Consider the following 44,841-nt stretch of genomic DNA (forward strand, 5'->3'; position numbering starts at 1 on the left):
GCCATGCGGATCCACCGGGACAGGTGCTCGTTGTCGGGGAACAGGTCCAGGATCGCCCGGTCGGTGCGGGCGATGTCGGCGGGGTCGCCCGACAGCGCCGCCCACCGGAACGGGCCCCTGCCCTCGCAGAACAGCGGCCGGATGTAGGCCGGCACGAACCCGGGGAAGTCGAAGGCCCGGGTGAACCCGCCCTGACGGGCCTCGTCGCGGATCGAGTTGCCGTAGTCGAACACCTCGGCGCCCGCGTCCAGGAATCCGACCATCGCCTCCACGTGCGCGGCCATCGACTCCCGGGCCCGCACCGTGAACTCCTCGGGCTTGGCGGCGGCCAGCCCCTTCCAGTCCTCGAACGCCACCCCGGCGGGCAGGTAGGCCAGCGGGTCGTGGGCGGAGGTCTGGTCGGTGACCACGTCGATGGGTGCGCCGCGCGAGAGCAGTTCGGGGAACACCTCGGCGGCGTTGCCCGGCACCCCGATGGACAGCGGCCGGCGCTCGTCCCGGGCGGCCACGGCCAGTGCCAGCGCGTGGTCCAGGTCGTCGGCGCGCACGTCCAGGTAGCGGTGCTCGATACGGCGGTCGATGCGGCTGGAGTCGCACTCCACCACGATCGCCACGCCGTCGTTCATGGTCACCGCGAGCGGCTGGGCGCCGCCCATGCCGCCCAGTCCGGCGGTCAGGGTGATGGTGCCGGCCAGGGTGCCGTTGAAGCGTTTGGCGGCCACCGCCGCGAACGTCTCATAGGTGCCCTGGAGGATGCCCTGGGTACCGATGTAGATCCACGAACCGGCGGTCATCTGCCCGTACATGGTCAGTCCCTGTGCCTCCAGGCGGCGGAACTCCGGCCAGTTCGCCCAGTCGCCCACCAGGTTGGAGTTGGCGAGGAGCACCCGGGGCGCCCACTCGTGGGTGCGCATGACGCCGACCGGGCGCCCGGACTGCACCAGGAGGGTCTCATCGCCCTCCAGGTCGCGCAGGGAGGCGGTGATGCGGTCGAAGCTGCGCCAGTCGCGGGCGGCCTTGCCGGTGCCGCCGTAGACCACCAGTTCCTCGGGGTGCTCGGCGACCTCGGGGTCGAGGTTGTTGTGGAACATGCGCAGGGCGGCCTCCTGCTGCCAGCCCTTCGTCGACAGGGTGGTGCCGCGGGCGGCGCGGACGGTGCGCGGAACGCTCATGGGGCGGTGTCCTCCTGGGATCTCAGTGCAGCGGGATGACGGACCCGGCGGCGTCGAGGACCGACCCGTCGGTGATGAGCTCGGCGACCCGGGCGATCTCGGGCGCCAGATGGCGGTCGGGGCCGGGACCGGAGACGTGTTCGCGGACCGTGCGCAGGACCGCGCCGGTGGCCGGACCGGGCTCTAGCGGGGAGCGCAGGTCCAGGGCGCGGGCGGCGGTGAGCAGCTCCACCGCGAGCACGGTGGTGAGGCCGTCGACGGCGCGGCGCAGCTTGCGGGCGGCCGACCAGCCCATGGACACGTGGTCCTCCTGCATCGCCGAACTCGGGATGGAGTCGACGCTGGCGGGCACGGCCAGGCGCTTGAGCTCGGAGACGATGGCGGCCTGTGTGTACTGGGCGATCATGTGACCCGAGTCGACGCCGGGGTCGTCGGCCAGGAACGCGGGCAGCCCGTGGGAGCGCGACACGTCGAGCATGCGGTCGGTGCGCCGCTCCGCGATGGAGGCCACGTCGGCGACCGCGATGGCGAGGAAGTCGAGCACGTACGCCACCGGCGCGCCGTGGAAGTTGCCGTTGGACTCCACCCGGCCGTCGTCCAGCACCACCGGGTTGTCGATGACGCTGTCCAGCTCGCGCCCGGCCACGGTCAGCGCGTGATCCAGGGTGTCGCGGGCGGCGCCGGCCACCTGGGGGGCGCAGCGCAACGAGTAGGCGTCCTGGACCCGGTTGCAGTCGGGGCCCCGGTGGGAGGCCACGATCGGGGAGTCGGCCAGCAGCGCGCGCAGGTTGGCGGCGGAGGCCGCCTGCCCGGGATGGGGGCGCAACCGCTGGAGGTCCTCGGCGAACACCCGGTCGGTGCCCAGCAGCGCCTCCACGCTCATCGCCGCGGTGATGTCGGCGACCTTGAGCAGCCGCTCCAGGTCCAGGCAGGCCAGGGCGAGCATGCCGAGCATGCCGTCCGTGCCGTTGATGAGCGCCAGCCCCTCCTTGGCGCCCAGTTCGACGGGGGTGATCCCAGCATCGCGCAGGGCGGTGTAGGCGGGCTTGAGCTCCCCGGCGGCGTCGCGCACCTCCCCCTCGCCCATGAGGGCCAGCGCCACGTGCGACAGCGGCGCCAGGTCACCGGAGCAGCCCAGGCTGCCGTACTCGTGCACGATCGGTGTGATTCCGGCGTTGAGCAGCGCGGCCAGGGTGTCGACGGTGGCGACCTCCACCCCGGTGTTGCCCGAGGCCAGGGTGCGCAGACGCAGCAGCATCAGGGCGCGCACGACCTCGCGCTCCACCTCGGGGCCGGCGCCGGCGGCGTGCGAGCGGATCAGCGACCGCTGCAAACGGGCCCGCAGATCGGGGGCGATGTGTCGGGTGGCCAGCGCGCCGAACCCGGTGCTGACCCCGTAGGCGGGCACTTCTCCCCGGGCCAGGCTCTCGACCCGTTCGCGCCCGTGTCGGACGGCCTTGCGGGTCTCCTCGGTGAGGGTGACGTGGGCACCGTGTCGGGCGACGGCCAGGACCTCGGCCGGGGTGAGCGGGGCACCGCCGACGGGGACGGAAGGAACTCCAGTGGACATGCCCCCATTCGACACCCCGCGCCACCCCCGGTGAAGACCTGACACGGCCGTTGTGTCTGAGATATCGGACAGCCGCCCCGGCCCCGTCCGACCGGCGGACGATCCCCACAGCGCGGTCCCGGTGCCGCCGCGGGTCGAGCGTGCGCAGTGACCGGAGCGCGATCCGACCCTTCGGCGACCGCCGCGTGAGCGGCACCGTCCGACGTCGTTCCGTATCCCCCGGACGCGCTCGGCGGTCGCCCCGGGTACCGGCGTGGTGTCCTCACCGGACGGATGCTCGACCACCGCGCACAGGTCATGGGGGCATGTGCGAGCACACGGGTGCCGAAAGCACGGATACCCGGGTCGGGTCGTGGGACGATCGGGGCATGAGCCTCGTTCCGGCGGCGACGCGCGCGTTGCGGCTGCTCCGTTTCCTGGCGACCCGCTCCGGTCCGGTGTCGGCGTCGGCGATCGCCGCCGAACTGGGCGTCCCCCGGTCCAGCGTCTACCAGCTACTGGAGGCGATGGCCGAGGAGGGGTTCGTGACCCACCTGCCCGAGGAACGCCGGTGGGGACTGGGCGTGGCCGCGTTCGAGATCGGATCGGCCTACCTGCGCCACGACGGCATGGAGCGCCTGGCCCGGCCACTGCTCGGTCGGCTCACCGAGTCCACCGGCGCCACCGCGCACCTGGGCGTCCTGCACGGCGCCGACACCCTCTACCTGCTCAAGGAACAGCCGCCGCACGCTCCCGCGCTGATCACCGGCGTCGGCGTGCGCCTGCCCGCGCACCTGACCGCGTCCGGCCGGGCCATGCTGGCCCTGCTGCCCCGCGCCCAGGTGCGCGCCCTGTACCCCGACGCGGCGGCCTTCACCGACCGCACCGGGCGCGGCCCGGCCACCCCCGCCGAGCTGCGACGGCTGTTGGCCGAGGAAAGCCGTCAGGGATGGTCGATCGAGGAGGGCCAGGTGACGGAGGGGTTCGTGTCGGTGGCCGCGGCGGCCCTGGACCACAACGGCCGTCCGGCGGCGGCGATCAGCCTGACCGTGCCCGGCGCCCGCCCGGTCACCCCGCAGGCGCTGGCCGGGCGGGTGCGCGACGCGGCCGCCGAGCTGACCCGCAGACTCGGCGGCCGCACCTCCTGACGGCGGGTGCTATCCGGCCTTGGGGCGCACCCGCTGGACGATCTCGGGGAAGGGCGCCGTCCGCTCGATCATGCGCAGGATCCTCTCCTTGAGGTCCTCGGGCACCTGCACGTAGAAATGGGTGACCGCGTCCGGGTCCTCCTCCAGCCCCAGTGCGGCGGCGTTCTCGGCCCAGGACGGCAGCTCCGGGTCGGTGCGGTGGGTGTCCAGCGCGAACTCGATGAAGTAGGTGGTCCGGTGCGCCACCACCGTCTCCTCGCGCACCCGCCGGACCTCCGGCCAGGCGATGAAGGTGCCCTCGCCGGGGAACCACCACTTGCGCTCCTGGAGGACCGTGATCCCGTCGCTGTCGGCGCTGATCCCCTGACGGGTGATCCGCTGGGGCAGCCCGCGCAGCACGAACACGTTGCTCACCGGACCGATGAACATCATCGTCAGCGACGCCGAGACCCACAAGGTCACCGAGCCGACCGTGGTCTCCTCGAAGAGCACATGCCAGAAGGTGGACCCCAGCACCACCAGGAACCCGGCGGTGAGGGTCGCCGAGAAATAGGCGACGGCGATCCACATCCGCGCGTTGGGCCCGCGCAGGCTGACGTACCTGCGCAGGTGGGAGACTCCCGTGGGCGGATGGATCAGGTCCGAGGGGACGCCCCGTGTCACGGGGACGTCCGAGGGGTCGGGGGAAGCCATGGATCCATTGTCCCCCTCGCCCACGGTGCTCCATACGCCCGGCACGCCCGAAAAAGGGAGGGTTCCGACGCTTTCACACCGAACGATGCGATGAAATCCCGGGTGGTCACGGAGCCGCCCCGTTAGAGTCCGGACCATGAATTCCAACACGAGACCGGGCGGCAGCGAGTACGACACCGAACTGAGGGTCGGGGACAGGGTCGTCGTCCTGGACGGCATGGCCTACCAGGGGTGCACCGTCCTGGAGGAGGGGCCGGAGATGTTCGAACCCCTGGAACGCTGGGCCAAGGGGGTGGCCGAGACGTTGGGCGAACCGGTGACCTGGCGGGCCACGGACCGCAAGGGCGAACTCGCCGGACGCGGTACCGTCCAGCCCGGACCCGCGGCTCAGAATCTGCGCGCGCTCTGAGCTCCGCACTTGGCGCACTGGAACTTACGGTCGTCGCCGAGGATCCAGTCGTGGTCCCCGCCGGTAGGGCATGCGGACATCGACACCAACTCCTTGGGAGGGGGTTTCCGGGGGTCTGTGCTGCTCACTGTACGTCTCACGCACCACACCGGTCCCGCGAATGAGGAATTTCCTCCCTTCCCTCACCTCTACCCCCACCACGTCCGAAAACCGACGGGGCCCGTCGCACAGGCGACAGGCCCCGAGGCGGGTTTCGAGAGGGGGAGATCAGTTCCGCACGGCCCGCATGTGGGCCTCCACCGCGGCGCGGTCGGCGCGCAGCTTGGCCAGGGCCTCATCCAGGATGAGCTTGCCCTCCTCCTCGCTGCGTCGCTCCTTCACGTACGCCAGGTGGGTCTTGTACGGCTCGGTGCGCGGCGGCGAGGGAGGGTTCGCCTTGTCCTTGCCCGAGGGGAACCCGCAACGGGGGCAGTCCCACTCGTCGGGAACGAGCGCCTCACTGGCGAAACTGGGCACGACCTCGTGCATGTTCGCACAGTAGAACGGGACCCGGACGCGGGGGGCGGCCTCGCCCCGCTCAGCCTCGCCCATGGGACCGGCTCCGACCCGGCTGCCACGGATGGCACTGCCACTACCCACGAAAAACTCCTTCGGCGAACACGCTCACCGGAACTGATGGCGAGCTTGACTGTGGAGGGTGAGCCCCCGCCGGGTGGCGGGTCACATCCCCCGGTTGATCAGCAGGCCGAGGACGACGATGGCGATGATCCACACGATCCCGATGACGACGGTCATACGGTCGAGGTTGCGTTCGACCACCGACGATCCCCCGAGCGAGGACGTGACGCCACCGCCGAACATGTCGGAGAGGCCACCGCCCTTGCCCTTGTGCATGAGCACCAGGAGGATCAGCAGCACGCTGAGAAGCATCACGAAGATGGACAGACCGAGGATCACACGCTCACCCGTAGCTCGACCCCGCAGCGGGGGGATGGACACCTCGATCCCTCGCTGCCCTTCCGTCCCGTCGGAACCATCACGGTGCCGGCCAGGTTCGGGGGAGGAGGAGATCGGGGACGATTTCGGATTTTACCGTGCCTTGAGCGACACGGGTGGGGAAACCGCGAGGCACGCAAGAACCCCACAGCGAAGTGTAGCCCGACCAGGGGACCCGTCGGGCGCCCCGCCCGTCACCATTGGGCAACGGAGCGCGACGGCCGCGCCGTTTCCGCGTCCGCGCTCCGCGTCGGTCCACGTGAGGGCGCCCGGAGGGGCGGGCGCCCTCACGGCTTCCTCAGGAACCCTCGCCGTAGCGGATGACCTTGACGAACTCGTCGGCCTTCAGGCATGCGCCGCCCACCAGGGCGCCGTCCACGTCCTTCTCCGCCATGATGCCGGGGGCGTTGTCGCCCTTGACCGAACCGCCGTAGAGCACGCGCACCTTGTCGGCGACGTCGGCCGAGTACAGCTCGGCCAGGCGGGCGCGGATCGCCGAGCACACCTCCTGGGCGTCGGCCGGGGTCGCGACCTCGCCGGTGCCGATGGCCCACACCGGCTCGTAGGCCACCACGATGCGCTCGGCCTGCTCGACCGGGATCTCCTTGAGGGCACCGTCGAGCTGGGACAGCACGTGCTCGACCTGACGGCCGGACTTGCGGACGTCCAGGCCCTCGCCCACGCACAGGAGCGGCACGATGTCGTTCTTGAACGCCGCCTTGATCTTGGCGTTGACCAGGGCGTCGTCCTCGTTGTGGTACTCACGGCGCTCGGAGTGGCCCACCAGGACGTACGCACAGTCGAGCTTGGCCAGCATGGCACCGGAGATCTCGCCGGTGTAGGCGCCCTTGTCGTGGGCGGAGAGGTCCTGGGCGCCGTAGCCGATCCGCAGCTTGTCGCCGTCGACCAGCGTCTGGACGCTGCGGAGGTCGGTGAACGGGGGAAGGACGACCACCTCGGCGGCGTCGTGGTCCTTGTCGTTGAGGGCGAACGCCAGCTTCTGGACGAGCGCGATGGCCTCCAGGTGGTTGTTGTTCATCTTCCAGTTGCCGGCGATGAGCGGCAGACGCTTGGACATATCGGTCACTTCCTTACGAGGTACGAGGGAGCGGGGTCGTGCGAGGGGGTCAACGCAGGGCGTCGATACCGGGCAGGTCCTTGCCCTCCAGGTACTCCAGGCTGGCCCCGCCGCCGGTGGAGATGTGGCCGAACGCCGCCTCGTCGAAGCCGAGGGCGCGCACCGCGGCGGCCGAGTCGCCGCCGCCGACCACGGTGAAGGCGTCGGAGTCGATCAGGGCCTGGGCCAGGGCACGGGTGCCGCCGGCGTAGGGCTCCATCTCGAACACGCCCATGGGCCCGTTCCAGAACACGGTCCGGGTGTCGGCGAGCTTCTCCGCGAACAGGGCACGGCTCTCGGGGCCGATGTCCAGGCCCATCCGGTCGGCGGGGATCGCGGCGGCGTCGACGACGCCGTGGGGGGCGTCGGCGGCGAACTTCTCGGCCGCGACGACGTCCACCGGCAGGACGATCTCCACGCCCTCGCGCTCGGCCCGCTCCAGGTAACCCTTGACGGTGTCGAGCTGGTCGGTCTCCAGCAGGCTGGTCCCGACCTCGTGCCCCTGGGCCTTGAGGAAGGTGAACACCATGCCGCCGCCGATGAGGATGCGGTCGGCGGTGCCCAGGAGGTTGTCGATGACGCCGAGCTTGTCGGAGACCTTGGAGCCGCCCAGGACCACGGCGTAGGGGCGCTGCGGGTCGGTGGTGAGCTTCTTGAGGACCTCGACCTCGGTCAGCACCAGCCCGCCCACGGCGTGCGGGAGCCTTCCGGGCAGGTCGTACACGCTGGCGTGCTTGCGGTGCACGGCGCCGAAAGCGTCACCGACGTACAGGTCGGCGAGCCGCGCGAACCGGTCGGCCAGTTCGCCGCGCTCGGCGTCGCCCTTGGCCGTCTCACCGGGCTCGAAGCGCACGTTCTCCAGCAGCGCGACCTGACCGTCGGTCAGCGCGGCGGAGACCGCGGAGGCGGACTCCCCCGCCGTGTCGGTGGCGAAGGCCACCTCGGTGCCGAGCAGCTCGCCCAGGCGGGCCGCCACCGGGCGCAGGGAGTAACGGGGATCCGGGGCGCCCTTGGGGCGGCCCAGGTGGGCGGCCACGATGACACGGGCACCGCGCCGACGGAGCGCCTCGATGGTGGGCAGGGCCGCGCGGATGCGACCGTCGTCGGTGATCCGGTCACCGTCCAGGGGCACGTTCAGGTCGGCCCGGACGAACACGCGCTTTCCGGAGACGTCGAGGTCCTCGATCGTCCGCATGCTGGTCTCCTCGTGACGAATATCGGGTCTGGCGGCCCCGCGCCGGGGCCGGAAGGGGGCGCGTTCACGACGGCACCCCTCCGCGCGCAGTGCGGGCGGAGGGGTGCCGTCTCACGCGCCGATGGCCGCAGAAGGGCCGGGGCGCCTACAGGCCGGAACCGACCAGCTTGGCCAGGTCGACCAGGCGGTTGGAGTAGCCCCACTCGTTGTCGTACCAGCCGACGATCTTGACCTGCTTGCCGAAGGCCATGGTCAGGCTGGAGTCGAAGGTGCAGGAGGGCGAGGTGCCGACGATGTCGGAGGAGACGATCGCGTCCTCGGTGTAGACCATCACGTCCTTGAGGGGCCCCTCGGCGGCGGCCTTGAACGCGGCGTTGACCTCTTCGGCGGTGACCTCGCGGCCCAGGGTGACGACCAGGTCGGTGACGGAGCCGTCCGGCACCGGAACGCGCATGGCCATGCCGTCCAGCTTGCCCTTGAGCTCGGGGATGACCAGGGCGGTCGCCTTGGCGGCACCGGTGGTGGTCGGGATGATGTTCTGCGCGGCGGCGCGGGCCCGGCGCAGGTCCGAGTGCGGGAAGTCGAGGATGACCTGGTCGTTGGTGTAGGCGTGGACCGTGGTCATCAGGCCCTGCTCGATGCCGAAGGCGTCCAGCAGCACCTTCGCCATCGGCGCCACACAGTTGGTGGTGCAGGAGGCGTTGGAGATGACGTGGTGGGAGTCCGCGTCGTACTTGTCGTCGTTGACGCCCATGACGACGGTGATGTCCTCGCCCTTGGCCGGGGCGGAGATGATGACCTTCTTGGCGCCGGCGGCCAGGTGCTTCTTGGCGTCCTCGGCCTTGGTGAAGCGGCCGGTCGACTCGATGACGACGTCGACGTTCAGGTCGCCCCAGGGCAGCAGCGCCGGGTCGCGCTCGGCGAGGACCTTGATGTTCTTGTCGCCGACGCGGATGTGGCCCTCGCCGACCTCGACGTCACCGGCGAGAGTGCCGAGCACGGTGTCGTACTTGAGCAGGTGCGCGAGTGTCTTGGTGTCGGTGAGGTCGTTGACCGCGACGATTTCGATGTCGCTGCCGCCAGCGGCGACCGCGCGCCAGAAATTGCGGCCGATTCGACCGAAGCCGTTGACGCCTACACGGATGGTCACGGAACCAATCCCCTCATATGTCGCACTTCATTTACACCCGGCTTTGCCGACCGGTTCTCGCCAGGACCGCGGTGTACACCGCACGAACGGTGTGAACAGGTGTTACGCCGCAACGGGTGTTCACAAAGAGCCTAGCGGAGGGCGCGTGGAGATCGGTTGCCGACCCATGCCCACGGCACTCCGAACGGCTCGTGGATTCGCGACCATCCTGACACCGCAAAGCGAAGAGGTCTATACCATTTGCCGAAGTTATCGACGAGTTCCCGCAGTTAACAAAGCCGAACATCGGTGTTACGCCGACACCGGGACGCGGCACGCACCACCCGGGTCAGGGCACCAGCATGTCCGGAGTGAGGTTCGCCTCGGTCCCCTCGATGCCCAGGTCCGCCGCGCGCTTGTCCGCCATGGCCAACAGCCTGCGGATACGCCCCGCGATGGCGTCCTTGGTCAACGGAGGCACCGACAGCTGTCCCAGCTCCTCCAGCGACGCCTGCTTGTGCGCCAACCGCAGCTTGCCCGCCGCCACCAGGTGATCGGGGGCGTCCTCGCCCAGGATCTCCAGGGCCCGCTCCACACGCGCTCCGGCCGCCACCGCCGCCCGAGCACTGCGCCGCAGGTTGGCGTCGTCGAAGTTGGCCAACCGGTTGGCCGTCGCACGCACCTCCCGGCGCATCCGACGCTCCTCCCAGGCCAGAACGCTCTGATGGGCCCCCAGCAGCGTCAACAGCGCACCGATGGAGTCACCGTCGCGCACCACCACCCGGTCCACACCGCGCACCTCGCGCGCCTTGGCGTGCACCTTCAGCCGCCGCGCGGCACCGACCAACGCCAACGCGGCCTCCGGGCCGGGGCAGGTCACCTCCAGCGACATCGAACGCCCCGGCTCGGTCAGCGAACCGTGCGCGATGAACGCGCCCCGCCACGCCGACTCCGAGTCGCACGCGCCCCCGGCCACCACGTGCCGGGGCAGACCGCGCACCGGACGGCCGTTGTTGTCGACCAGACCCGTCTGCCGGGCCAGCGACTCGCCCTCCTTGATCACCCGCACCACGTACCGGTTGCCCTTGCGCAGACCGCTCGGGGAGAGCACGACCACCTCCGACTCGTGCCCGAACACCTCGGAGATGTCCTTGCGCAGCCGGCGGGCCGCCGCACCGGTGTCCAGCTCGGCCTCGATCACGATGCGGCCGCCCACCAGGTGCAGACCACCGGTGAACCGCAGGATGGTGGACACCTCCGCCTTGCGGCAGCATGGCTTGAGAATGGCCAGACGGCTCAATTCATCTTTCACCACGCCGGTCATCGCCATCGCTGCGATCCTCCCCCTTGAAACGACCCGGACCGGCGCCGCGCGCCCGACACCGGTGGTTGTCGCCGCGGCCCCGCCACGAGCGACTTTCTTCGAGGCAGACTACGTTACGAGACGCTCGGTGCCGACCCCCGAACGGCGTGTTGCCGATCCCCCCGCACCGCCGACACCCCGCACCGCGACGTTCGTGCCGGTGTGCGGTCAATTGCCCTCGACCTGCGACGACAGCGACTCCACGGGGCGAGCGCACACCACCTCGGCCCGATCGTGCCCGGTACCGCGTCGAGCACGACGACACCACCGACCCCTCGCGCACCCGGCCGCGGACCCGCTCCACCACGACGCGCGGACACCGGCTCCGGCCCTCGCACCGCACCCGCGCGGGGAACCCTCAGTCGGTCAGGACCGCTTCGAGCGCCGCGGCCAACAACGCGGGATCGTGCCGGGGGCTGCCGTCGCCCATCGCCAGGTCGGCCAACTCCAACCGGCCGCCCAGATCCCGCGCGGCCGCCGCCAACGGCTCGACGTCCTCCACCGCGCCACGGTCGGCCAGCACCACGTCCACGCCCAACTTGGGCGCGTGCTCGCGCAGCACCTCCAGATAGGTCTCCGGCCGGAAGTCGTCGGTCTCCCCCCGCTGCGGGGACAGGTTCAACGCGACCAACCGCCGCGCCCGGGTGGTGACCAGCGCCTGGGCCAGATCCGGCACCAGCAGGTGCGGCAGCACACTCGTGAACCACGACCCCGGCCCGAACACCACCCAGTCCGCCTCGCGCACCGCCTTGACCGCCTGCGGGCCCGCCGGCGGTTCCTCCGGGATCAACGAGATCGACCGCACCCGACCGCCCGTGCTCGCACAGGCCACCTGGCCCCGAACGGTCATCACCTCATCGGGTCTTTCGGGGTCGGCGCCGACCACCTCCGCGGAGATGTCCAACGGCACCGACGACATCGGCAGCACCCGACCGTGCGCCCCCAACAACTGGCCCACCCAGTCCAGCCCGGCCACCGGGTCTCCCAAAAGTTCCCACAGGGCCACGATGAGCAGGTTGCCCACCGCGTGACCGTGCAGATCGCCCTCGGACCGGAACCGGTGCTGGAGCACCTGGCTCCAGGTGTGCCCCCACTCGTCGTCACCGCACAGGGCCGCCAACGCCATCCGCAGGTCCCCCGGTGGCAACACCCCCAGTTCCCGGCGCAACCGCCCACTGGAGCCACCGTCGTCGGCGACGGTGACCACCGCCGTCACATCCGTGGTCACCCGCCGCAGGGCCGACAGGGAGGCGTACAGTCCGTGTCCGCCCCCCAACGCCACCACCCGGGGCCGAGGCGGCCCGTCTCCGTCAGGTGCGGTGCTCTTCGCCATGGTTGTGGCCCGTCCCCTCGTCCCATGTACAGCGGACGTATAGGACCGCACCGCCCCGGGCGGCGGACGCGCCCCACGCCCTCGAACCGTCGGCGCCCCCTCACCCACGGGGATCGGCACAGACGGTGACCGAGTCAATGTAAGGGAAGACGGCCCACTTGGCGATTCGGTTCGCCGCTCCCGCCCCCGACCGGGAGACCCGCCCCGGCAGGGGAAGGGGTCACTCCCGGCCCACGTCCCGGTGGACCACGTGGACCTCCACGCTCTGGGCCCGCAACCGCTCCGCGAACTGTTCGGCCATGGCCACACTGCGGTGCCTGCCGCCCGTGCACCCCACCGCCAGGGTCATGTAGTGCTTGCCCTCGCGCTGATACCCCTCGATGGTGAGCCGCAGGACCTCCGCGTAGGCCTCCAACATCTCCTTGGCCCCGTCCTGGGACAGGACGTAATCGCGCACCGGCTCATCACGCCCGCTCATCGGACGCAGCTCGGGGATCCAGTGCGGGTTGGGCAGGAACCGGCAGTCCAACACCAGGTCGGCGTCCACCGGCAGACCGTGCTTGAACCCGAAGGAGACCACGTTGGCGCGCGGCCGCGCCTCGTCGCTCTCCCCGAAGAAACCGATCACCCGCGCCTTGAGCTGGTGCACGTTGAGCTGGGAGGTGTCGATGACCAGATCGGCCTCGCCCCGGATGGCGCGCAGGGTCTCGCGCTCCCGGGCGATCCCGTCGGTCACCCGACCGTCGCCCTGCAACGGGTGCGGTCTGCGCACCCCCTCGAACCGGCGCACCAACGCGTCGTCGCCCGCCTCCAGGTACAGCACCCGGGCGGTGATGTCGCGCTTGCGCAGCTCCTCCACCGTGGACAACAGGTCCTCGGTGAACGCCAACGACCGCACGTCCACGACCACCGCGACCCGCGGCACCGCGCCGTGCGTGCGCCCCGCCAGCTCGATCATCGTCGGCACCAGTCCGGGCGGCAGATTGTCCACCACGAACCAGTCCAGGTCCTCCAAGGCCCTGGCCGCCGTACTCCGACCCGCACCGGACATACCGGTGACGATGACCACCTCGGGCGGCAATTCCCCGCCCAGTTCGACCGTCATGTGTCTCCTCCCCCGTCGATGGTGTTCGCTACTGGTGCCCCGTCGATCTCCCGTCCCCCTCCGGCGGGGCCCCCGGACAGGTGCGCGTGCACGGCGTCGGCCAGCTTGGGACCGATCCCGGGGACCGCCGCGATCTCCTCGACCGTGGCGCCCGCCAACCGCTTCACCGAACCGAACTCCTTGATCAGTGCGGACCTGCGGGTCGGCCCCAGGCCGGGCAGCTCGTCCAGGGCGCTGCCCGTGAGCGCCTTGGCGCGCTTGTGCCGGTGGTAGGCGATGGCGAAGCGGTGCGCCTCGTCGCGCACCCGCTGCAACAGGTACAGACCCTCGCTCGTGCGCGGCAGGATGACCGGGTCCTCGTCATCGGGCGACCACACCTCCTCCAGGCGCTTGGCCAGGCCGTACACGGCGATGTCGTCGATGCCCAGCTCGTCCAGGGCGCGTCGCGCGGCCTGCGCCTGGGGACGCGCCCCGTCCACCACCACCAGGTTAGGGGGATAGGCGAACCTCCCGGGTTTCGGCTCGTCGTCGATCCGGTGACCGTCCCGTTCCACGGAGGCGTCGCCCGCCACTCCCCTACCGGTGCCCTCACCGCTGCGCGAACTCTCCTCCAGGTACCGCCGGAACCGGCGCCGGACCACCTCGTACATGGCCGCGACGTCGTCCTGCCCGGCCCCGCCCTCACCGCTGCCGCGCACCGAGAAACGCCGGTACTCGGACTTGCGGGCCAGCCCGTCCTCGAATACCACCATGGACGCCACCACGTGCTCGCCCTGGAGGTTGGAGATGTCGAAGCACTCGATGCGCAGCGGCGCCTCCGACAGGTCCAAGGCCTCCTGGAGCTCGTTGAGAGCCCGGCTGCGGGTGCTCAGGTCCCCGGCCCGGTGGGTCTTGTGCCGGGCCAGCGCCTCCCGGGCGTTCTTCTCGACCGTCTCCATCAGCGACCGCTTGTCGCCCCGTTGCGGCACCCGCAGGTCCACACCCGCGCCCCGGCGCTCGGACAGCCACCGCTCGACCGCCCCGGAGTCGGCTGGCTCGTGGGAGACCAGCACCTCGCGGGGCACCGCCCCACCGGTACCCGCGCCCTGATCGGCACTCTCCTCGGCGCCCTCCGCCGACCCGTAGAGCTGCCCCAGGAACGTCGCCATGAGCTCCTCGGGGCCCGCGTCGTCGACCCTGTCCACCACGTACCCGCGCTGTCCGCGGATACGACCGCCGCGCACGTGGAAGATCTGCACGGCCGCCTCCAACCGGTCGTCGGCCAGGGCGATCACGTCACAGTCGGTGGAATCGGGCAGCACGACCGCCTGCTTCTCCAACGCGGCGCGCAGGGCCTCGATGTCGTCGCGCAGACGGGCCGCCCGCTCGTACTCCATCTCCGCCGCCGCCTCCTTCATCCGCGCCTCCAGGCGGCGGATGAAGCGTCCGGTGTCCCCGGCCAGGAAGGCGCAGAAGTCGTCGGCCAGAGAGCGGTGGCCCTCCGGGGAGATCTCGCCGGTGCAGGGCGCCGAGCATTTGCCGATGTACCCCAGCAGGCAGGGACGGCCGCTGTTGCGGGCGCTGCGGAACACCCCCGCCGTACAGGTCCGCACCGGGAAGACGCGCAACAACAGGTCGACGGTCTCGCGGATCGCCCAGGCGTGCGAGTAGGGGCCGAAGTAGCGCACCCCCTTGCGCTTGGCGCCCCGCATCACCTGCACGCGCGGGAACTCCTCGTTGAGGGTCACCGCCAGGTAGGGGTAGCTCTTGTCGTCGCGGTACTTGACGTTGAACCGCGGGTCGTACTCCTTGATCCAGGAGTACTCCAGCTGGAGCGCCTCCACCTCGGTGCCCACGATCGTCCAGTCCACGTCGGCCGCGGTGGAGACCATCTGCTGGGTGCGCGGGTGCAGGCCCGCGAAGTCGCGGAAGTACGACGACAACCGGGACCGCAGGTTCTTGGCCTTGCCCACGTAGATGACCCGCCGGTCCCCGTCGCGGAACCGGTAGACCCCGGGAGAGGTCGGGATGGAACCGGGCGCGGGACGCAGGTGAGGTGTCGCAGGCATGCACCCATTGTGGTGCGTCCCGACGACATCCGGCCACTCACGCCCCGCAGGGCCCGAACGACCTGCGAGGACCCCGTCACATTCACCACGATCAGGTCGCCCGAACGTCACGATCGGGTATCCGCATGCTCTAAGTTGGGCGGGTATCACGACCCTTCCCGACATGAACGACAAGGGGGTCTCGGATCGTGGACCTCGACGAGTACTGGGCCTGGATCGCCGTGGGCATCGCCGTGGTGGTCTCGATGGCGTTGGTGTTCGCGGCGCGCTGGGTGCTCAAGCACAAACTCGCCAAGGTATGGCGGACCGCCGAGTTCGTCGTGGCCCGCACCGCGTACTCGGGTTACGCGGCCGGCGCCGTGGTCGGGGCGAACCTGGCCCTGCCCAGCCCCGCGGACGTGGGGTGGAGCACCTACGGCAACATCCGGCACGCGATGGTCATCCTGATGATCGCGTCGCTGACGGCGCTGGGCATCAGCCTGGCCTACGCGGTCACCGACCTCATCCTGGCCCGGCTGTCCCTGTCCAACGGCGACGCCGACCGCAAGGCCCGCCGGTTGCAGACCCAGGTGCGCCTGCTGCGCCGGGTCATCACCTCGGTCATCGTGGTGCTGGCGGTCTCCTCCATCCTCTTCACCTTCCCCCAGGTCCAGGCGCTGGGCGCCGGGCTGCTGGCCTCCGCCGGCATCATCGGCATCGTCGCCGGTGTGGCCGCCCAGTCCACGCTGGGCAACCTGTTCGCCGGCCTGCAACTGGCGTTCAGCGACGCCCTGCGCCTCGGCGACGTGGTCGTCGTCGAGGGCGAATGGGGCCGGATCGAGGAGCTCAGCCTGGTCAACGTGACCATCAAGATCTGGGACGAGCGCCGCCTGGTGGTGCCGGTCGCCAACTTCACCACGACCAGCTTCGAGAACTGGACCAAGCAGGGCACGGCCATCACCGCCAAGGTGATGATGCCGCTGGACTGGGAGGTCCCCATCGCCGAACTCCGCGAGGAGGCCGGTCGTCTCATCACCTCCAGCGATCACTGGGACGGGCGCAGCTGGTCCTGCCAGGTCGTGGACATCACCGAGAACGGCGAGGTGATGGTGCGCATCGTGGCGACCGCCGCCGACACCGGCGCCCAGTGGAACATCTCCTGTGAGATCCGCGAGCACCTCATCGGCTGGCTCGTGGCGCACTACCCGCAGTCGCTGCCGCGCAACCGCACCGAGGTGATCTCCGAGGACGAGCTGGGCGCCGCCCACCTGGGCCGGTTCGCCGTGGTCTCCTCGCGCGAGCGCGGGTCCCGCAACGGGGTCACGAGAACGGACCGCGAAACGGACCGCGAATCCGAAGAGGGCTGACCGGTACGCGCGGGCGCCCCGGGGCGGTGCTGCTCCCGGGGCGCCCGCGCGTCATCGGGGTCAGTCCAGGATGATGTCGGTGCCGTCGATGGTGAGTTCGAACTCCTCCAAGGCCTCCTGGGCGGGGCCGACCACGACCTCACCCGTGGTGTAGTCGAACTCGCTGCCGTGACACAGGCAGCGGATGACGCCGTCCTCCACCTCCTGGACGGTGCAGCCACCGTGGGTGCAGGAGGCGGCGAAGGCCCGGTACTCCCCGGCCTCCGGCTGGGTGACGACCAGTTTGCTGTGGCTGAACACCGTGCCGCCGCCCTCGGGCACATCGGTGGTGCTCCCGATGACATGTCCCCGTCGGACGTCCTGCGGCTTGGGCGGCTCGCCTCCGCAGGCGCTCACCGCGGTGACGGTGCCCACGGCGGCGACCGCCCCGGCCGTCCCGAGCAGACCCCTCCTGCTCACCCCGCACCCGCACGTCTTCTCGACCGCCACGACGAAACGCTCCTCACCTGCGCGGAAATATCACTACACAATGTAGTAGAGCAGGTGGTGTGCCCTGTTCCGGGGCGACCGAAGGCCCGCCCCCGCGCAGGGGACGGGCCGTACGCGCGGACCGCGACTCAGAGCATCTTGGCCAGGAACCGCCCGGTGTAGGACTCGGCGACCGCCGCGACCTCCTCCGGGGTGCCCTCGGCCACCACCATGCCACCGCCGGAACCGCCCTCGGGTCCCATGTCGATGATGTGGTCGGCGGTCTTGATCACGTCCAGGTTGTGCTCGATGACGATCACCGTGTTCCCGGAGTCGGCCAACCGGTCGAGCACCCCCAGCAGCTTGCGGATGTCCTCGAAGTGCAGACCCGTGGTCGGCTCGTCCAGCACGTACACCGTGCGGCCGGTGGACCGGCGCTGCAACTCCGCGGCGAGCTTGACCCGCTGGGCCTCACCGCCCGACAGCGTCGTGGCGGGCTGCCCCAGGCGCACGTACCCCAGACCCACGTCGGTGAGGGTCTGGAGGTGCCGACGGATCGCGTTGACCGGCTCGAAGAACTCCAACGCCTCCGAGATCGGCATGTCCAGCACCTCGGCGATGTTCTTGCCCTTGTACTTGACCTGGAGGGTCTCCCGGTTGTACCGGGCGCCGTGGCACACCTCGCACGGCACGTACACGTCCGGCAGGAACTGCATCTCGATCTTGAGCGTGCCGTCACCGGAGCAGGCCTCGCAGCGCCCGCCCTTGACGTTGAACGAGAACCGGCCCGGCTGGTAGCCGCGCGTCTTGGCGTCGGTGGTCTGCGCGAACAGCTTGCGGACGTGGTCGAACACACCCGAGTAGGTGGCCGGGTTGGAACGCGGGGTGCGCCCGATCGGGCTCTGGTCGACGTGCACGACCTTGTCGACCTTGTTCAGGCCGTTGACCCGCAGGTGCCGGCCCGGCACGTCGCGCGCCCCGTTGAGCTCCTTGGCCAGCGCCTTGTACAGGATCTCGTTGACCAGCGTGGACTTGCCCGAGCCGGACACCCCGGTGACGGCGGTGAACACCCCCAGCGGGAAGGTCACGTCGACGTTGTGCAGGTTGTTCTCACGGGCGCCCTTGACGACCAGCTCGTGCCCCCTGGTCAGGGGGCGGCGCACCGTCGGCAGGTCGATGGAGCGCCGACCGGACAGGTAGTCGCCCGTGAGCGAGTCCGCGCTGGTGAGCAGTTCGTCGACGATGCCCGACACCACGACGTGACCGCCGTGCTCGCCTGCCCCGGGGCCGATGTCCACCACCCAGTCGGCGGCGCGGATGGTGTCCTCGTCGTGCTCCACGACGATGAGCGTGTTGCCGATGTCGCGCAACCGCTGAAGGGTCTCCAGCAGGCGGGCGTTGTCACGCTGGTGCAACCCGATGGAGGGCTCGTCCAGCACGTAGAGCACCCCCACCAGCCCCGAACCGATCTGGGTGGCCAGACGGATCCGCTGGGCCTCACCACCCGAGAGCGAGCCCGAGGACCGGGCCAGGGTGAGGTAGTCCAGGCCCACGTCGAGCAGGAACCCCAACCGGGCGTTGATCTCCTTGAGGACCTGGGCGGCGATCACCATGTCGCGGTCCGACAGCCGCAGGTCGGCCAGGAACCGGGCGCTGTCGGCCAGCGACATCGACGCCACCTCGGCGATGGACCTGCCGCCGATGGTCACCGCGAGCACCACCGGCTTGAGCCGGGTCCCCTCGCAGGTGGGGCAGGGCACCGTGCGCATGTACCCTTCGAGCCGTTCACGACCGTAGTCGCTCTCGGTCTCGGTGTAGCGGCGCTTGACCCAGGGGATGACGCCCTCGAAGTCGGTGTAGTAGGACCGCTCGCGGTTGTACTTGGTGCGGTAGCTGACGTGGACCTGGGTCTCGTGCCCCTCCAGGATCGCCTTGCGGGCGCGCTTGGACAGCTTCTCCCACGGGGTGTCCAGGTCGAACCCGATCGCCTCGCCCAGGGCGACCAGCAAACGCTCCCAGTACCCGCCGTTCTGCCCGCCCGACCAGGGGGCGAGGGCACCCTCGGCCAGGGTCTTGGCCGGGTCCGGGACGATCAGCTCGGCGTCGACCTCCATCCGGGTGCCCAGGCCCGAGCATTCGGGGCAGGCGCCGTAGGGGGCGTTGAAGGAGAAGGAACGCGGCTCCAGCTGCTCGAACGACAGGTCGTCGTAGGGGCAGTACAGGTGCTCGGAGAACACCTTCTCGCGTTCGGCGTCGTCCTCGGCCAGGTCGACGAAATCCAGCACGATGGTGCCGCCGGCCAGCTTCAGCGCGGTCTCCACCGAGTCGGTCAGCCGACCCCGCGAGGACTCCTTGACACTGAGCCGGTCCACGATCACCGAGATGTCGTGCTTGTCGTAGCGCCCCAGCTTGGGCGCCTCGTCCAGGCGCACCGCGGCGCCGTCCACGACGGCACGGGTGTACCCCTTGGACTGGAGGTCCTTGAAGAGTTCGACGTACTCGCCCTTACGGCCGCGCACGACCGGGGCCAACACCTGGAACCGGGCGCCCTCGGTCATCTCCAGGACCCGGTCCACGATCTGCTGCGGACTCTGCCGGGAGATCTCCCGACGGCACTCGGGACAGTGCGGGACCCCGACACGGGCCCACAGCAGACGCAGGTAGTCGTACACCTCGGTGATGGTGCCGACCGTGGACCGCGGGTTGCGGCTGGTGGACTTCTGGTCGATCGACACCGCCGGGGACAGCCCCTCGATGAAGTCGACGTCGGGCTTGTCCATCTGACCCAGGAACTGACGCGCGTACGCCGACAACGACTCCACGTAGCGACGCTGGCCCTCGGCGAAGATCGTGTCGAAGGCGAGCGAGGACTTGCCCGAACCGGACAGGCCGGTGAACACGATCATGGCGTCGCGTGGCAGATCCAGCGACACGTCCTTGAGATTGTGCTCCCGGGCGCCCCGGACTACCAGTTGTTCGACCATCGAGTGAGACATCCTTCGGCTGTGGCGCACAGGACGTCGGCCTCGGCGCGGACGCCGGCCGGCCCGTGTGTGGTTCGTGGTGCGGCGATCGAGCCCCCCGGACGACCGCCCCGGCCCCGGATCCGGGCCGCTGAAGGGGGTGGGGGGAAGGACGCGGGTCCTCCCCGTCCGTCAAGACTAACGACCACCGGTGACGGTTTCTTCCGCAACGGAGAAGTGCCGCGCCTTCGCACTTCGGCGCCGGCACCCGACCCTGTCGAGAGGCGGGAGAACAGCGGGGTTCTCTCGCGCGGGTCGAGGTTTCGCATCTTCGGAGGGGCTCCTCCTCTGTTCGTGTGGGAGCGGACGGGCGAGCGGACATCGGGCCCGGCCCGGTGTGCGAGCACGCGGGAACGGGTGGATCTCGGCGTCGCCGCCGACACCCCGTGCCGACGCGCCGCCTCGACCGGCGACCCGGCCTTCCAGCCGGACGGCGCGGATCCGTTCGTCCACCGGCACCCGCCGTGACGGCTTCCGCCGTCCGCTCACCCGGCCGTCCCCCCTCGGATCCGACCCCGAGGGTTCGGCTCACTCCGACCCACTATAGACGAACGGATGTTCGATATCAGGGTTTTCGGGGTGCCCGGACGAGAAAACCGGGGGCGGCCCCGACGTGCGGGACCGCCCCCGGACGGGAGCGCCTCGATCGACCTCAGGACCGGTCCCGGGCGGTGTCCCGATCCCCCTCGTCGATCTCGGGGGCGTTGCGCTTGTCGGCGGCGGACTTGACCAGGCTGCCGATGACGGTGATCGCCATGACGCCGATGATCACGGTCAGGGACAGGGCGATGCCGATCTCCGGCACGTGCACACCGTTCTCGTGGAGCGCGTGCAGGATCATCTTGACGCCGATGAACACCATGATCGCCGACAGGCCCCAGCCGATGTAGGCCAACCGGTCCATCAGACCCGCCAGCAGGAAGTACAGCTGACGCAGACCCAGCAGGGCGAACGCGTTGGCGGTGAAGACGATGTAGGCGTCCTGGGTCAGACCGAAGATCGCCGGGATCGAGTCGACCGCGAAGACCAGGTCGATGACACCGATCGCCAGGATGACCAGCAGCATCGGCGTGAGGTGCCGCCGGCCGTCCAGCTTCACCGTCAGGCGCGAACCGTGGTAGTCGTCGGTGACCGGCCAGAACCGCTTGACCAGACGCACCACCGGGGTCTGGGTGAAGTCCTTCTGCTCCTCATCGCCCTTCATGTGGTCACGGACGATCTTGTAACCGGTGTAGATGAGGAAGGCGCCGAACAGGTAGAAGACCTCGCTCCAGGCGTTGATGACCTGGGCGCCGAGGACGATGAAGATCCCGCGCATGATCAGCGCGATGACGATGCCGACGAGCAGGACCTCGTGCTGGTACTTCTTGGGGACCGCGAACGAGCCCATCAGGAGGTAGAACACGAAGAGGTTGTCGATGCTCAGGCTCTTCTCGGTGACGAACCCCGCGAAGTACTCGGCACCGGCCGTCGCACCGCCGAAATACCACAGGCCGAAGCCGAAGAGGATGGCGATGCCGATGTAGAAGGCGGCCCACCAGGCGGCCTGTTTGACCCCGAACTCCTGGGGCCCCTTCTTCTTGCTCCAGGGATGGTCGACGATCGCCAGGTCGATGATCAGGATGACGATCATCGCGCCGATCGTGGCGGCCCACACCCACAGGGGGACGTTCACTGTCGTTCTCTCCTCCGGTCAGTGCGCGCGAGCTGTTTGCACGCACGTCGAACTGCCGGAGGTCTCTCCCGCTCGTCTTCCATGGAAGACGAACCGACGGAACCGGGAACACGCCGTTGTGCTCCGTGTTGACGGCACCGCCGCGACAGGGATACTCCCCTCACATGACAACCAAGGATAGCCGGTCGCACCACGCGACGGCGCACGCCCGGCCCGTCACCACGATGCCACATCCGCCCTCTCCACAGAAGTGGCGCCGAGGATGAAGTCGAACGCCCCCGAGGACACATCGACCGACCCTTCGGGACATCCGACGACAGGCCCGACCCGGACCCGGAGCGACAAGGCGGACACCGCCCCGCGCGCACCCCGGCCCCCACTCACCACCAGGCCACCGACTTGTACACGTCGCACGCCGCCGCCACCGCGTCCTCCTCCGTGGGCAACGCCCGCGACGCCGCCCGCGAACGCTCCCGAAGGTCCCGGGCGAGCAACGGATCGTCCAGCACCCGGCCCACCGCCGCCGCGAACGCCTCCGGATCCCCCGGCGGCACCATGAGCACCGTCCCCGTGTACAGATCGGGGATACCGCCCACCCGGGTGGCCACCACCGGCAGTCCCGCCCGCAACGCCTCCATGATCACCAACGACGGTCCCTCCCACTGGCTCGTCAGACAGAAGACGTCCGCCGCCGCCAACAGGTCCGCCACATCCGTGCGATGCCCCAACATCCGCACATCGGCCGACAACTCCGCGGCCGTGTCGTGCAGACTCCCCCACAACGGGCCGTCCCCAGCGATCGCGATGGCCGGCTCCGGGCTCCGATCGGCGATCGCGGGGGCCGCCGCCAACAACATGTCCAGCCCCTTCTGCTCCGCCAACCGCGCGATGGTCAACAACAGCGGACGCTCCGACGACACCGCCAGGTCCGACCGGGTCGCCTCCCGCCCGTTGAGCGGCTCCCCCGTGTCGGGGGCCGCCACCACCGCCGGGCGGGCGTCACGCGCCCCCGCCCGCTCCAACCGCCGCACCAGGTCCCCCGACACCCCCAGCACCACGTCGGCGCGCAACGCCACGATCCGTTCCAGCACCGGGTACGCGGCGACCATCGGCCCCCCCACCACGGGCGGGGCGTTGTGCGCCGTCACCACCAGGGGGCGCGCCCCGGCCAACGCGCACAGCGCACCGGCCCGCATCCCGTGGGCGTGCACGACGTCGGCGCCCTTGAGCACCGAACGCAGCCGCAGCACCGTCGCCGGATCCGACACCGAGGGGGCCGCACCGATCCCCACCGACGCGAACCGCATGCCCGCGTCGGTGAAGGCGAACTCACGGTCGGCCGCGGCCGGACCGACCACCGCCACCCGATACCCCTGCCGGAGCAATCCCTCCCCCAGGGACCGCACATGCCGCCCGGCCCCACCGGTACTGGTCCCCAACACCAACGCGATCCTGCCGTTCACCGGTTCCCCCTCCTGCGTTCGATCACGCCCCGGACCCGATCCACCACCGACCGCACCGCCGACCGGTCCACCACCGCGGCCACCAGCGTGAACACCGTCACCGCCACCGCACCCGACACCAGGGCCGCCCCCACCGAGGACCACACCCCGCCGCCCTCCAACGCGTCGGCCACCGGCCGACCCGCCGCCCATCCCAGCACACCGCCCACCACGACCGCCGTCACCGACCGGCCCGCCCCGGACAGCGCCGCCGCACCGTGCACCCGCCCCACGGCCACCGCCGACACCACCGCGGCCAACGTCAACCCGGCCGTCGTCGACCAGCCCAACGCGGCGATCGTCCACCCCGCGGGTACCACCGCGACCGACGCCACCGCACAACCCATCACCACCAGCCAACCCGCGACCTGCGCGGCGGCCGCCGGCCGACCGTGATGGGAGGCGTACAACGCCCGACTGAACAACGCCACCAGACCGAACCCCACCACACCCGGAGCGTAGGCCACCAGCGCCCGCTCCAACGCCTGCGGATCGTGCCGGGCGAACACCGCCGCCACCGGACCCGCCGCCACGGCCAGAGCCGTACCCGCTCCCGCCGTGATCACCGCGCAGGCCCGCGCCGCCCCCGAGACCAAGGCCGCGTACCCGTCCCGGTCCCGGTCGACGTGCGCCACCGCCAACGCCGTGAACGCGCTGGTGGCGATCGGCACCGCGATCACCCCGTACGGCAGGGTGAACAACGCCCAGGCGTAGGAGTACAGCACCGCCGCGCCCGCGCCCCCGCCCCGGTTGGCCAACGCCACCGACAACAACAGACACACCTGCATCGCCACCAACGGCAGCAGGGACGCCGCCGCCAGAGAGCGCACCCGCGCCCCCACCCCCGGCGGGAACCTCAGCCTCAAACGCCACCGCAACCGCAACCGGGCCGCCGGCCCCAGGACCGTCAGGAACAGGGCGACGACCCCGGCCGTGGCCCCCAGCGACAACACCAGCTCGGCGACCGTCGGCAGGCCCGCCAGATCGTCCCGATGCGCCCCGCCCACCGGGACGAACACCAGGTAGGAGCAGATCACCACCAGACTCGACACCAACGGAGCCAGCGCCGGCGACAGGAACCGCCGATGCGCCTGGAGAACGCCGTACAGCACCGCCGCCAACCCGTAGAACACCACCTGGGGGGCGAAGACCAGCAACATCCGCACCGACACCGCCGCCAGGGCCACCGGGTCGCACCCCGCGCCCGCCCCCAACATGAGCGCCATCGCGTAGGGGGCGACCGCGGAGATGACCACCGCCAACGGCACCGACGCCACCAGTACCCAGGTGAGCAGCGCCGAGGCGGTGTGCTCCACCTGCTCCCGGTCCCCCCGGCCGGCCGCCGCCGCCAACACCGGGACCACCACGGCCGTCAGCGCCCCACCGATGACGATCTCGAACAGCACGGCCGGCAACTGGTTGGCGGTGACATAGGCCGTGCCCAGGCAGGTGTCGCCCACCGTCTGGGAGAACACCACCGTGCGCCCGAACCCGGCCAGACGGGCACCGACGGTGACCACCGCGATGAGCAGCGCCGCCCTGCCGACCCCCCGCGTCACCCCGGCGGCGACGCGGGACACCCCGGTCCCCTCACGCGCACCGCCCCCACCGGTCCAGGGCCCGCAGCGGCGGCACCCGGTCGATGACCCGGGAGAAACTCGTGACCTCGCTGGCCAGGGTCAGGGCGACCACCCCGCCCAGCAGGGCCAGCCGCACCGGGCGGGACGCGCGGGCGACCGCGGCCACCCCCAGCGCCGCACCCAGGGCGTTGGCACCCGCGTCGCCCAGCATGGACCGTTCGGCCAGGTCGTCGGAGAGCAACGCGGCACAGGCGCCGACGGTGGGGGCGACCAACGGCGCCGCCGGGGAGGCCAACCCGGGCAGGGCGGCGAGCAGACCGAACTTGACGGCGCGGCCCGGACGCAGATCGAACAGGTTCACCAGATTGGCACCGGCGGCGATCAGCGCCCCGTCCACCAGGGTGTCCCAGGGGCCGCGCCGCAACAGGGCGGCGGCGGCCAGGCCGGTGACGCCGATGCCCACCATCTTGACCGCGCCGGTCGTCACCCGGCCCCGGGCCAGAGCACCCAGATGACCCCGCAGACCGCGCGCGTCGGCCGACCCGGCCAGGTCGTCGTAGGCGCCGAAACCGGCGGCCCCCGCGGCCGCCAACGCCGACGCCGCCCGCACCCGGGGATCGAGCCCGGGAGTGAGCAGGCTCGCCGCGCACACCCCCGACGCCAACGCCGGCCCCTCCTGGAGGGTGACCCGACGTCCCCGGAAGTTGGTGCGCCACCACGTCCCCGCCCGCGACGGCCCTGCGACCGAGGTTCCCGTGCCCCCGGGCACGGCACCGGTCTCATGGACCAAGACCCGATCAGCTCCGGACGAACCGTCGGCGCGGGCCACGGCACCACCGTCGAAGGCCCGGGGCCGGACACCGGTCCCGGCCGAGCGGGTTCCCCCGGCACCGCCCGGAACGATCCACACCACGGGGGGCACGGCATCCGGAGCCGCCCCCGCGGCACCGGACGGACCACCGATCGGTGCCGTGGAACCGACGGCGTCCGCGTCCGGCCCTCGACGCCCGTCCCGGGACGGACCCCCGGCACCGGCCGGCGGCGCGACGCCCAAGGCCGCCGCATCACCGGGCGCGAAGGGCTCGGCGATCACACGCGCACCGGATCGCGCACAGGGCCGGGAGGCCGGGACACGGACGGGCTCGACATCAGGGGTGGCCCGGGTGAGCAGCGCGTAGGCGGCACGCGCCGCCACCGCCGCCACCACGGCACCGATCACCCCCTGCACGGTGGCCGCGGGCACCGCGGCGACACGCCCTCCGCGACCACCGGCGACGTTCAGGGGCCGAGACGACGTCCCCATCACTCACCGTCCGGGACGACCCGGCGGGCCTCGTCGAGACCGTCCGAGGGCTCCGGGGACGGCTCGGTGTCGGCCGTCCCCCGAGGCTCGGGCAACGGGTCCGGAAGGAAACCGTCCACCCCTGCGCCCACCCCGTAGGCGCCGCCGTCACCGTCGATGTCCTCGGCCAACGCCAGTACCGCCACGATGTCGCCCATCGGCCGCCCCGCCATGTCGACGGTGGCGAAATCGGCCTCCTCCGCGCGGGCCTGGGCGATCATCCCGTGACCGTGCGAGGAGGGCACGTCACCGGTCAGCACCAGTCCCCCGACCCGATCGTGCAGAGCCGACACGAACGCCGTGAGCACCGTGTTCACCGTCTCCCGGTCGTCCCGCCCGGCCTGCTCGGCCGAGGAGGGGGAGACCATCACCACCACGTCGGACCGGCCGGCCGGCTCCCCCCGCACCGTGAGCAGACCGCCCTCGACGAACGCCGCCAACGCCGAGGCCGGATCGTGGCCCCCCTCCTCGGCCTCTTCCCCGTCCTCTTCCCCGTCCTCGTCCTCGTCCTCTTCGGGTTCGGGTACCCGGGCCAGGGCACGGCCGATCTCGATCCCCGCCTTCTCATAGGGTCCCGAACCCGACAAGGACCCGGCGTCGGCGGAGACCTGCAACGCCAGCTCGTCGACGAACGCGGTGTTGGCGGGGTCGACGAACTCCGGGGCGATCTCGACCCGACCGGCGATCCGACCGCCCGCCTCCTCCACACGCTCACCGAGCGAGGCGGCCGTGTCGGCGTCGGCGCCGGGCGCCTGCACCACCACCACGTCCAGCCCCTCCAACCGACCGTCCAGCATGTCCGCCGAGGCCGCGTCGACCATCTGATCGGCACCGGCGTTGACCCGGTCGGCGACATCGCGTTCGGACCGCAGGTCCTCGGTCTGCCCTCGCAGATCGGCGGTCTCGTTCTGCAAGGTGTCGAGCAGCGGATCCTGCAACATGGTGGTGCCCAACACGAGCCCCACCGTCAACGCCAGGAACACCGCGATGATGGACACCAGGTGATAGCGGAAATCGATCACGTGAACAGCCCCGTCAGCCAGTAGGTGAAGGCGTCCCAGCGCGCCGCGAGGAACGTGAGGTAGACCTGCCCGGCCGGGGAACTGTAGGCGGCGACCACGATCGTGAGCAGACAGGCCGCCACCAGCCCGAGCAACGCCCACGGGGAGATCCGCGAACGGTACAGACGGCTGACACCCTTGGCGTCCACGAGTTTGCCGCCCACCCGCAACCGGGTGAGGAAGGTGCTGGCCATCCCCGACCGCCCCTTGTCCAGGAACTCCTCCAACGTGGCGTGGGTGCCCACCGCCACGATGAGAGAGGCACCGGAGCCGTCGGCGAGCATCATCGCCACGTCCTCACTGGTACCGGTCGCGGGGAAGACCACGGCGGCGTGCCCCAGGTCGGTCAGACGCCGCAACCCCGGGGCGCGCCCGTCCCGGTAGGCGTGCACGACCAGCTCGGCGCCACTGGTCAGGGCCCGATCGGACACCGAGTCGAAGTCCCCGACGATGATGTCGGGCCGGTACCCGGCCTCCATGACGGCGTCGGCACCACCGTCCACCGCGATGATGACCGGACGGAACTCGCGGATATAGGGCCGCAGCGCCGAGATGTCCTCCCGGTAGTGGTAGCCGCGCACGACGATCAGGACGTGCCGGCCCTCCATGTCCGTGGCGATCTCGGGGATGCCGATGCCGTCCAGGAGCAGATCGCGTTCATGCTGGAGGTAGGCCATGGTGTTGGCCGCGAACGCCTCCAACTGGGTGGCCAGCCCGGCGCGGGCCTCGGCCATGGCGGCGGCCACCGTCTCGGGGGTCTGCACCACACCCCGGGCCACGACCTCCTCGCCCCGGTACAGCACACCGGCGTCCAGGCGCAGCCGCTCGCCGTCCCCGACCCGCGTGAAGACCTCCGGGTCGACGTCGTCGACCAACGGGATGCCCGCGGCCGTGATCATCTCCGGCCCCTGATTGGGGTAACGGCCGGAGATGCTCCGGGCGACGTTGAGGACCGCGGCGACCCCGCACCCCACCAACGCCTCGGCACTGACCCGGTCCAGGTCCACGTGGTCGATGACCGCGATGTCCCCGGGACGCAACCGCTTGGTCAGGTTCTTGGTGCGCCGGTCCGAGCGCACGGGAGCGACCAGCCCGGTGGGAGGGTCCGCCCGGGCACGGCGGAACCGCATGACCGTGGCGCTGAGTGCATCCGATACCTTCATCGCTGGCATACTGTCAGAAGTCGACTACGCAAAGTCATAAGTGCGTGGTGGTCGGCGTGTTCGGGCTCCGAGCGCCGCACCAGGAGTTCCACGACGACGCTCCACCCCGGTGCCTACCCGCACCCGAGCCCCTTATCCCCCACCGGTCACACCCGGACCGCCCGGGACGACCTCACGCGGCCGGATGCGCCCGCTCAGGATCGGCGTTGACCAACAACTCCTCGGCGTGCGCCCGACCCAGCTCCGAATCCTCAAGACCCGCCAACATCCGCGACAGCTCCCGGACCCGGCCGTCCCGGTCCAAACGCACCACACCGCTCTCGGTGACCAGCCCGTCCGTGGACTTCTCCACCACCAGGTGGGCGTCGGCGAAGGCCGCGACCTGCGGCAGGTGGGTGACCACGATGACCTGGGCCCGGCGCGCCAACCGCGCCAACCGACGCCCGATCTCCACCGCCGCCTTACCGCCCACACCCGCGTCGACCTCGTCGAACACGAACGTCGGCACCGGGTCGGCACCCGCGAACACCACCTCGATCGCCAGCATCACCCGCGACAGCTCACCCCCGGAGGCACCCTTGTGCAGGGGCAGCGGGCGGGCACTGGGGTGGGGCGCCAACAACAGCTCCACCTCGTCACGCCCGTGCGACCCGAACTCCTCACCGGTGGTGATGCGCACGCTCACCCGCGCGTGCGGCATGGCCAACGCCGTCAACTCCTCGGTGACCGCCGCGCCGAACCGCTCGGCCGCCTCGCTGCGGATCCGGGTGAGCTCGCCCGCCCACCGGTCCATCCGCTCGTGCAGCTCCTCGACCTCGGCCCGCAACCCCTCGATGCGCTCGTCGTCGCCCTCCAGCGACGCCAACCGCTTGGCCGCGTCCTCCGCCCACACCAGCACGGCGTCGACCGTCTCGCCGTACTTGCGCGACAACGAGGTCAACAACGACCGCCGCTCCTGCACCTGCGCCAACCGGGCCGGATCGGCGTCCACCGACTCGGCGTAGGACGCCAGCTCCGTGGCGGCGTCGCTCAGGATGTAGGACGCCTCGTCCAGCCGCTCACCGATCGACGCCAACTCCGCGTCGTGCTCGCTCACCGACGCCACCGCCTGACGGGCCGCCGACAACAGCGCGGCCACGTCCACCTCCACATCGGAGGTCGGATCCCCCGCCAGCGCCTCATGCGCGGTGGTCGCCGCCATCCGCAACCCGTCGGCGTGCGCCAACCGGGTCTCCTCCGCCAACAACTCGGCGTCCTCACCCGGCAACGGCTCGGCGGCGGTGATCTCCTCCACCCCGAACCGGAGCATGTCGGCCTCCTGGGCGCGCTCACGCGCCCGCTCCGTCAACTCCGTCAGCTCCGCCGACACCTCACGGTGACGTCGATGCGCCACCGTGTACTGCTTCAACGCCTTGGCCAACTCCTCGCCGGCGAACCGGTCCAACGACGCGCGCTGACGATCGGTGCGCAACAGGCGCTGCTGATCGGACTGGCCGTGCACCGCCACCAGATCATCGGCCAGGTACGCCAACAGGCTCACCGGCGCCGACCGGCCGCCCAACGTCGCACGCGACCGGCCCTCCGCCGACACCGTGCGCGCCACGATCAGCACGTCATCGTCGAGCACACCACCGGCTTCGGAGACCCGCTCGGCCACACGGCCCTCGCGCGGCACCGTCAACCGGCCCTCCACCAGGGCGCGATCGGCCCCGGGACGGACCCGCTGAGGATCGGCCCGGCCACCGAAGAGCAGCCCCAATCCGGTGACGACCATGGTCTTACCCGCGCCGGTCTCACCGGTGACGACGGTCAACCCCGGTGACAGTTCCAACACGGCGTCGTCGATGACCCCGAGTCCCTGGATGCGGACTTCTTCGAGCACCGAACCCTCTCCTGATAGTCGGCCCCACTGTCTTGGCGTTCCCCTCACGGGAACGGCCCGGAACGATCACGCCCTGCCGGGCACGCTCAACGGCCCTGTTCCCCGCGGCCGCGCCAACCCGCGACCGGAAGCCCGAACTTGGCCACCAACCGATCGGTGAAGGGCGCCCGATGCAACCGGGCCAACCGGACCGGCGTATCGGCACGGGTGATCTCCACTCGGGCCCCCGCGGGCAATTCGACCATACGCCGTCCATCACACCAGAGCACGCCCGGCGCCGTGCCCGGCAGCACCTCCAACGCCACCTTCGCCCGCGGCCCCACCACCAACGGCCGGGCGAACAGGGCGTGCGCGCTCAACGGCACCACCAGCAGGGCCTCCACATCCGGCCACACCACCGGACCACCGGCCGAGAAGGCGTGCGCGGTCGATCCCGTGGGAGTGGCGCACACCACGCCGTCGCACGCCCACCGCGACAACGGGCGGCCGTCGATCTCCAGGACCGCCTCCAGGATCCGCCGCGACTCGCCCTTCTCCAAGGTGGCCTCGTTCAACGCCCAGGTGCGCACCGAGGGCACACCGTCGGCACGCCCCCCGTTGAAGACCGCCACCTCCAGGGTCATCCGCTCCTCGACGTCGTAGTTGTGCTCCACGACGCTGTGCACGGTCGCGCCCAGATCCTCGCGCTCGGCCTCGGCCAGGAAGCCCACATGCCCCAGATTGACCCCCAGCAGGGGAGCCCCCGCAGGCCGGGCCAGCTCGGCCGCCCGCAACAGGGTGCCGTCACCGCCCAGCACCATGACCAGTTCCACGCCCTCCGCCGCCGACTCCGGCTCGACGACCTCGACCGGGGAGAGGGCGCACCCCGCCTCGGCGAGTTCGTCGAGCTCCGCCTTGAGCATGCGCACGGTCAACCCGGCACGGCTGAGGCTTTCGTGGACCAGCCACGCGCTGCGCACCGCCGCGGGTCGACCGGTGTGGGCCAGCAGGAGAACACTGCGTCCGCTGGTCCTGGTCATCGTCGTCCCCTTACGTTCACTCCCCCGAAGGCGAGTTCGGATGCGGTCCGGGGCGTGTGAGCCGACCCGGCCGGGTCACGTTACCGGACCCCTGCGACAGGGTGCCACGCCCTAAGCCGGGCCCTCTTCCACCGCCCGCGCCAAACGGGCCGGGTCCAGGGCCGGGGCATCGGCGCGCAACCACAGGAAGTACTCGACGTTGCCCGAGGGCCCCGGCAGCGGGCTCGCGACCACGTCCACCGTGCCCAGTCCCAGGGTCAGGGCGTGGGCGGCCACATCGGCCACCGCCCCGGCCCGCAGCTCCGGCTCACGGACCACGCCCCCGGCGCCCACCCTGTTCTTGCCCACCTCGAACTGGGGCTTGACCATCATGACGAAATCGGCCCCGGGAGCGACACCGTCGCGCAGCGGACCGAGCACCAACTTCAGGGAGATGAACGACAGGTCCCCCACCACCAGGTCGGGGAACGGCTCACCGATCATCTCCGGCGTGAGTTCACGGACGTTGACCCGCTCCATCACCCGCACCCGGTCGTTACTGCGCAACGACCACGCCAACTGCCCGTACCCCACGTCCACGGCCGTCACGTGGGCGGCGCCGCGCCGCAGCAGCACATCGGTGAACCCACCGGTGGAGGCACCCGCGTCCAAGGCCCGCCGATCGGTGACGTCCAGGGAGAACGCGTCCAGGGCACCGATGAGCTTGTGCGCCCCACGGGACACGTACGGGGGTTCGTCGGAAGGAGCGCGCACCACGATGGGCTGATCCTGTCCGACCTGGGTGGCCGCTTTGGAGGCCACGATCCCGGCCACCTTCACGAAACCGCCCTCGATGATCTCGGCCGCGTGGCCGCGTGAGCGTGCGTGCCCGCGACGGACCAGTTCCGCGTCGAGCCGAGTACGTTTTGCCATGATCACCTACGATACCGGCGGTCGCCGGTCGCCTTCCTGATCGAGCGCGCCCAGCACCCCCGACAACTCCCGGTGCAGGGAGTCGAAGACCTCCACGTGCCCGGCGGTGGGACACCCCTCCAGCCCCGCCAACCGCTCCCGGGTGCCCTCCAGCGTCCGGGCGGCCAACACCTCGGCCTGTTCCTTGGGATCCATCGCCCCTCCCGACATCGTCGATCCGCGACGACCCTACTTCTTCGTGGAGCTACGGGCCTTGGTGGTGCGCTTGGCGGTGCCCCCGCGCGCCCGGGTGGTCTTGGCCGCCGCGCCCTTGGCGGGCGCCGCCTTCTTGCGGGCGCCCGGCTTCTCCTCGGACCCGGCGTCCGACCCGGCGTTCGGTTCGGTGTCCGACCCGGTGTCCGGTTCGGCGTCCGACCCGGCCGCGGTGTCCCCCGGAGCCTCCGATCCGGTCACGTCCACCGCCTCCCCCTCGGAGACGGACACCACGTCCGCGCCCTCCTCCACGACCGGCGCGGACTCCAGGACGGCCGCGGGCACGGGCTCCGGAGCGACGGACGTCTCCTCGGCCCGCTCCTGCGGGGCCGGGGCCGCCACCGGCCGCTCCCACCCCTGCCGGGCCGCCAACCGCCGCTCCAACTCCGCCACCCGACGCACCAACCGCTCGTGCTCGGCCCGCGGCACCACGTCCATCCGCTCCAGGCGGTGCTCCACCTCGGCCCGGACCAACTCGGCCAACGCCTCCCGGTTGGCCCGACTGGTCTCCAACAACTCTCCGGCCAGCGCCTGGATGCTCTGACCCACCCGGGGCGGGACCGCGCCCGCGTCCCCGACCGGCGCGCTCGGCCCGCTCGCCCGCAGCAGGGTCTTGGCCGCGGCCACGGCCTCCTTGCGCGAAAGCTCGGTGAGGCCATTGGCGGCATCGAGATACGTGCGCACCGCGTCGACGACCATGATTCGTGTACTCCTTGACGGGCCGGACACAAGAAAGGGGAAACGGCGCCGGAAGCGGGAGGGGCACCGTGCGGTGGGGGGTTTCCCGCACAACGCTACCGGGGCCGCGGAGCCCGTGACACGCGAAACCGGCAGCCCGTCCCCTTCGTCCCTTTGGTCGAACGACGCCACGATCCGGGCACCCCGCCCCGCATAGGGCATCATGTGCCCATGAACAGCATCGACGCATGCCTGGACGGCATCGCGAAGGTCAACGAGCGCATCCTCGCCGAACCCGAGGCCGAACGCCGCAAGCACATCCGCGAACGCACCGTGAGCGTGACCGTCCCCGACCTGGCCACCGTGTTCGACATGCGACTGACCATCGAAGGCCTCACCGACATCACCCACCGCTCCCAGACCGCGCCCGCGCCCCGCCCCCGGGTCCACGTCACCGTCACCGTCACCAGCGACGACCTCGTCGACCTCGCCGGAGGCCGCCTGGACCCGGCCCGCGCCCTCCTCACCCGCCGCGTCAAGGTGGACGCCAGCATGGGCGACCTGTTGCGCCTGCGCAAACTCCTGTGACCGAGCGGTACCTTGCTGGGATGCCACGCCAACCTCTCGAACTCGCGCCCTTCCGCGGACTGCGCTACGCGAACGGGGACCTCGACCGGTTCATCGACGGGGAGTTCGACCTCGCGCGTCTGCTGGCCCCGCCCTACGACGTCCCCGACGCCGAGGAGGCGCGGGCCCTGCAACGCTCCGACCCGCACAACGCCGCCCGGGTCACCCTGCCCTTCGAGCTCAGCCGCCACAGCACCGACGGCACCGAAGGCACCGTGCCACGCCGCTACCGGGCCGCCGCCGCGCTCCTGCACGACTGGGTCGACACCGGCGTGCTCACCCTCGACCCCCTCCCCGCCCTGTACGTCTACGAACAGGTCACCGCGGACGGACGCCGCCAACGCGGACTGATCGGGGACCTGCGCCTGCCCGAGGACGGGGACCCATCGGCGGTCCTGCCCCACGAGGACGTGGCCGACGCCCCGGTCCACGACCGCTTCACCCTCATGAGGGTCGCCAGGGCCAACCTCGAACCGATCTTCCTGCTCTACCGCGGCGCGGGCGGCGCCGCCTCCATCACCACCGAGACCGTCACCGACCCGCCCCTGGTGGAGACCCGCACCCGCGACGGCGCCGAACACCGCCTCTGGGCGATCACCGACCCCGACGTCCACACCCGCGTCGCCGCCGACCTGGCCGACCGCTCCGCCCTCATCGCCGACGGCCACCACCGCTACGCCGCCTACCGACGCCTGCGCGCCGCCCACACCGACCCCGGCTGGCGGCACGGACTCGCCCTCCTCGTGGACAGCGACACCCACCCGCCCCGCCTGGGCGCCATCCACCGGGTCCTGCCCGGCCTGCGCACCGAGGACGCGATCGCCGCGGCCCGGACCGTGGCCGCCGTCGAGACCGTCGACCGGCCGTCCGCGCACGCCTTCGACACCGTCGAGGGACCCGCTCTCCTGCTGGCCTCCCCCGAGGGCGACACCCACCTGGTACACGACTTCGACGAGAACGCCCTGGCCAGCGCCATGCCCGACCGGTCCCCCTCATGGCGCCACCTGCCCACCGCCGCCCTCCACGAGGTGCTGCTGCCGCTGTGGAACATCTCCGAGGAGGCGGTGCGCATGGTCCACGACGATCCCGCCGAGGCCGTGGCCGCCGCCCACCACGAGAAGGGCACCGCCGTCATCGTGCCCGCCCTCGACGTCCACCTGGTCTACGAGATCGCCGCCCAGGGCGAACTGACCCCGCGCAAATCCACCTCCTTCGGCCCCAAACCGCGCACCGGACTGGTCATGCGGCTCCTGGACACCTCCGACCGCTGACCCCGCCTCACCGGGCCGCCGCCGGTGCGGCGGCCCGCCGGACCAGGACACCGACGCGCACCGCCCACACCACCGTCGCCACCAGGAACACCACCCACGTCGGCACCGTGTACAACGCCTGCGTCCACGTGAGGTCACGGCCTCCCGCCAACGCGGAGATCCACCGGTGCGGGAACAACGCCGCGGCCACCACCACCGCCGCACCGAGCGCCCCCACCGGGAACCGCCACCGGCGCCCCCGCACCGCCAGGGCCCACCCCGGAGCACGACGCACACCCCGCACCGCGAAGAACACCACCACCCCCATCGAGACGACCAGCACCACGTCCACCACCAGGAGCCACACCCCGACCGGGGCCGGCGGCTCCACCCCCTCGGCCAAGGCGACCAGCCCCCACATCAGGTTCGCGGCGTCCCCGGACCCCAGACCGGTACCGGTCATGACCGCGATCCCCACACCGCTCTCGGGCAACAACGCCTGGTGGGCGGTATAGGTGAACTCGATTCCACCGTGGGAGATCAGCGGCGCGCCCGTCCCGGTCCGCCCCACGCTCCAGCCGAGCGCCCTGTCCCCGCCCGGCCCCTCTCCGCCGAGCGGAGCGAGGGTTGCCTCCCATCCCCCCGGCGACAGGACCCGCCCACCGTCGGGACCCGCACCACCGCTGTACTGGGCGATGAGCCACCGAGCCATGTCGTCCGCCGTGGAGACCATGCCGCCCGAACCGTTGACATACCCCTCCGGCTCCGGCAGGGCCACGGCCCGCCCCAGGACCGACACGTGCCCCGACGCCACCCCCGCCGTGAAGACCTCCTCCGCCGTGTCCACGGTGACGGTGTCGACCATCCCCAACGGCACCGGCACACGCTCGTCCAGAACCTCGGCGAAGGGCCGCCCCTCCACCACCTCCACCATCCGCGCCAACACGTGGTAGTTCGGGTTGTGGTAGTGCTCCTCGGCCCCCGGATCGGCGACCAGGGCGGCGTCGGACAGCCGGGCCACCGCACCCTCCGGATCCCCCGGTGTCGGCTCGCTCTTCTCCCGGAACCCGACATCGGACATGCCCGAGGTGTGCGTGAGCAACTGCCGCACCGTGATCTCGTCCCCGCGCGGGTCGTCGACGGCGAACTCCGGCAGACGCGCCACCACCGGATCGTCCAAGGCGATCGCACCGTCCTCCACCAGGCCCATGACGGTGACCGCCGTGAACGCCTTACCGACCGAGGCCGTCCCCATCGGAGTGCGGGCGCTCATCGGCCCACCGCGGGAATCGACCCCGTACCCGCCCGCCCGCACCACCTCCGTCCCCCGGGTGACGGCCACGGCCGCACCCGGCAACGGCGTGGCGTCCAGATAATCGGCCACGTACGCGTCCACGGCCTCGGCCGTGAGCGGTGTCTCCGCCCCGGGAGAGGCGAAGGCGGGGGAAGGCGCGGGAACGACGAGGGCCGTGGCCAGCGATACCGTGATGGTGATCCGGGAGAACATGCGACCATGCTCGCCGCGCGCCCCCGTCCCCCACCACACGGTCACCCGCACGGTCGCCCTGCGGTCGCCCCCACCCCCACCCCGGGGAGCGCACCCCCCGCACCCGCACGAGACCCCGAGGCCCCGCAGCCCCGAGGCCACCACATGATCCCGGGAAGCACACGCACCCGTCGCGCACACGAGGAAACCGCCTGCGACGGCCCGACCGGACGCTCCGCGCACCCGCACCCCCTCCCCCACGACCCGACCGCCCCTGGACCGGGCCCGGCGACACCGCCACGGACTCCGACGACCTCCCCACCCCGAGCCCGGCCCGGAAGGCCACCGGACCGGCACCCCCGACCGGACCGACCCCGCGACGACCCACCCGACCTCCGCCGCGAACACCGCCACCACCCACCGGACACCGCCGCCGAACCCGTGCGACGCAACGCACACCCCGCCCGGCGGCGCCCGCTCCCTCCTCTCAGGAGGTGGGCCGTACCCTGAAGGACGTCCACCGCCACCACACGGAACGGGTCCGCCGCCATGTCCCTGCTCGCCGCCGAGCACCCCTTGAGCACGATCCACGACGCGCTGCTCCTGGACCTGGACGGGGTCGTCTACATCGGCCCGCACGCCGTGCCCGCCGCCCCCGAGGCGATCGACAAGGCCCGCGCCGCGGGCGCACGGGTGGCGTTCGTGACCAACAACGCCGGACGCACCCCCGCCCGGATCGCCGAACACCTCACCCACCTGGGCGTCGACGCCACCCCGCAGGACGTGGTGACCTCCGCCGAGGCCGCCGCCCGCCTCATCTCCCAACGCCACCCCGCCGGCTCCGAGGTCCTCGTGGTCGGTGACACCGGTCTGCGCCAAGCGGTGCGCCGCATGGGCCTGAAGCCGGTCACCGTGGCCACCGACTCCGTGGTCGCCGTGGTGCAGGGCTACTCGCGCAACATGACCCGCGACCTGCTCGACCAGGGCACCCTGGCAGTGGCGCGCGGCGCCTTCTACGTCGCCGCCAACGCCGACGCCACCGCCCCCACCGAATGGGGCACCACCCCGGCCAACGGCTCCTTCGTCCGTGTGATCGCACACGCCACCGGCGTCGAACCGGTCATCGCCGGCAAACCCATGCGCCCCCTGCACGAGGAGGGCATACGCCGAACCGGGGCCCGCCACCCGCTCATCGTCGGCGACCGGTTGGACACCGACATCGAGGGCGCCATCGTGCACGGCGCGGCCGGCCTGCTCGTGCTCTCGGGGGTGACCACCCCGCTGGACCTGCTCGCGGCCCCCGAGCACCAACGCCCCGACTACCTCTCCTGGGACGTGTCGGGCATGAACCACACCCACCCGGCCGTCGACCTCCTCGACAACGGGGCCCGCTGCGGCGGATGGACCGTCACCCTGATCGACGGCGCCCCCGCCCTGACCGGTTCCGGCGACCGCTTGGACGGCCTGCGCGCACTGTGCGCCGCCGTGTGGGCAGCCCCGACGACGGACCCGACCGGCCCGGCCGCACGCGCCGCCCTGAACCGCCTGGGCTGGTGACCCCACCGGCAGCGACATCCACCCCGGCCGGAACGCCTCCCCGTGCGGGGACGATCCACGCCCCCGGTCACCCATCCGGCCCACGCCCGGCCCGGTGCCACCCCCGGCCCTCGATGGCGGCGACGGACAACGGCCCTCCCGTTTCCGACCGGGCGCACCCTCCCCCGGAGCCCGCATCCCCACCCGACCCACGTCCGACACCCCACCGGCCCCGGACCGACCTCCGACCTCCCCGGGCGCCGATCGGCGCGGAGCACCCCGCCCACATGGGTCCTCCCCCGACGGCCGCGCCCCCGCCCGACCCGCGCCCGACACCCCACCGGACCCGGGCGTGAGGGGCACCGACGAACAAGGGCGAACGCCGTGGGAGCGGCCTTCCGCGGGAGGACGGTCCCGCGACGACGGGGGCGTGCCACACGGCTCCCGTCCTTCCCCCAGACCGCGCGACGGCGCGTGCGAAGGTCGGAAACGCGGCGCACCGGGCCCGAGCCACCTCCCACGCCACGAGCACGACCCCCGTGCGCCGGCGGCCACCGGACCCGCCACCGGACTCCGAAGAGGGGCCCGGCGCCGGGAACGCACGCACGACACCACCGTGACGACGGCGCGGACGGCACGGCGCACACCCCGCACCACGCAGGAACGCCGGGACCGGACGGCCGCGACCACCGCGGGGGACCGCGACCTCGACAGCCGGCTCCACCGGTTCACCGCCCATCCCTCTCACCGAAGGAGACCGCGAAAGGCACCGCCGAGGCGACCGGCCCGCCATCACCGAGGGCCGCGACGGACTCCCCCACCGGGTCATGACGGCGCACCAGCTCCACCGCACCGGCCTCCACCTCATAGGTGATGCGGACACCCGACCGCCCCTGCCAGGCCCGACGGCGCAACCCGCCCATCACCCGAACGACATCACCCGATCGCCACTCCCGGACCTCCGTGTGCAACCCGGGGTCGAAGCTGACGCAGTAGATCGAATCGGAGCGCCGTCCCGGAAAACCATCCACGGGAGACCTGCTCACACAGATCCGCCACGAGGCCAGCCAATCCCCGCTCGGTATCTCCCGGAACACCGCCTCGGAGGTGATCCGCCCCACCAGCAGCACCTCGTTGAAGTGCTCCTCGTCCTCGACCCCCCGCCGAAGGGACGTCGCCTCCCCCGGACCGACGTCCCCCACCGCCGGGGACCCCCGCCCCGCCCCACCGGAACCGGGCTGCCGGGCCGTGACCCCCACCGCGATCCGCGCACCGTCCTGCTGCATGTGTCCTCCAAAGCCCTGAGGCGTCGAACATGAGGGGAAGAGCGACACGACGCGTGGCGTGTACGCGGCACCGAGGGACCGCGATGGCCGAAGACGCGCGCTCTCGATACTCAGGATCACCGCCCACCGGCCCCGGCGAAAGAGGCGGATCGCGCCTGTGGAAAACCACCTCGGCCGGACGCCGCCCGATGATCCCCGCCCCGACACGGGCGATCACCGCCCGCGTGTCCTAGAGTCGGATTCGGATCCGGTTCCTCCCGGACCCCACGACGACCAGAGGGAACAGGGGTGCCTACCGTGCACGACGACGTGGACGTGAGCCGCCTGCCCGAGGGGATCACCCCCCTGGGCAACGACATCTTCGCCATCGACACGATGCTCGCCGGTTATCCCGGAATCGTGTCCAGCTACCTCATCCGCACCGAACGCCCCTGCATCGTCGAGGTCGGCACCGCCGGTTCGGCGCGGATCCTGCACGACGCCGTCGTCGCCCTGGGCCTGGCCCCGGCCGACCTGGCCACCATCGTCGTCACCCACATCCACCTCGACCACGCCGGGGGCACCGGTGACATGGCCGCCCTCTTCCCCAACGCCGAGATCGTCGTGCACGAACGCGGCGCCCGACACCTGGCCGACCCCGGTCGGCTCATGCGCAGCGCCGCCATGGTCTGGGGCGACCGCCTCGATACCCTCTTCGGTCGCATGAGCCCCACCGAGGCCCGACGCATCCGCTCCGTGTCCGAGACCGGCGAGATCGACCTGGGCGGCGGCCGTCAACTCGTCACCCACTACGCCCCCGGCCACGCCAAACACCACATGGGCCTGGTCGACACCCTCACCGGCGACCTGTACGTGGGCGACGCCCTGGGCGTGTACAACCCGCTCACCGGCGACGTCCGACCCGCCACGCCCCCGCCGGACTTCGACCTGGAGGCCTGCCTGCGCACCCTGCGCCTGTTCGGCGACATCAACGCGCAGCGTCTGATGTTCTCCCACTTCGGAGCGGTCGACACGGTCTCCGAGACCATCGACCGGGCCGAGGCCGAACTGCGCCTGTGGGTGGACACGGTGCGCGAATCACACGGTTCCGTCGGCGACCTCGACCACGCCATCGCCATGGTCCGCGACAAGGTGATCACCCGCTACCGCCCGCTGCCCCCGGACGCCTCACCCGAGGCCGCCGCCGTCCTGGACACCCTGAGCGGCGCCGAGGCCAACGTGTCCGGCATCGTGCACTGGCTCGACCGCCTGGAACGGGAACGCGCCGAGGCCGAGCGCGGGGAACGCGAAGACCGGGCCTGAACCGGGACCCGGGCGGGGGCGTCACCCGACCACCGGTCGGATCCGGGCGACGCTCCCTGCCCGGGGGCGCACCGGCAGCGGGACGCGCGCCGACGGAAGGACCACGGTTCGCCGAACGGCGACCGGCCGCGGACCTCACGGCGACCGCTCCCACCGCGGCCCCCGCCCCCGGAAAACCGCGTGCGGGAGGCGACACGGCTCACCTAGGCTCGCCGCCATGACATTCGAGATCCGGCCGCTGGCCGTGGAGGACATCCCCACGGTCCTCCCCCTGGCCCGTGCCTGTCACCCCTACCGGGTCCTCACCGAAGAGGCCGTGCGCTGGCGGATGACCAACGAGTCGGACCACGTGAAGGACCGGCCGTTCATCGCGGCGGACCCCCGGGGGAACGCGGTCGGCTTCCTCCGCTCCCTGCTCTCCGCACCCGAGGGGACCACACCGCGGGGCCTGACCTTCGTCGTCTCCATCGCCGAACCGTACCGAGGCACCGACCTGGCGGATCACCTGATCACCGCCTCCGAGGCGTCCCTGGTGGAACAGGGCGCCCGGGTCCTGCGCACCGAGGTCGCCGACGAGCCCGTCCAGGCCGGGAGCGCACCGCTCCGCGAGGTCGTACGGGAGCACGGCTACACGGAAGAGGGCACCCACCACATCCTGGGCCTGGACCTGTCCCTGCTGCCGCCGGCCCCCGAACCCCCCGCAGGCGTCGAACTACGGACCTTCCGCGACTACGCCGACGCTCCCCGGCAGGTCTACGAACTCGACCGGCTCACCAGCGCCGACGAACCCGGCCCGGCCCACGAGGAGGGGTTCATGTCCTTCGAGGAATGGCTCCAGGGCCCGTGGAGCCATCCCCTGAGCGACCTGGACCTGAGCCTGGTCTTCCTGCACGAGGGCACCCCGGCCGGGATCACCTGTTACGGATCCGACCGCCGCACCCGCCTGGAGTCGTCGATGACGGGGACCCTGCGGAAGTACCGGGGACTCGGCCTGGCCGGATACGCCAAACACGTCGCCCTCCTGCGCGCACGCGAACGCGGCATCACCCACGCCTCCACCGGCAATCACGAGGCCAACGCACCGATGCTGGCCATCAACCGCCGGCTCGGCTACACCCTTCTCGGCGAGGAGACCGACTACATCAAGCGGCTCGACGGCTGACACGTCCGCCTCGGAGAACGCCCCATCAGACGGGCCGCGCCCCCGGCAGACCCAGGACCAGCAACAGGTGGGCATAGAGCCCGTCCGCCCAGGAGAGCTCCTCATCGGACGGCAGAACGTCGAACTCCCGGACCTCCACCGTCTCGAACTCCCCGGTGAGCGGTGCCAGGTCGACGACCTGCGCGTGCGTGACGACGGTGACGTGACCGGCCGAGAGAACGTAGTACCCGGCCACTCGGACCTCACCGAGGGTCGCCCCGGCCTCCTCCGCGGCCTCACGGCGCGCCGTGTCCAGGACGCTCTCACCCTCCTCGGCGTGCCCACCGGGGAACTCCCAGGCGCGATGGCGGTTGCGGACCAGCAGCGGCCGGTCCCCCCGGTAGGTCAGACACACCACGGAATGGTGGACCTCGGGAAGGACCCCCAGACGCACGACGGCACCGCCGAGCGGTTCGGATCCGCCCGACGGTGCCATGGGTTCACGCCCTCGTGCCGAGGTCAGTCACGCTCCCGGACGTCACGGTCATCGGGACGACCGTCGGGCTCCCCGCTCGCCTCGGTCTCGGCGACGCCGTCCTCGGTACCGGCACCGGACACCGTCCCGGACTCTCGCTCGGGCTCGGGCTCGGGCTCGGTCACCGACGCATCGTCGGGTCCGGGCTCGTCGGAAGCCTCGACGGCCTCCTCGTCCTCGGTGTCCACGACGTCCTCGTCGTCATCACCTTGAACGTCGTCACGAACATGACGGTGGTCGCGGTCGTGGTCACGACCTAGCTCGACCGTGGGAGCGGACGGCGTCTCTTCCGGCTCCTCGAAGTCCTGCTCCTCGGCGTCGGTCCAGACGATGCCGTCCTCCAGGTCGACATCGACCAGCTCGACGCCCTCCAGGGTCGCCAGACGCTCATCGGCGTCGGTCACCCCGTCGGTGTCGACGGCGGCCGCTCGGGAGAAGTACTCGCGAGCGTCCTCCTCACGGCCGAGTTCCTCCAGGACATCGGCGTAGGCGTAGAACAGACGCGCGATCCACGGCCGGGCCCGACGTTCCTTCAGCTCCGGGACCTGCAACTCGGCGAGCGCGCCCTTGGGGTCGCCCATGTCCCGCCGCGCCCCGGAGGCGACGATGCGCAACTCGATCCGCTCCTCGGCGTCGAGCGCCTCGGCCGCCGGGTCCCCGGTGATCTCCAAGGCCCGCTCGGGGCGGCCCAGTCCGCGTTCACAGTCGGCCATGACCGCGAGGAAGTTGTCGCGCCCGCTCATCCGCCGTGCGGCGCGCAGGTCCGACAGGGCCTCCTGCCACTTGCCCACCGTGTAGGCGGCGACACCGGAGGCCTCACGGACACTCGGGAGACGGGACGCCTTGCGGCGGGCGTAGGAGGCGTGCACGTAGGCCCGCTCCGGGTCCTCGTCCATGAGCAGACCCGCGGCGACGATGTGCTTGCCGACCAGTTCGGCCAGAGACTTGGGCAGAGAGTTGAGGTCGCGCCTGGTGTCGGCGTCCAACTGGTCGTAGGTCGCCTCTTCGGGAAGCTGGGGAGCGATGTCCGCGGGATCGCGGTCCTCACGGGGAGGACGACGGTCATCGCGGTAACCGCCCCGGTCGTTGCGGAAGCCGCCCCCACGATGGTCGTCCCGGCGATCACGGTCGCCCCGGTATCCACCACCGCGACGGTCGTCCCGGCCCTGGTACCCACCGCGGTCATCGCGCGGACCACTACGGTCACGGTCCCCACGGAACCCACCACGATCGTCACGCGGACCACTACGGTCGTCCCGACGGTCGTTGCGGAACCCACCACGGTCATCACGCGGACCACTACGGTCACGGTCCCCACGGAACCCACCACGATCGTCACGCGGACCACTACGGTCGTCCCGACGGTCGTTGCGGAACCCACCACGGTCATCACGCGGACCACTACGGTCACGGTCCCCACGGAACCCACCACGATCGTCACGCGGACCACTACGGTCGTCCCGACGGTCGTTGCGGAACCCACCACGGTCATCACGCGGACCACTACGGTCACGGTCCCCACGGAACCCACCACGATCGTCACGCGGACCACTACGGTCGTCCCGACGGTCACGGTCGCCACGGAAACCACCGCGATCACCGTCCTGAACCCGGTCGTTACGGTAGCCGCCACGGGCACCCTGGTAGCCGCCCCGGTCGTCCCGACGGTTACGGTCGCCACCGGAACCACCGCGATCACGGTCTTGGTTCCGGTCCCCGCGGTACCCACCGCGATCATCGCGGGAGCCGCCTCTGTCATCGCGACGGTCGCTGCGGTACCCACCACGGTTCCGGTCGTCACCACGGAAACCACCGTGCCGGTCATCCCGGCCTCGGTCGTCTCTAGGGCCCTCATAGCCGGAACGGGAGCGGGGCCCGTCACCGCGTCCCCGACCGTCAGAGGCACCGGAGCGGCCACTGTTGTGCTCGTTTGCTCCGGAGTCCTCGCGGTCTCCCGATCGGCTGTCCTCAGTCATCCAACCCGTCCGTCAACACTCAAAAGCGCTGCCACTGAGCAGTAGCAGCGCGTCATGGTAATCGTGTCCTCCAGCTTACGTCATGGAGTCGGTGGGGACCGCCAAAGTCCGAGTGCTCAAAGTCCCAGCCCGAGGCGAAATAGAGGCCTTGGCAAAGAGCACGAGCTACCCGGGCGGTCCGGGCGTGAAGACGAAGCCCGACCTGCGACGGGCCGCTTTCCCAGGTTCCGACCATAGCCGTGGAAGGTACGTTCCCGGGTTCTCGCTTTCCCTTTGGATCGGGCCATGGGCTGGGGCCCGGTGGTAGGGACGGGCGCGAACCCGCCCCCGACCACCACGACCCAGCCGAACACGAAAAAAAGCACCCCCCCACCCCACACCACCCCACACACACAAAAAAAGGGGGGCCGCCCACGGCGACCCCCCCAACACACCAACCCCACACACAGGGAAAGCCCCCCACCCCCAAAAAAAAGAGGACGGAAGGCTCTCAACCCGAAAAAAAACCGTGGCGGCAACCTACTCTCCCACCCCACCACAGG

Annotated in this window: 38 protein-coding genes (1 of these 38 running past the window's edge); 9 read left to right on the forward strand and 29 right to left on the reverse strand. The window is 71.3% G+C overall.

Annotation, left to right across the window (positions count from 1 at the left end; genetic code table 11):
• Nucleotides 1–1,172, reverse strand: the 5' portion of a protein-coding gene (hutU, locus tag PWG71_RS20320) for a urocanate hydratase (protein ID WP_274811501.1). The gene continues 487 nt to the left of window position 1, outside the view; only the first 1,172 of its 1,659 coding nucleotides appear in the window; it begins with the start codon at nt 1,170–1,172; the stop codon falls past the left edge of the window.
• A gap of 22 nt (nt 1,173–1,194) precedes the next feature.
• On the reverse strand, nt 1,195–2,742 hold the full coding sequence (gene hutH, locus PWG71_RS20325; protein ID WP_274811502.1) for a histidine ammonia-lyase: 1,548 nt from the start codon (nt 2,740–2,742) through the stop codon (nt 1,195–1,197).
• Nucleotides 2,743–3,110: 368 nt separating this feature from the next.
• On the opposite strand from hutH, the gene PWG71_RS20330 reads away from it, so the two are divergent.
• Nucleotides 3,111–3,869, forward strand: a complete 759-nt coding sequence (locus PWG71_RS20330) for an IclR family transcriptional regulator (protein ID WP_274811503.1) — start codon at nt 3,111–3,113, stop codon at nt 3,867–3,869.
• 9 nt (nt 3,870–3,878) lie between these two features.
• On the opposite strand, the gene PWG71_RS20335 is transcribed toward PWG71_RS20330, so the two are convergent.
• The gene (locus tag PWG71_RS20335; RefSeq protein WP_274811504.1) at nt 3,879–4,562 is read right to left on the reverse strand and encodes a hypothetical protein; all 684 of its coding nucleotides are present in this window, start codon (nt 4,560–4,562) and stop codon (nt 3,879–3,881) included.
• Between the two features lie 136 nt (nt 4,563–4,698).
• Between PWG71_RS20335 and PWG71_RS20340 the strand changes: the two genes are divergently transcribed.
• The gene (locus tag PWG71_RS20340; RefSeq protein ID WP_274811505.1) at nt 4,699–4,971 is read left to right on the forward strand and encodes a hypothetical protein; all 273 of its coding nucleotides are present in this window, start codon (nt 4,699–4,701) and stop codon (nt 4,969–4,971) included.
• Nucleotides 4,972–5,238: 267 nt separating this feature from the next.
• Here the strand turns inward: PWG71_RS20340 and PWG71_RS20345 are convergent, their stop codons facing one another.
• The 9 genes from PWG71_RS20345 to uvrC form a co-directional block, all read right to left on the reverse strand.
• Nucleotides 5,239–5,610, reverse strand: a complete 372-nt coding sequence (locus PWG71_RS20345; protein ID WP_274811506.1) for an RNA polymerase-binding protein RbpA — start codon at nt 5,608–5,610, stop codon at nt 5,239–5,241.
• Nucleotides 5,611–5,691: 81 nt separating this feature from the next.
• Nucleotides 5,692–5,928: a preprotein translocase subunit SecG gene (gene secG, locus PWG71_RS20350; RefSeq protein WP_274811507.1), complete on the reverse strand. Its 237-nt coding sequence runs from the start codon at nt 5,926–5,928 to the stop codon at nt 5,692–5,694.
• A 337-nt stretch (nt 5,929–6,265) separates the two neighbouring features.
• Nucleotides 6,266–7,045, reverse strand: a complete 780-nt coding sequence (gene tpiA, locus PWG71_RS20355; protein WP_274811508.1) for a triose-phosphate isomerase — start codon at nt 7,043–7,045, stop codon at nt 6,266–6,268.
• 49 nt (nt 7,046–7,094) lie between these two features.
• On the reverse strand, nt 7,095–8,279 hold the full coding sequence (locus PWG71_RS20360; protein WP_274811509.1) for a phosphoglycerate kinase: 1,185 nt from the start codon (nt 8,277–8,279) through the stop codon (nt 7,095–7,097).
• A 145-nt stretch (nt 8,280–8,424) separates the two neighbouring features.
• Entirely contained in the window at nt 8,425–9,429 is a 1,005-nt protein-coding gene (gap, locus tag PWG71_RS20365; protein ID WP_274811510.1) for a type I glyceraldehyde-3-phosphate dehydrogenase, read from the reverse strand.
• 328 nt (nt 9,430–9,757) lie between these two features.
• Nucleotides 9,758–10,738, reverse strand: a complete 981-nt coding sequence (gene whiA, locus PWG71_RS20370; protein ID WP_274811511.1) for a DNA-binding protein WhiA — start codon at nt 10,736–10,738, stop codon at nt 9,758–9,760.
• 391 nt (nt 10,739–11,129) lie between these two features.
• Nucleotides 11,130–12,104 (reverse strand): gluconeogenesis factor YvcK family protein, encoded by a 975-nt coding sequence (locus PWG71_RS20375; protein WP_274811512.1) that lies wholly within the window; start codon nt 12,102–12,104, stop codon nt 11,130–11,132.
• 220 nt (nt 12,105–12,324) lie between these two features.
• Entirely contained in the window at nt 12,325–13,209 is an 885-nt protein-coding gene (rapZ, locus tag PWG71_RS20380) for an RNase adapter RapZ (RefSeq protein ID WP_274811513.1), read from the reverse strand.
• Nucleotides 13,206–15,257, reverse strand: a complete 2,052-nt coding sequence (gene uvrC, locus PWG71_RS20385) for an excinuclease ABC subunit UvrC (protein ID WP_274811514.1) — start codon at nt 15,255–15,257, stop codon at nt 13,206–13,208. Before uvrC ends, rapZ begins: the two co-directional genes overlap by 4 nt.
• Nucleotides 15,258–15,502: 245 nt before the next feature.
• Between uvrC and PWG71_RS20390 the strand changes: the two genes are divergently transcribed.
• Nucleotides 15,503–16,603 (forward strand): mechanosensitive ion channel family protein, encoded by a 1,101-nt coding sequence (locus PWG71_RS20390; RefSeq protein ID WP_274811536.1) that lies wholly within the window; start codon nt 15,503–15,505, stop codon nt 16,601–16,603.
• Between the two features lie 60 nt (nt 16,604–16,663).
• Here PWG71_RS20390 and PWG71_RS20395 read toward each other — a convergent pair whose 3' ends face one another.
• The 13 genes from PWG71_RS20395 to PWG71_RS20455 form a co-directional block, all read right to left on the reverse strand.
• The gene (locus PWG71_RS20395; protein ID WP_274811537.1) at nt 16,664–17,062 is read right to left on the reverse strand and encodes a Rieske (2Fe-2S) protein; all 399 of its coding nucleotides are present in this window, start codon (nt 17,060–17,062) and stop codon (nt 16,664–16,666) included.
• Between the two features lie 158 nt (nt 17,063–17,220).
• Nucleotides 17,221–20,055 (reverse strand): excinuclease ABC subunit UvrA, encoded by a 2,835-nt coding sequence (uvrA, locus tag PWG71_RS20400; protein ID WP_274811515.1) that lies wholly within the window; start codon nt 20,053–20,055, stop codon nt 17,221–17,223.
• A gap of 691 nt (nt 20,056–20,746) precedes the next feature.
• Nucleotides 20,747–21,769: a TerC family protein gene (locus PWG71_RS20405; protein ID WP_274811516.1), complete on the reverse strand. Its 1,023-nt coding sequence runs from the start codon at nt 21,767–21,769 to the stop codon at nt 20,747–20,749.
• Nucleotides 21,770–22,149: 380 nt separating this feature from the next.
• A complete protein-coding gene (locus tag PWG71_RS20410) occupies nt 22,150–23,232 on the reverse strand; it encodes a glycosyltransferase family 4 protein (RefSeq protein ID WP_274811517.1) in 1,083 nt (360 codons plus the stop codon).
• Nucleotides 23,229–24,851 (reverse strand): murein biosynthesis integral membrane protein MurJ, encoded by a 1,623-nt coding sequence (gene murJ, locus PWG71_RS20415; protein WP_274811518.1) that lies wholly within the window; start codon nt 24,849–24,851, stop codon nt 23,229–23,231. The genes PWG71_RS20410 and murJ overlap by 4 nt, the downstream gene beginning before the upstream one ends.
• A gap of 10 nt (nt 24,852–24,861) precedes the next feature.
• Entirely contained in the window at nt 24,862–25,620 is a 759-nt protein-coding gene (locus PWG71_RS20420) for a hypothetical protein (RefSeq protein ID WP_274811538.1), read from the reverse strand.
• 533 nt (nt 25,621–26,153) lie between these two features.
• Nucleotides 26,154–27,215 (reverse strand): copper transporter, encoded by a 1,062-nt coding sequence (locus PWG71_RS20425; RefSeq protein WP_274811519.1) that lies wholly within the window; start codon nt 27,213–27,215, stop codon nt 26,154–26,156.
• Nucleotides 27,212–28,384 carry a putative cytokinetic ring protein SteA gene (steA, locus tag PWG71_RS20430; protein ID WP_274811539.1) on the reverse strand — a complete coding sequence of 391 codons (1,173 nt, stop codon included), beginning with the start codon at nt 28,382–28,384 and terminating at the stop codon, nt 27,212–27,214. The genes PWG71_RS20425 and steA overlap by 4 nt, the downstream gene beginning before the upstream one ends.
• A gap of 205 nt (nt 28,385–28,589) precedes the next feature.
• Nucleotides 28,590–30,299 (reverse strand): DNA repair protein RecN, encoded by a 1,710-nt coding sequence (gene recN, locus PWG71_RS20435; RefSeq protein WP_274811520.1) that lies wholly within the window; start codon nt 30,297–30,299, stop codon nt 28,590–28,592.
• A gap of 86 nt (nt 30,300–30,385) precedes the next feature.
• Nucleotides 30,386–31,318 (reverse strand): NAD kinase, encoded by a 933-nt coding sequence (locus PWG71_RS20440; RefSeq protein ID WP_274811521.1) that lies wholly within the window; start codon nt 31,316–31,318, stop codon nt 30,386–30,388.
• A gap of 111 nt (nt 31,319–31,429) precedes the next feature.
• Entirely contained in the window at nt 31,430–32,230 is an 801-nt protein-coding gene (locus PWG71_RS20445) for a TlyA family RNA methyltransferase (protein WP_274811522.1), read from the reverse strand.
• A 6-nt stretch (nt 32,231–32,236) separates the two neighbouring features.
• Nucleotides 32,237–32,425 carry a hypothetical protein gene (locus PWG71_RS20450; protein ID WP_274811523.1) on the reverse strand — a complete coding sequence of 63 codons (189 nt, stop codon included), beginning with the start codon at nt 32,423–32,425 and terminating at the stop codon, nt 32,237–32,239.
• A 33-nt stretch (nt 32,426–32,458) separates the two neighbouring features.
• The gene (locus PWG71_RS20455) at nt 32,459–33,181 is read right to left on the reverse strand and encodes a membrane fusogenic activity family protein (RefSeq protein WP_274811524.1); all 723 of its coding nucleotides are present in this window, start codon (nt 33,179–33,181) and stop codon (nt 32,459–32,461) included.
• Nucleotides 33,182–33,391: 210 nt separating this feature from the next.
• On the opposite strand from PWG71_RS20455, the gene PWG71_RS20460 reads away from it, so the two are divergent.
• On the forward strand, nt 33,392–33,748 hold the full coding sequence (locus PWG71_RS20460) for an SCP2 sterol-binding domain-containing protein (RefSeq protein WP_274811525.1): 357 nt from the start codon (nt 33,392–33,394) through the stop codon (nt 33,746–33,748).
• 20 nt (nt 33,749–33,768) lie between these two features.
• Entirely contained in the window at nt 33,769–35,058 is a 1,290-nt protein-coding gene (locus PWG71_RS20465) for a DUF1015 domain-containing protein (RefSeq protein ID WP_274811526.1), read from the forward strand.
• Nucleotides 35,059–35,065: 7 nt separating this feature from the next.
• On the opposite strand, the gene PWG71_RS20470 is transcribed toward PWG71_RS20465, so the two are convergent.
• Nucleotides 35,066–36,544, reverse strand: a complete 1,479-nt coding sequence (locus PWG71_RS20470; RefSeq protein ID WP_274811527.1) for a serine hydrolase domain-containing protein — start codon at nt 36,542–36,544, stop codon at nt 35,066–35,068.
• A 528-nt stretch (nt 36,545–37,072) separates the two neighbouring features.
• Between PWG71_RS20470 and PWG71_RS20475 the strand changes: the two genes are divergently transcribed.
• Entirely contained in the window at nt 37,073–38,080 is a 1,008-nt protein-coding gene (locus tag PWG71_RS20475) for an HAD-IIA family hydrolase (protein ID WP_274811528.1), read from the forward strand.
• Nucleotides 38,081–38,787: 707 nt separating this feature from the next.
• Here the strand turns inward: PWG71_RS20475 and PWG71_RS20480 are convergent.
• On the reverse strand, nt 38,788–39,345 hold the full coding sequence (locus PWG71_RS20480; protein ID WP_274811529.1) for a single-stranded DNA-binding protein: 558 nt from the start codon (nt 39,343–39,345) through the stop codon (nt 38,788–38,790).
• 297 nt (nt 39,346–39,642) lie between these two features.
• Here PWG71_RS20480 and PWG71_RS20485 point away from each other — a divergent pair, with 297 nt between their 5' ends.
• The gene (locus PWG71_RS20485) at nt 39,643–40,647 is read left to right on the forward strand and encodes an MBL fold metallo-hydrolase (RefSeq protein ID WP_274811540.1); all 1,005 of its coding nucleotides are present in this window, start codon (nt 39,643–39,645) and stop codon (nt 40,645–40,647) included.
• 217 nt (nt 40,648–40,864) lie between these two features.
• Nucleotides 40,865–41,809 (forward strand): N-acetyltransferase, encoded by a 945-nt coding sequence (locus PWG71_RS20490; RefSeq protein ID WP_274811530.1) that lies wholly within the window; start codon nt 40,865–40,867, stop codon nt 41,807–41,809.
• Between the two features lie 25 nt (nt 41,810–41,834).
• On the opposite strand, the gene PWG71_RS20495 is transcribed toward PWG71_RS20490, so the two are convergent.
• Nucleotides 41,835–42,242 (reverse strand): NUDIX domain-containing protein, encoded by a 408-nt coding sequence (locus tag PWG71_RS20495; protein WP_274811541.1) that lies wholly within the window; start codon nt 42,240–42,242, stop codon nt 41,835–41,837.
• Between the two features lie 65 nt (nt 42,243–42,307).
• On the reverse strand, nt 42,308–43,309 hold the full coding sequence (locus tag PWG71_RS20500) for a tetratricopeptide repeat protein (RefSeq protein WP_274811531.1): 1,002 nt from the start codon (nt 43,307–43,309) through the stop codon (nt 42,308–42,310).
• Here PWG71_RS20500 and PWG71_RS20505 point away from each other — a divergent pair.
• Nucleotides 43,241–44,344 carry a hypothetical protein gene (locus PWG71_RS20505; protein WP_274811532.1) on the forward strand — a complete coding sequence of 368 codons (1,104 nt, stop codon included), beginning with the start codon at nt 43,241–43,243 and terminating at the stop codon, nt 44,342–44,344. The two genes, PWG71_RS20500 and PWG71_RS20505, sit on opposite strands and share 69 nt — an antisense overlap.
• Nucleotides 44,345–44,841 lie beyond the last annotated feature (497 nt).

It is taken from the genome of Nocardiopsis sp. N85 (assembly GCF_028882275.1).
In the GTDB taxonomy this organism is placed as follows: domain Bacteria; phylum Actinomycetota; class Actinomycetes; order Streptosporangiales; family Streptosporangiaceae; genus Nocardiopsis; species Nocardiopsis lambiniae.

Bases quoted from the DNA above. Each gene is read 5' to 3' on its own strand.
- rapZ (WP_274811513.1), bottom strand. From the start codon at position 13,209: ATGACGGTCGAACTGGGCGGGGAATTGCCGCCCGAGGTGGTCATCGTC.
- whiA (WP_274811511.1), bottom strand. From the start codon at position 10,738: ATGGCGATGACCGGCGTGGTGAAAGATGAATTGAGCCGTCTGGCCATT.
- PWG71_RS20390 (WP_274811536.1), top strand. From the start codon at position 15,503: ATGGCGTTGGTGTTCGCGGCGCGCTGGGTGCTCAAGCACAAACTCGCC.
- PWG71_RS20480 (WP_274811529.1), bottom strand. From the start codon at position 39,345: ATGCAGCAGGACGGTGCGCGGATCGCGGTGGGGGTCACGGCCCGGCAG.
- uvrA (WP_274811515.1), bottom strand. From the start codon at position 20,055: ATGGTCGAACAACTGGTAGTCCGGGGCGCCCGGGAGCACAATCTCAAG.
- PWG71_RS20455 (WP_274811524.1), bottom strand. From the start codon at position 33,181: ATGGTCGTCGACGCGGTGCGCACGTATCTCGATGCCGCCAATGGCCTC.
- PWG71_RS20340 (WP_274811505.1), top strand. From the start codon at position 4,699: ATGAATTCCAACACGAGACCGGGCGGCAGCGAGTACGACACCGAACTG.
- PWG71_RS20450 (WP_274811523.1), bottom strand. From the start codon at position 32,425: ATGGATCCCAAGGAACAGGCCGAGGTGTTGGCCGCCCGGACGCTGGAG.
- PWG71_RS20335 (WP_274811504.1), bottom strand. From the start codon at position 4,562: ATGGCTTCCCCCGACCCCTCGGACGTCCCCGTGACACGGGGCGTCCCC.
- PWG71_RS20470 (WP_274811527.1), bottom strand. From the start codon at position 36,544: ATGTTCTCCCGGATCACCATCACGGTATCGCTGGCCACGGCCCTCGTC.
- PWG71_RS20460 (WP_274811525.1), top strand. From the start codon at position 33,392: ATGAACAGCATCGACGCATGCCTGGACGGCATCGCGAAGGTCAACGAG.
- PWG71_RS20445 (WP_274811522.1), bottom strand. From the start codon at position 32,230: ATGGCAAAACGTACTCGGCTCGACGCGGAACTGGTCCGTCGCGGGCAC.
- PWG71_RS20465 (WP_274811526.1), top strand. From the start codon at position 33,769: ATGCCACGCCAACCTCTCGAACTCGCGCCCTTCCGCGGACTGCGCTAC.
- PWG71_RS20490 (WP_274811530.1), top strand. From the start codon at position 40,865: ATGACATTCGAGATCCGGCCGCTGGCCGTGGAGGACATCCCCACGGTC.
- tpiA (WP_274811508.1), bottom strand. From the start codon at position 7,045: ATGTCCAAGCGTCTGCCGCTCATCGCCGGCAACTGGAAGATGAACAAC.
- PWG71_RS20440 (WP_274811521.1), bottom strand. From the start codon at position 31,318: ATGACCAGGACCAGCGGACGCAGTGTTCTCCTGCTGGCCCACACCGGT.
- PWG71_RS20360 (WP_274811509.1), bottom strand. From the start codon at position 8,279: ATGCGGACGATCGAGGACCTCGACGTCTCCGGAAAGCGCGTGTTCGTC.
- PWG71_RS20475 (WP_274811528.1), top strand. From the start codon at position 37,073: ATGTCCCTGCTCGCCGCCGAGCACCCCTTGAGCACGATCCACGACGCG.
- hutH (WP_274811502.1), bottom strand. From the start codon at position 2,742: ATGTCCACTGGAGTTCCTTCCGTCCCCGTCGGCGGTGCCCCGCTCACC.
- PWG71_RS20330 (WP_274811503.1), top strand. From the start codon at position 3,111: ATGAGCCTCGTTCCGGCGGCGACGCGCGCGTTGCGGCTGCTCCGTTTC.
- steA (WP_274811539.1), bottom strand. From the start codon at position 28,384: ATGCGGTTCCGCCGTGCCCGGGCGGACCCTCCCACCGGGCTGGTCGCT.
- uvrC (WP_274811514.1), bottom strand. From the start codon at position 15,257: ATGCCTGCGACACCTCACCTGCGTCCCGCGCCCGGTTCCATCCCGACC.
- PWG71_RS20375 (WP_274811512.1), bottom strand. From the start codon at position 12,104: ATGGCGAAGAGCACCGCACCTGACGGAGACGGGCCGCCTCGGCCCCGG.